Raw genomic sequence first — 56606 nt, forward strand, 5'->3', positions numbered from 1 at the left:
CTGTTCAACGTGACCACGGCAGCGCTGATGGTGCTGATGTTCAAGGCGGGCCTGGCGCTGCTCGGCCCCGACTCGATCCCGAGGCGGCGCATACCGTGGGCCGCCGCGGCCGTGCTGGTAGTGGCGCTCGCCGGCGTCCTGGTTCAGCTGACCTGGTCGGGAGCCATGGACACCTTCGACGCGGACCCGGACAGGTCCGGGTGGTGGCGCGTGGTCACCTCGGTCTTCATGCAGAACGGCGGCTTCCTGGGCGGGGCCTGGAACATCGCGACCCGCGCCGTGATCGCGGCCTTCGCCGACTGGTTCTGGGGCGGGCCCGTGATGCTTGGTCTGTTCGTGGCCGGGATCCTGCTGCCGCAGCACATCGACGCGCTGTTCATGGACACGAGCCGCAGCACGGATCCCCGTAATTTCGCCGGGAGTTCGGGGGCCACCTACTTCCTCGCCGCGACCCTCGCCGCCGCCCTGCTGCTGCGCACCAAGGACAACAGGGACCGGCTGCTCGCCGTCGTGGCGCCGGTGCTCGGCTTGGTGATGTGGTTCGCCCAGGAGAACGGGCACGGACTGGTCGTCGTGTACGGGTTCGTACTGGGCGCCCTGGTGTGGGCGGTCGGGCACCGGGTGATCCGGTCCGACGTCGACCCGCAGAGGCCGCCGCGCGTCACGGTGGGTTCCCTGACCGGGACGATCCGGCGCTAGGACGACCACGGGACGGCGGCACTGATCTGGCCCGTTGCCGCCCCGAACCGGCGCGTGGCGCCCCGTTGTTGCCGCACGGTGCCACGGGCCTTCAGATGAACGCAGGACGACAGTTGCCGTGGAAGCCGCCGACATCGGGCCAGTCCCTCGGGGCAACTTCGAAGCCGGGTCAATCCGCGTCCCCGGCTGCCTGGAGGGGGTGCTCCGGTGACCTGCCGGCGAGGCAGGGACACTTGGAAGGGGCACGCGGCCGCCGTCCCGAACGGCGGCCGCCGCCCGCGTAAACGCCGCGCGCCGCCATCACGCACCGGACGCCGTGGCTGCATGCAGAAGAAGGTCCGGCACGGCGAGAGCACCGACGCCGAGGCGGTCGGCCACCCGGCCTCGACGCCCTGCTCCGCCGCCCAACAGTGCGACCTCACTGACAACTTGGGGACCAGGAGCGAGCGTGCGGACATGTTCCCGGGGTAAGGGGAGTTGGTCTCAACGCTTCGAACAAGGGCAGATGGATGTACCTGCATGAACAGGACGAACTGCTCGACAGCAAATCCCTCACCGTCTCGGCCGCGTTCGAGGGCAGCGAGAAGATCACCGAAGCTCGGCAGCTGACCCGCGACTTCCTTACGTCCGTGCAGGCCGACCACGGGCTGCCGGTGTCGGCGCAAGCGATGGGCACAGTGCAGCTCGCGGTCAGTGAGCTGGTGACCAATGCTCACAAATACGCGCCCGGACCGTGCCTGCTGACGTTGACGGTCGAGCACGGAGCCGTGCAAGCAAGCGTATGGGACAGCAACCCCACCCTGCCGCTACTACTGCCCGCAGACCCGACGCGCGTCGGCCAGCACGGCCTGGAGATCGTGATAGCGGTCTGCCAGACCTTCACCATCCAGCGAGAGCCCGTCGGTAAACGGGTCAAGGTATCCCTCGCGCTCGCGGACCACCCCGACGCAGACACCGCCGACCGCCAGGCCACATGACTCACTCTGCAGGGTCCACCATGCAGACCCTGCTGCCTCCTCAGGCGGGTAGGCGATGCGTACCATCCCGCGGAGGCGCCGTGGGCGTCGGACACGATCAAGGATCCCAGACCAGCGAGCCTGGCTCCGTACCACGGCCGCCCCCCTGCTGACGGAGGAAACAGATGCTGAGTGGCTGCTCAGTGGTCGGAGTAGCTGAAGTCGCCCACGGTCCATGCGGTGATGTCTTCGATCGCCACGCGGTACATCCCGCCTGTCTCGGGAATCCCCACCGTGCCCTGCAGGATCCGGGCGACGTGGAAGTGCAGATACTTAGGCGGCCCGTCCTTCTTCGCCGGGGCATCGAAGACGCCGGAGAACTCTCCCAAGCGTTCCGAATCCGTCAGCACCTCCGACACCCTCTGCCTCCAGACTGCTTCGGGAGCAAGACGGCCGGTGATGACAGCACCACCGGTGACCACGGTCAGGGACATCTGGTTGCTCTGCCCGGATTCCACCAGGGCGGCGACGTCAACGAGCAGCTCGTCAGGCTTCGACATGCGGAAGATTATATTCGCCGCCCGGCGCCAGCTGCCTGGACGGCGGTGCTGGGGTGCTACCGGGGTACCACCGCCCGCCACCCTTCAAGGAAACCCGGATGAACATCGCACCCGCCCTGGGAGAAGCCCGCCGAGCCGGGCAGGCTCACCCCCGCCCGCGTCCGCGGCGGGTTCAGGAACATCCGCCCGGACCTGCCCTGTCCGACCCGTGCACCCAAACCCAACCGGCCAGGCCCCGGACGGCGCCCCGGCACCAATGCTCTCCGGTGCCCGGCCACGACGGCTGCACATCTGACGAGGGCGTCGACGGGTCAGTGATGGGGGTGGCCCGGTGTCGGATCGTGTCGAGGTGCTGCCAGCCGTGCCGCGTTGCGCCTCGTCGCCCGCGGCACCGGTGGGACTCCCTGGAGCAGGGGTGCCCGGGAGTTTGTGCGTACAGCGCGGCGCCGGGTAGTGAAGGACATGGCGAGCAGGCCCAGGACGACGATGCCCACGATGATGAGCAGCAGGCGAGCCCGGGAGGGGGAGGAATCGCAGGAGCCGGCCTGTCTGAACGCTCCACCGGCGCTCTCTGGTCACGTCGTAGCTGACGCGAAGCGACGATATGCAGTGGAGCCGGGGCGGCCGCGCAAGGCAGAGTGGGATGGTGAGTGAACCGTGGGCACATTCCCTGACGTGGGCAGATGTGGATCCGGCTCGGCATCCGTTCGACATGGACGACGATACGGCGGAAGAGTTGGCGCGCCTTCTCGCACCCCTGCTGCCCAGCTCTGAAGTCGCTGGTGAGGATCTCTGGCGTTCGCTGGATCCCGCCTCCAAGTTCCTGGCTGACCGCTACGGCCGATGGGCCTGCGGATGGAATTGGTCGGTCGCCGAAGGGGACGTCGACGGAGGCGTCGTCGAGGTGTGGTGCTGTTCATCCCACTCCGTGACGACCCCGGATGCGACTGCCCCGCTGATTGTCGAGGCCCTTCGGCAATGGCGTGGCTGGCTGGAAGATCTGACACAACGGTTCGCGCAACTGACCCCGCCGGGGAACGTCCCGGTGGTTTCGACGGACCACTGGTACTGGGAGCGGGCATGCACCCGTCTGGTCACCGTGGTGGCCGAGCGCACTCACGCCGAGAGCGGCTGGTACCGGCACTGCATGCAAGTCCTCCGATGGTTCCTCGCCTACAGCGGCATCGACGAGGGCCAGGCCCAGGCGATCGTCGAGAACGCGGTCGGCGGCCGGTTCGGCAGTTGGACCGCGCCTGACGTCCCGGTGGTCGACGCGGTGAGCTCGCGGTTCGCCGGCGGCGTGGGCGAAATCAGATGACTTTCGGGCCCGGCCAGCCGAAGGACAGCCTCGCCGACTGGCTACGCATCCGGACGAAGATCTCCTGGCCATCCTGGCACGGTGCGCGCCCCGGTTCTGGAGCACCGGCCAGTGACGGCTTCCGACACTTGTTCCTGGCGACGAGAGACGGACGGGACAGCGAGGGGACCGCGCGGGTCCTGACCGCCCTCGACGTGGCCTTCGCTGACGCGGAGCAGGGCAGGCCGCTGACCTTAGCCCTGATGGCGAAGTGGCAGCAGTCCGTGCTGGACCGCGGCCTCGTCCGCTTCCGCACTTTGCCGGCCTTCGCGAAGGGCGGACGGGAGCGCTACGGACTTGCACCCACTACCCAGGCCCAGTTCGAGCGCTGCCTGTCCGAGAGCTCTCAACCCGATTTGAACCTTCCGTCACGCACAGCCCGGACCTACCTCGACGTCCTCTTCTTCCATCCGTTCGAGGACGGCAACGCCCGCGCGGCCATGCTGGCGTTGGCCTTCGTCCTGGCACGCGAAGGCGTCCTCCTCGACCAGGTTCACCCACTGCAGACCACCCGCTGGGCCGACGACGCCGAAGGCGCAGCCGATCTGGCGGTACTGCTCGGAATCCTGATCACCGCTGCGGAGCGGCGTCCCTCCCACGCGAGACAGTCATGAGCGAACGTGACGTCACCCTCGCCGGGTAGGCGGCATGTTCCCATGCTCAGCGTTGCTGAGGGCCGCCCCCAATAGTCTCCAGGGTGCCGACGAAGGGAACCGGCTTGACGGGTGACGGCCCGCTGAGCCAGGGGCCGTCACCTGTCCAGTACGGAACTTACAGTTCTTGCTCGATGAGCATCTTGAGCATGGTCTGTGCCGTGTTCTTCTCCGATTCAAGCCCGTGTACCTCAGTGCCCTCGAACTCGACAGGTTCGGCGTTCCGGGCGAACAGCGTCTGCTCGTAGGCGGTGAGTGCCGGCTCCACGTCCGATGCGGCGGCGAGGGCCTGGCCGAGTTCGGCTGCGTCGAGCATGGCCGCATTGGCACCTTCGCCGTTCGGGGCCGTGAGGTGGGCCGCGTCGCCCAGCAAGGTCGCCCCGGGCACGTGTTCCCACTGGTGGCCGGACGGCAGCGCGTGATGAGGGCGCAGGACAGGCGCGGTGTCGGAGTCCGTGATGAGTGCGGTGAGGGCCGGCGCCCAGCCGTGGAACTCCCGCGCGATGCGTGCTCGCGGATGGGAGGCATCGGTGAAATCGATGGCCGCGAACCACTCCTGTGACCTGGCCAGCGCGATATAGGCGTGCAGGGTGTCGCCCGTCTCCCGGTGAACGAAGATCTCTTTGCCCGGGGAGGGGGCGATCATCGAGCCGTCTCCGACCAGTTGTGCGGTGGCCGTGTGCCGGGTGTCGGCGTCGAAGAGGTAGGTCTCCACAAAGGAGGTGCCGACGTATGCGGGGGTGGCGTCGCAGAGCGCCGGTCGCACGCGTGACCAGGCGCCGTCCGCGCCGACCAGCAGGCTCGTGACGATGCTGCTGTCGTCGCCGAACGTCACCTCATACTGTCCTTCGCCGCAGGGGCGGACGGCACTGACCTTGTGCCCCCAGCGCACGGTGTGGGCGGGGAGCGCGTCGAGCAGGATCCGGCGCAGTGCGCCGCGCTGCACCTCGGGGCGTGTTCCTGTCTCGTCGTCGGGTATCTCGTGCAGGACTGTGCCGTCCCGCTCGACGAGGCGCATCGTCTGTCGGCCTGTCATGACGATGGCTTGGAACTCGTCCGTGAGGTCTGCTGCTTGCAGAGCGCGCTGTCCGTTGTAGTCGTGGATGTCGAGCATGCCGCCCTGGCCGCGGTCGGTGGGGGAGGGCTCGGCCTCGTAGACGGTGAACGGGACGTTGTTGACGTGCAGCACCCGGGCCAGGGTGAGTCCGCCGAGCCCGGCTCCGATGATGGTGACGGGAGTACGCATGAAGGCTCCTCCGAAGCGGGGCTGCCGGCAGGGCCCGGCAGCCGTTACCGCGACGGTGTCAACGCTTGCCGACAGGCCACCGACATCGGACATACAGCCCCGTACACGCGACCGACAACGATCCAGCGCAAGATCGGTCGGGAGGGCGCCAGGGCGACGCCCGCGCTGCGGACCGGGCATACCGCCAGTTCGCTTTGGTCGACGCCGACGCGCCCTTCCCGCCCGGTCCTTACGCGTTCCGAGGCCGACGGCGACCAGCCGGAGCACACCGGGGCCCTGCCACATGCACTGCACGGCGGAGCCCAATGTCGTCTCCGGTCCTGGTTATCCCGGCCATGGTGTAGGGCCCGAGCCGGTCGCGGTTTGGGCGCAGCGGTTGGTCATCCGCCTTGGCCGGCGCTGCCGATCGGGCCGACGCGTACGGCGCTGGAGGTGTCGGAGGCGGGCAGGGTGGCGGCGCCGGGCCAGTTGACGTGGGCGGGTTTCGTTTCGCCGGGCGGGGTGACGAGCATCCCGGTGATGCGGACGCCTGAGCCGCCTGTTTTGTTGAGGGGGTAGGTGAGGCCGAAGTCGATCTCCTTGCCGACTTGCAGGGTGACCGGTGTTGCGGGTTGCCCTTCGCGCGCGGCGGAGATGGGTCCTCCGTTGGTGGTCAGGTCCACGCCTGCGAATCCGGAGAGTATGCAGGGTGTGCTGCCGTGGTTCGTCAGCCCGAGGGCGATGAAGCCGTTGTCCTCGTCGCCGCCGCCGGCGCTGTCGACGGCCGTGAATGTCAAGTTGTCGGTACGGCACTTGCCTGTACCGCCGCTTTGGGCCGGAGGCTTACCCGCGCTGGTCTCCTGCCCGCCGGATCCTGTCCCGTCGTCCTGGGGCGAACCGCTCGTGGGGTCGGAGGCGTTCGATGGCGCGGAGGAATCGGAGGGGGCGGAGCTCGCGGGCGGCTGGCTGTCCTGGGCGCTGTCGCTGTCGTTGTTCTGGCAGGCGGAGAGCGAGATGCCCGCTGCGAGGGCCAGTGCGGCGAAGGTCAGCTGCTGGACGCGCATCGTTGTTTCCTCAGTGTCGGCGGATGACTCGCTCAGTCCGTGCGGGGCTGAGCGGGCCTTGCTGACGATGAGGACCCGCTCGGGCCGCCGAACCGTTCCGATCAACTCCCCTCTAATACCTGCCTGTTACAGGAAGCTAAAGGGAATCTCGGACAAACAGCCAGCGCATGCGGCCGCTCCCGACTCATGCACCTTTCACGGTCAGGTACCTCCCCAGCCGTGTCCCGTGGGGGATTCCCGGGCTCGTACGTGCCGTAAGCGGGGCCCTTGACCGCACCGCGGCGCCGGTTTGCGAGACTGTCAGCCCCTGGGACAAACCCGTGACCTAGAGGATCTTGACCGACGCGGACTGGGCAACGCCAGACCGGCCCCAACTGTCGCCGCTGTATAAGCGAAACGCTCCGATCGCGCGGCGCGAGGGCGGCGCGGAGGCATGGCACTGATGGAGTTCGATAGCCACGAGTCAGGTGCGGTCGGTCCAGTCGAGAGTGGTTGGCTGTCGCGGCGGATCCCATCGATACAGGTGCGGCCTGCCTCCGCCCTGCTACTGCGGGCACAATGTTTTCCGTACGCCGAGCGGGGGCGCCTGGGTCTTGGCGGTGGCGGAAGGGGCAAGGGGATGGGCTGGGGCGGAGGGCGGGTCTTACGCGACCGCAATGTGGTGTTTTACCTGAGCGGTGTCGTGGTCCTGGACTTCGGCAGCTCTGCTGTGGCCCTGGCAGCCGGTGTTCCGCCTCCAGCTGGGCAAACTGCTTCTCACTGAGCCTGAGAAGCGACGCCGGCCCCTGCGAGCGCCGGGCCCTGGGACCGTCTTCCTTCCCTGCCCGCCGCCAGCGCTGGACCGACCGGACGCTGACGCGCAAGTCCTTGGCGATCGCCGAACCGCCCTCACCCCGGGCGAAGCGCTCCGCGGCCTGGCCCCCGTAACTCCTCGCGGAACTGACGTCGTTCGGCGCTCAGCCCGCCACCCTGTGGATACCGCACACCTCGGTCATACCGCAGACGGACGACCCTCGACAGCCCCTATGACACTACGAGTTCAACCTCAGTAACACGATCTTGCGATTGCTGACTGGCAGGGCGTTGCCGGTGTGATGATTCGGTCGTTCGTGAGGGTGTGGGTACTCAACCGTGGATCGTGGATGATGAGTTGTGGGCGCTGACCGAGCCGTTTTTGCCGCCATCGTCGCTGCTGCACTGACGGCGTAGCCGTGACCAGAGGTCAGGGGCCCGCAGCTTCGCTCGGCGCGCAGGTAGCACCTTCGCCCCCTTCAAGTGATGGTGAAACGACGTCAGGATGCACCTTCGGCAACCCTCCCTAGGGCAGGGCGAGTGCGACGACCGGGGCGGCGTACATCAGCGGAAACGGCACGTGGGAGAACCAGCGCGCCCGCACCACCGTGACCACGGCCCCGGCGAAGTACAAGGCGAGGCCGATCGCGGCCGCGGCGCCGACGGCAGGCACGGCGAGTCCGACGAGCAGGCCGACGGCGCCCGCAGCCTCGGCACCGCCCAGCCACGGTATCCACGAGGCGGGCACATCGTAATCCGCCATCGGTTTGATGACCCACTCGGCGCGGGCGAACACGGAGTAAGCGGAGGAACCGGCCACGACCACCCTCGCCGGGTGTGCAGCCGTCGCGGCCGGGCATGGGAGAGCAGCTGGCCGGGCCGGGTGTGGCCGGCCAGCAGGGGCGAGTGGTCCTTGTCCTGTCCAAGCGCCGCGACCGCTCGCCCCCTTGCACTGGCTTCGCCGACCTGCGGTTGCCGATCGCCGCGGACGGAGCTGTCCGGTACATCTCCCGCAAGCACGGCAGAAGCACGTCGAACGAGGGCCTGTCCCTGCGTGCTGGGTCGGTGATGCCGTGCAGTGCGAAACCGGCGCCTACCCGACGCGACAGCGGGCTACCACCCTGCCCACGATCACTCCAACAAACCGAAGCAGCCAACCAGTGGAACTGATGAGCCGTCACAAAGGGCGAGGTCAAAGCACTTTGCACCAGGCCGTATTCGAGCAGATCGAGGAGACAACGGCAATGCGGCTACGTCCATGCCACGGCCACGACCGCTGCGGCCGCGGTAAACGTCGCGACGGCGTAGAAGGCCCAGGGTCCCTTGTTGCGCATGCCGACCAGCGCTGTCGCCGCCACCAGGAGGTCAAGAGCCAGTTTTACACCCATCTTGGCGTGAGGCACAGGCAGGTCAAGGGATATGCGGGTCCAGATCAGCCCGGCGCCTGTAACCAGCTGGACTACCGCGCTGGTCACCATGTAGCTGCCAGTCACCGGGTCTTTGCCTCGTACCTGGTAGAAGATGCCACCCAGGAGAGCGGCGAATCCGAAAAGGTGAAAGATGAGGAACGTGTAGCGAAGGGATTCCATAAGAAGGATCTTTCCGAAGAGACAGGACGGGACGACGGTCTTTTGCATGCAACTCGGCTGCCTACATGACCTGGCGCATGGGCGTCGGCATGCAGTCAGGTGGTGTGGCGGCGAGGCGGCCCTGGGTGGCGAAGGCGGCAGGCACGGTGCCTGACCTCCAGGTGGCTGATGCGCCACCGCTCATTCATCGCAGGGCCAGCGGGGTCTCGGATGCGATGCGGGACAGCTTTTCAGGGTTGCGGACGACGTAGATACCGGTGATGCGGCCGTCCTCTACGCGGGCCGCGAATATCGCGTCCAGCTCACCGTCTAGGTGGATCGCCAGCGCTGGACTGCCGTTGACCGCGATGGGGCTGAAGGTGATCGGGACTGTGTTCTTGCCGAGGCCGCCGGCGAACAGGCGGGACACCTTGTCGGCGCCGAGGATCGGCCGCAGCGCAGCGTGCTTGACGCCGCCGCCGTCGCCCATGTACACGACCTCGGGCGCGAGGACGTCGAGCAGCGCCTGCGGGTCTCCGCTCTCCAGCGCGTGCACGAACGACTCCAAAGCCGCCCGAGTCTGGCTCTGAGAGACCACTTTGCGCGGGTGCCGGGCGTCGACATGCCGACGGGCCCGGTGTGCGATCTGGCGGACCGCCGCCGGGGTTTTGTCGACTGTCGTAGCGATCTCGTCGTAGCTGACGTCGAAGACCTCGCGCAGGACGAAAACGGCCCGCTCGGTCGGCGACAGCGTCTCCAGGACCAACATCACCGCCATCGAAACACTCTCGGCGAGTTCGGTGTCCTGGGCCACGTCCGGCGCTGTGAGCAGGGGCTCCGGCAGCCACGGGCCCAGGTATGACTCCTTGCGCCGATTCATCGTGCGCAGTCGGTTGAGTGCTTGTCGTGTCGTGATCCGGACCAGGTAGGCGCGTTGGTCGCGTACCTGCTCCAGGTCGACCTTGATCCACCGCAACCAGGTCTCCTGCAGGACGTCCTCGGCATCGGCCGCCGAGCCGAGCATCTCGTACGCGACGGTGAAGAGCAGATTGCGGTGGGCGACGAATATCTCGGTCGCCTGGTCAACTGCGTGATCATCACTCATGGCCTGATCATCTCCCCCTTGGCAGCCGGTCCGGTCCGAAACTAGGAAACCCGGGCGACTACGAGCGGGTCCTCGGCACGCATGGCCTCCAGCGCCTTCTGGCGTCCGGCACCCCCCTTCATACGGTGCAGGCTGTACCGGCCAGGCTTGTGCGCCTCATCGGCCAGGTGCTTCACGATTCCCTTGCACACAGCCTCCTTCATCTTCGCGCCGAGGCGGCCGTCGATGTGGAACCACACCGCGACATCGGACCTGTTGCCGAACTGGAAAATGCCGGTGCCCCGGCCCAGGCTGATGCACTGCGCTCCGAACGACTGGTTCAGAGTCTCGGGCTCTTCTCCTGCCAACCGGCTCAACACCGTGTCAGCGGCCGCCGCACCCAGCGGCATCGCAGCCTGGCAGCTCATCCGCAGCGGCAGGCCCGAAGGCGCCGCCGAGTCCCCGGCCGCGACGATGTGGTGGTCATCCATGCTCGTCAGCGTCTCGTCCGTGATCAGGCGACCCAGAGCATCGGTGCTCAGCCCACTGCGCGCGGCCAGGTCCGGCACGCCGAAGCCGGTGGTCCAGATGGTCACCGCGCTCGGCAGCTCCCGGCCGTCAGCGAGCCGCACCGCATGACGCGTCACCTCCGTCACCTTCGCGGCAGAACCTTCCACCACCTTCACCCCGAGCGCCGCCAGGCGCCCGGTCACCGAACGGCGCCCCCGCCGGTGCAAGTACGGCCCCAGCACCCCGCCGCAGACCAGAGTCACTCTTCGCCCCTGCTCCGCCAGCTCGGCAGCGGTTTCAATACCCGTCGGACCGGCTCCGACCACCGTCACCGCGGCCGATGCAGGTGCGGCATCGAGGGCCGGCAGCAACCGTTGCGCCTCCTCCAGAGCGGCGATCGGGTAGGCGAACTCGGCCGCTCCGGGCACCTGCGGGTCGGCACTGCCGCTGCCCACCGCATAGACCAGGTAGTCGTACCCGACCTGACCACCGCTCGCAAGCTCCACACTGCGCCCGGCTGTGTCGATCCGCGTCACGCTGCCGACGACCAACCGCACCCCCTGCGCCAGGACTTCCTGGTATCGGACCACGGCGGCGTCGGTTCCGCCCACCAACTGGTGCAGGCGGACCCGGTGGACGAAGGCCGGTCGGGGATTGATCAGCGTCACGCTCACGTCGCCGCGCTGCGTCAGACGGTTTGCCGCCATGACGCCGGCGTATCCGCCGCCAATAACCACCACATCGGTGTTCACAGCCATGATGTCTCCCTCGGTTCGAGCGGTTCGAGCACAAGACACCGCTTGACTGACCCCTGTGACATCGTGTGAGCCAGATCACTGCACAGGTCGATGAGCGGCAGTGACAGTGGCGGACCTTGAACCCGTGGACCGTCGCGGAGTCGAAGTGCGGGTGCTGCGCGGTCACTTGCTGTCCTCTTCCTGTATGAGGCACGGATCTGCGCCATGGACTCCTCGGCGGGGACGGCTACCGAGCTGAGGCGGCATAAGACTGTGGTGAAGGCGTCCACCTGGGCCGGCTGCTCGTAGAAGACGGTGCCCATGAGGCTGGCGCAGTAGACGACGTACATCTCGGCCCGCTCGGGGAAGGGGAGGTCGCCGAAGGGCCCGTACAACGCGGCGTTGAGGGGTGCGGCCTGGGGGAGTTCTGGATCTGGATGTTGAATTCCTGCGCCGTGATCAGTAGGTGCTGGAGCTGTTGCTGCTGGACGTCGTGTCCGCGGACGCGGTGGAACAGGGCGGATTCCGCGGCGATCGCCCACAGGCGCAGGGGTGCGCTGCGGGCGAAGACTTGTCGCTGTTGGCCGCGGACCTTGACCTGGCCTGGACGTAGTCGAAGACGTCGGCCCGTTGCTGGTTGTGGAGGCGGATGACGGCCTTGGTGTAGTCGGAGGTCTGGAGCAGTCCGGGGACGAGGAGGTATCGACGACGTAGAGGTCGGAGGCGTCCATTCCAGGGCGATGTAGTCGGCGTGCAGCGAGTTGAGGGTGTCCTCGTGCTGTGCCCGCCACCCCCGCTCGCGTCCGTAGCGGGCGAGTTCGTGCAGGCGGGCGCGCAGGGCTTCGCCGGTGACGTTGTAGAAGTCGAGGAGCACGCGCAGGTCGAGGGGCGTGCTCCTGGCTGGACGGCTTCGATGCGACTCATCTTGGATTCGGCGAACTGCAGTTCTTCGGCGGCTTGGGCCAGGGTTTTGCCTGCGGTGGTGCGGAGGTCTTTGAGCACGCGTCCGAGGCGGCGCTGTGGAACGGTGGGGTTCCTAGTGGAAGGGCCTGGTGTCCCGACCAGTTCGGCTCCTGGTTCGGCCTCAATCTCGCCACCGAGGGACAGGCCGCGACGGTCCTGTTCCCGGAGATCGGCCCCACCGACGGTCCGGGCGCCACCGCCCGGCGCCGCTTTCTGGCGAGGCCGAGGACCGCTACCCAGACATCCTCCAATTCGCCCTCACTGCGAGTAGCTCTGACCGAGTCGGCCAGGCCCTCGCAGTCCGCCTGGCCGAGTTGCTCCACCACGGCGTGCGGCTCGGCCATGACCTCAGCGCGAACGCCGAATTCCTCGCCAAGCACCTGCACACCTGACGGCCGGCCGGCGTCGACGTGTGGCAGGCCTCACGTCGACGAGGGTAGGGTGCGGATCCTGTCGGGGGATGGCTGAGCTGGGGAGAAGCTGATCGGCGTGGAGTCGGTGGCGTCGTGCTTCTACCGTGTTCGGGGTGGAGGCGGCCGTCATGGTGTCGTTGCCGCAAGAACTCCAGGCGCGGGAGGCGGCGGCCCGCGGTCGCGTGGAAGAACTCCAGGATGAGGCTGCGGAGTTGGCCGTCCACCTGGACAAGGCGGGACGACCGGCTCATCTTTCTCGGTCATCGGTCCATTACGTGGGCAGATGCAAGCGGCGGTCGATCAACGTCCGCCCGCGAGCACCGGCATGACCGAGGAAGACACCGACCTGGCAGTTCTCCGTGCGGTCCCGGGTCCCTACATCAATAGGTGCACAGTGGAAGACGAGTTGGCGGGAGTCGGAACCTTGGCTCTGCTTCTGGCTGACCGCGACGTCGCCCGCGTGTTGCGGTCCAAGTCCGATCAGACTGTGCCGCACTTCGATGAGCGTCGGCGCCGGTTGTACCTGGCTTGCGAGGCAACTGCTCCCGGTCATGGCCTTTTGTCCCGCGATTTCCGGCACCAGTCCCGTCACCCTCACGCGTGGTGTCGCCGAGTTGGCTGATGGCTCCGTCCCAACTCTTCGAATCCGGGCCCCAGGAGCCCGCCGCAAACGTCTGGCAGACACCGATCCCGACCTGGTTCCCGCACTGGAGTCGTTGATCGAGCCCCACACGCGCGGTGATCCCGTCTCTCCACTGCGGTGGGCCACGCTGTCGCTGCGGGCCCTGGCCTCGGCCCTCGTGGCGCAGGGCCATCCCGTCAGTGCTTCCACCGTCGGGTACCTGCTGCATACCTTGGGATACAGCCTGCAGGGGACCGAAGACGACGGAGGGCATCAGCCATCCAGACCGCGGTACCCAGTTCACTCACCTGAGCACCACCGTCGCCGCCTTCCTCGACGATGCTCAGCTGGTGATCAACGCCGATACCAAGGGCAAGGAATGGCTCAGCAACAGTGACCGGCTGGTCGATTCGCCGGGGCTTCGTCCACTTCTACGGACACGCCCCCCGTCGCCGGCCGTAAGCCAGGCCTGTCTCCTGTGTCGTTTGGGCGGCCCTTCATCAGAGTGGTCCCGTGTCCCGCGCTGCCTTGGCGAGTGCACGGACCAGTTCCGTCTCTCCGGCTGTCGGCCAGATCAGGGCCCAGCTCGCCATGGGGGCGTCGTGTGGGTGGAGATAATGGAGGCCGTGCCACTGGTAGTAGCGTGCGGCATCGCCGTGGACGAGGCTGATCGCCTCACCTGCCGCCACCACGGCGGCGAGCTCTTGGAACGAGGAGACCTTCGGGCCGCGCCGGATGGGCCGACCGCCGGGGGTGTGGGTGGGGACGAGTGTCTGGAGCCAGTAGTCGGGGACCGGTGTGGCGGAGTGGGGGAGGGGCCAGTCGGCCAGGTCCTCCATGCTGACGGTTTCCCGGCGGGCGAGGGGGTGGTTGGTGGCGACCATGAGAAGCAGGGGTTCGGTGATGACGATCGGGCCGACGGTGAGATCTGGTTCCCGGACGGGCAGCCAGGCCGTCGCCACGTCGACGGAGCCGTTCCTCAGGGGGCCGAAGGGGTCTGTGAAGATGATCTCTTGAATGCGGAGGTCGACCTCGGGGTGCCGACTCCGGAACAGGTCAAGTATGCGTACTTGGTCGTGTGCCTGGGGGCCGTGCAGTCCGAGGGTCAGAGTGCTGGTGGTGCCGCGGGCGGCAGCGGTCGCCGCGCGGGTGCCTTCGAGTATCTGCTGGTAGCCCGCGCTGAGGTTTTGCCGCAGTTGTGTGCCTATGGCAGTGAGCTCGACCTGGCGGCTGTTTCGGGCGAAGAGGCGCGCGCCGATCTGCCGTTCCTGTTTGGCGATCGACTGGCTCACTCGCGCCTGTGACACGTGCAGGCGGTCCGCGGTCCGGCCGAAGTGCAGTTCCTCGGCCAGCGTCAGGAAGATCTCGATGTCCCGTAGTTCCATTGCCCCCGCCTTCAGCGATAACTCCTCGGTTATCAGACCATATGAAGCCGGGGATTGTTCGCGCGTTTCCCGCGCTGCATCCTGGGTCACGTCCTCTCCGAGGGCATCCCATTGGTAATCAGCTCAGGCGCAGGGAGATGCCGTGCTCACACCGCCGGGTACGGCTTGGCCGTGGTGCTCGACGTCCTGGTCGTCTTCATCGGGCTCCGCTTCTTCTTCCAGTTGCGGGCCGCTGCCGCTGGCCACGGTGTGCCGGTCAAGGAGAACGGCGACCCCCCGTCCCGCCGAACGTGCCGCACGCCTTCGCGGCCGCGTCTGGTGAGGGCGCGGACGTCCTCATCGTGATCACCCCGGGGGTGGAGCGCTTCGAGTACGTTCGTCATCTCGAGCGCATCGCGTACGGCAAGATCCCGCCGGAAAGCCTTCTGGAAATACAGGAGTTGTACGACACCTACTTCCAGCAGAGCGAGGCCGGGAACGCCGCTCGTGCCTGAACTTGCGAAGTCAGGACGCGAGCTCCCGGCGGCCGGGACCGGGCCCACAGCACTTGATGTATTGCGGCAAGGAGAAGAGATGCGGTTGCGGAACATGATGGCGGTCGGTGCGGCAGTACTGGTGCTGACGGCGGTCAGCGGCTGCGGTAGCGACGAGGGCGGGGAGAAGAGCAGCGCGACCGGCGGTGACGGCTACGGGCAGTCGGCTGGCAGCGGGGGGCGGCTCACGGATACCGAGACGAACGGCCGTCCGAGCGCCGGGACCATGGCGGACATCGAGACGTTCGTCAGCCAGCGCACCACGTGCACCGATCTGCACCCGGAGGACAAGGACTCCGACCATGAGGACGACCCGGATGCGGAGTCGGTCGGCAAGCTGTGGGGCATCAAGGAGCGAGCCGTCTGCTGGGACGTCAAGGGCAACGGAGTCACGCTCATATCCATCAACGACATGAAGAGCTTTCAGACCCAGGCCGAGCAACGCGGTCCCGCCGGATACCTCCTCGGAGAGGACTTCGCCGTCACGGGCGGCCCCACGACCAGGGCCGGTCTCAAGGATTCCGGGCTCCTCGCTCTCGTCTGCGACCCGGAGACCCAGATCCCGAGTGGCTACACGAAGGAGAAGGGCCTCGTGGACGGTTGCACCTTGACCGACTTCGTCTCATGACGTCCCTCGGCCGATGAGCGTGCGGCGGTACGGGGGCAGCTGCGGCTGACCGCCACCTCGCTCCGCCGCGCGCAGCCGCCGCATTGGCGGGCTCGCTGGGCGGTGAGGAGATTCTCGATCGGCCGGCCACCTGCCGCTACGGCCTCCGTCGTCTCCGCGATCACCTCGGAGCCCGTCTCCCGCGATACCCGCAACCGAGACCACGCCTCCCGCTCGGCCTTCGTCGCGGGGGACCTCGCCGGGGTACGGGGCCTGTTCGTCGGGCAGACGAGCGACGGCGTGGTGTGGGGGAGCCAGGCGGCACGCCTCGCTGCCGCGATGGGATCAGCGCCCGACCTCCCGCTGCTGACCGCGCACCTCGTGGCAGGCGGCGAGCACTGGCCCGATCGCTCCGTCTACCAGGGCGTGCACCAGGTGATCGGCGGCCGGGGACTGCTGCTGGAGGAGGGCCGGTGGACGAGCGTGGACATCACCGACCTGCCCACCCCGGTCACCTTGTCCCAGGGCGCGCAGCGGGTCGGGCAGGCACTGCATGAGGCGACCGAGGCGTATGTGGGCGAGCACGAGGAGGTAGGGGCGGATCTGTCCGGCGGTCTGGACTCCTCGACGCTCGTGCTGCTCGCGGCAAGCCGACGCCGGGTACGAGCGGTGTCCTACGGCGGGCCGCTGGCCAGTGCGGAGGACAGCCGGTTCGCCGACCGGGTCGCCGCGCACGCGGGTGTCGCCCATCACGTGTGCCGGGGCGGCCCGGACACGTGGCATTTCGCCGTCGCGCCGCCGGCCGCCACGGACGGGCCGACCCTCTCCTCGGCGATCGCGGGCATGGACGCCGCCTACCTGGCCCCGGCGGCCGGGCTGGGGGTGCACCTGACGGGGCATGGCGGCGACGTGGTGCTGGAGTCCTCCAGCGCCGCCTTCACCGGTCTCCTTCAGCACGGTGACCGCCGGGAAGCGAAGCGGCAGTTGGCGTCCTGGGCCCGGCTGCGTGACCAGGCACCGGGGCCGCTGTGGCGGCAGGTGAAACAGGCGGCGGCGGCCTACGAGCGTGCTCACGACCGTAGGCCGAGATCCACCGGGAGCAGGAGGCACCCGGTGGCGTCCTCTCGGTGAATCTGCACTTGCCGGTGCTCGTATAGCGTGGACCGTCCGCACCCCCTACTAGCACCACAGCGAACAACCCGCGCGGTACCAGCAGTTCAACCGCGACCACGCCTGGCTGCGAGTCTCCGGCGAACGCGCCTTCGCGCAACTCAAGTCCTGGCGGCTCCTTCGACGGGCCAGATGCTCCACCTGCCGCATCGGCACCATCGTCCAAGCCGTGCACACCCTGATGACCTGCGACTATTCAGGATGAAAGAGGTTCAGTAACGTCTCTCAAGCCTTATCCACAGCCCACCGAGCGAGTACGTGTTGGGGGTGGTCCTGGGCCAACTCTGACAGCAGCCGAGAGACGTGACGTGCCTCGCGCACGCGGGTGATCGGGCTGCAGCGATGCGTGATGGTCACCGTGCCGTCGAGATGCTTCTGGTATCCGAAGGGCCGGTCGGGTGGGAGACGGCGAGGTGTTGTCATAGGTGCGGTGCGGGGCCTCACGGTGGCCAGGTCAGCGGCGCTCATGGTGGTCCTCCCTTGCTTCCAGGAGTTCTTCCAGGTCGATGATGCAGTCTCCGCATCCGGTGTTCGCGCTGGTGGTCTCCCGCAGTGTGGGGATGTCGCAGATTCCTGCCGCTATGGCGGAGAGCACCTCACTTTCCCGGACATCGGCGCACAAACAGATGACGGGGTCCTCACTCGTGTAGCTGGTCACGATGTCACCGTTGCGGCGGCCAGCTGTTGCAGGGCGAGGTCGAGGATGTCGGTCATGACGTCGAGGTCGCTGTCCTCGATGACCAGCGGCGGGTGGATGTTGATGACGTTGGGAGCCATGCCGGTGGAAGCGACGATCAGACCCGCCTGGTGGGAGGCAGTGAGGCACAGGCGCCGCAGGGCGGGTGCGTGGTCGCCGGTGAGAACGAGCCTGGCGGCGCCGCCGAACGCTTGGACGCTGTGCACGAACTGGGGGTGCTGGAGGCGGAGTTGGTCCAGGCGTTTTCTGATCTTTCCTTCGAGGGAGAGGATGTCGCCTTCGGGGTCGGCCCACTGCGCCCAGCGGTCGAGGACGGCCCGGGTCACTCCCAGGGCGTGCGGCATGCCGATGTAGGTGGAGGAATGGCTACCGGGCCGGTATGTCTGTGGTGCTGCCAGCGGTTCACGGGCCCAGATGGCGCTGAGGGCTGCGGCTCCGTTGGTGAGCGCCTTGCTGGCGACGATGATGTCGGGGGTTACTCCGGAGCGCTGGAATCCCCAGCGCGGGCCGGTCCGGTGCATGCCGGTGAAAATTTCGTCGGCGATCACAACGGCGCCATTGGAGCGGGCGTGGTCGACCGCAGCCCGCAGGAGGGCGTGGTCGGGTTCGGCCATGCCGCCGACGTTTTGCACGGACTCGAAGATGAACGCGCTGACCTTGCGGCCGAAGCCGGCACCGCCCACGCCGGACAGCTCGGAGCCCCATCGGGTCGCCGCGCTGATGCAGCCGGTCGCGCAGCTGGTCTGGCTGGCGGCGGCGTGGGGGCACCGGCTGCAGTCGGGGCTCGGCAGGCGTACGACCTCCAGGCCCCATGCGGCCAGAAGTTCGCGGTAGCGAGGGCTGGAGCTGAGCATGCTGGTGACTCCGGACCTGCCGTGGAAGGAGCCTTCGAAGACGACGATGGTCCCTGGGCCGACAGCGCTGAACGCGATGCGTAGCGCTGTCTCCATGCCTTGCGCCCCGCCCAGGTCGAGCTCAATGCGTCCCGGAGCTCCAGTGGCTTCGCTGAAGAGCCGTTCTAGCCGAGCGAGTACGTCGAGCCGCAGGTCCGACTCGCAAAAGGAGGGGAGGGCAGGGAGCTGGTGGCAGTGGTCCAGGGCTTCGTGAAGGATCTGGCGGTCGTAGCCCCAGGCCACCATGCCGTTGGCGGCCTCGGCGTCCAGGTAGCGGCGGCCGTCGGCGGCCTGCAGATAGGAGCCCTCGGCGCTGACGAAGCGTGGCACGTTGTCTGCGCGGTAGATGAGGTTGCCCGCGCCGACGTGGTCGGGGATTCCAGGGTGGGTGTGGGTCATGCGTGTGCTGCTTTCGGTCGCCAGTCCTCAGAGGTGCCTGTGGAGATGAGAGGGGTGACACCGGGTTCGTTGCAGTTGATCCAGCCAGTGAGGACAGTGAGTACGTCCCAGCGCGCCCGTCCCTCGGGCAGGGCGCAGCACGCCAGCAAACCAAGCCATTCGTCGATCTTGTCTGCTGTCCGGTGCCGTACGGCGCACTCGCCCCATGCGTCGTTCCGCGCGGCCAGCCGGGCCAGACTCTTGCCGATGTCGAGATCGTGGGCGGGGATCTCGGTCTCGAGTTCCTGGATGAGTTGGGTGAGGTGCTGCTGGCGGTGCTCGCCTGCGTCCGTCCGCTCGTCGAAGAGGCTCTCGGCACACCAGGACCATCCGGCCTGGTAGGAGAAAAGCTGGAGCTCGCGCACGACGTCTGCTGGGTCGTCTGCGGTGTGCATGAAGTTGAAGAGACCGTTGACGCGCCCGATGCGCGTCCGCAGGTCGGTCTTGCGCGCAGCTGTTGGCTCGGCGGAGCCCTTGGCTGCGGTGAGGCGGGCACTGGCCGGCAGCCAGCGCGGCCGAGCGCGGTCTTCCACCAGAACCAGCAGGCTCCGTCCTGATCCCAGTAGATGGTCTACCACTGCGATCCGCTGCTGGGAGGCTGCGTTGAACTGATAGCGCCACAGTTCGCGGGTCAGCAGGGGAGTGAAGCCGACAGGAGTGGCGGCGACGGGATGCCAGCCCTCGGAGCGCAGGGTGTCCAGGATGAGGCCGCAGCGGCGCCCGGCGACGGCGTCCGGCTTGAGGACGACAAAGGTGTGGTCGTACAAGCGGCCGGCGTGCAGCGGCTTTGTGAGAGAGACCAGCCCCTCACGCATGTAGGTGTCGTGCCGGTAGGCGACACGTTTGGCGGTGTTCGGTGTCAACGGATCGAGGACGTTGGCCCCGATCGCGCTGCGCGGCTCAGCTGCGCTCGCTACCAGCTGCATGATCCAGCTTCTTTCCGCCGAGTGGCATTGCGGTTCCGTCCACGAGGACGATGGGACTTCCGTCGTTGTGTTGGTGCTCGACCAAGGACAGGCGGCCCGCGGCAAAGGCGCGCACCGTCCACTCCAGACAGGGTCTGTCACTCAACTGTTTCTGCCTGAGTTCGTGGCTCCAGGCATCTGGCGGCTGTGGGCCCTCGGCTTCGAAGGGCACGGCAGGCCCCTGGCACAGGACCGCTCCGCCGTCCTGACTCGCGTCGACCAGGAAGCACGAGGTGCGGGTCGAGGCATGGCCCAGTGTGAGGGCGGAGTTGACGGGGTCCTTGCCCACGAGCGCCCGCTGGCCGGCTTGGTCCAAAATGCTGAGGTCGCCTGGATGCTGGTTGATCATCCGTCCCCGGTACCGGGTGAGAAGGTCGCCTTCGATCCAGCGGTGGTAGGCCAACACCACGAGGTCGAGCGGTCCGTTGGCCGACTCCCACTCGATCAGACGAGTGTTCAGATCGTCGTGCCAGGCGCGAGCGCGACGGCGGTAGAGCGAGCGGGTCTGAGCATCACGTGAGTGCGACGCCAGGCCGCAGCGGGTGTCGAAGTCGCCAGGCCATGCCTCGATGCCGTGGGCTCGGGCGACGGCCAGCGCCGGCGACCGGGTGCCGTGAGAGACAACGAGGCTGACAGCAAAGCTGTCTGGATCCTGCTGTTGCAGATCGATCAGGGTCTGTAGATTCGCGCCAGTGGCCGACACGAGCACTCCGATGCGCAGCGGGCCGGAGCGTGAGACCCGGGTGAGAGCACGACCAGCCGACGCGACGTCGCTCAGCACGCGTCAGCCGCCGACTGCAGGGCTCCCCAGCTGGCGTGCGTCGCCTGGAGTACACCCTCAGGAAGCTCATCTTGCTGGGGCGCGGCGAGCCCGAAGGCACGGTGAGCGGTCCCTGCAACCAGGTCCCAGAGGGCGTCGCCGGTGATGCTCTGCTCGGCCGCATTGGTCATCTGCTGGGCCAGGGGCTGAGATCCGGCGGCCACGATGCCACCCTCTTGGTACCAGAGCCCGTTCTCTTGGCCGACCGTGAGATCCTGCCCACCCAGCCGAGCGGAGTCACACCGGTCCGTCATCATCATTGAGTTCTCCAGGCCCATCAGTTGGACCGCGCGGCTGGCGATGGCCAGGTCGACATGCTCACCATCGAAGTTGATGCACGCGGCGATGCGGCCCGAGGCCGCCTCGTGCATGATCGCGGCCGGCACCGGTCCGGCTATCTGGTCCATGGTGTCCAGAGTCCAACCCGGCAGGTCGTAGGACCGCAGCGTCGCCTCCCTTGCCTCGCGGGCGCGCGAAGTACGGAACGCGTGACGGATGTTGAGCGGCATGTCATTGAAGAGATGGTCCGTCACCACCCGCGCGCCCTTGCCGTTCCACTCCGCTGCCCAGGCAAGATCAACGATCTCGGTCACCAACTGCGCGCTGTGGTGCGGATCGCTGCGCGTGAAGTGACCGAGCGCCGGACGCACACCGTGACCGAGGAGCGTGGGCACGATCCACTCGAAACCCGGGTGCCGGTCGTAGACCTGCCCGAAGAAGTCGGAGGCGGGCGTGAACGCGTCGGGGGAGAGGACCATGTAGACGAGGCCCAGATCGCCGAGACGGGCCAGACGCTCCCACTCGCTGCGGGTGGGAGCCCAGACGGTGGATGCAGGGGTGCCGCCGTGGCTGGAGAGCAGTGGCCCCTCAAGGGCGATGCCCACGACATGCGGGATGCGCCCGGCGCGCCGCATCCGGTCGTAACGCTGCATGAAGCGTTCGAAGTCGCCCAGCCTGTCGTGGTGCAGATAGAGCGTCGGAATACTCAGCACGCCTTCCTGCGTGCATACCTGCTCCAGACGTTCCAGATCGAGCTGAGAGAACTCCGAGAAGTCCACCCCGGCGAATCCGTGGCAGTGGACCTCTACGGGGAGCAGCGGCTGCGAGTGAGTCTGCTCAGCTGAGTCGGCCAGGATCTCCATCAATAAAGTCCTCATCCTCTGACCCGACAGCATAGAGGCACTGCCAGGAATTTCTAGTCGGGGACCCTAGCAGAGGAAGCCGATGCAACGGCAAATCGTAAGAGGCGGGCTTAGGCGGAAGTGAAGTGCTAGCGATCGGGCATTCGGGACGGGGCGGCAAGTGGTGTCGAATGCGTATCGCGAGGCGATTTGCGTAACCTCCGTTCGGCGCTTAAGTGAGGCTTGCCTAAGTCGATTCCATGGCGCAAAACGGACGTAACTTGGGCGCAATGTTGGATGTTCTCCAGTTGCGAATTGATACCTCTGGAGGTTCCTCTGAACTTCGCGAGCCGTCCCACGTAAGCGCAGGTGAGAGGGGTTGTAAGCAGCCCTGACCGTAGATCTTCCGGGCTTCAAGGCTCAGTTGCGGGCGAAATCCTCCGAGCGGGGCAGCATGGGCGATATTCTCCCGACGGCTGGTCGTGGAGGGCAAGAACCTGCTGCTCAGATGGGGCGCGATGGGAGAGTGTGACCTATGCCATACAAGGTTGACGCGTTTGCTCGGCGATGCATAACGTCATGGCCGAAAGTTCACCTTGTGTCGACGGTTATTCGGCACCGTGTCTCGCGTGTATCTGTTTCGGAGAGTTCCTTGAAGCCCGATTTGGTAATCTTCGATAACAGTGGCGTGCTCGTCGACAGCGAATCTCTCGGAAACGAACTGCTAGCTGCTATGCTCACCCTCCGAGTGACGCCAACATCTTTCTCTTATGCCGTAGAGAACTATCTTGGAAAGTCGTTCGAGCACGTCAAGGAAATCGTCCGTCAGCGGAGCGGTAAATCCGTTCCAGACGGATTCCTGGAAGAATTTCATGCGCGGCTCTTCAGTGTTTTCGAGCAGCGGCTCAAGGCTGTGCCTCACGTCGAAGGTGTACTGGACGAACTCGACGCGCTGCGCGTTCCCTATTGCGTGGCATCCAACGACACGCGCGACCGGGTTGCTGCCTCCTTGCGGATAGCCGGGCTGCATCGGCGGGTTGCGGGCCGCGTCTTCACCGCCGACATGGTCCGTCGCGGCAAACCGTCTCCGGACGTCTTCCTGCTGGCTGCCAGGCAGAGCGGCGTGCCGCCCGAGCGGTGCCTCGTCATCGAGGACAGCCCCAGCGGGGTCACCGCCGCACGAGCAGCTGGAATGACCGTGTACGCGTTCTCGGAGCTCACACCGCAGTCTCGCCTGCAACATGCCCACCTCACGTTCGACAGCATGGCCGAACTACGGTCGCTGCTCACTTCCGCGCTCTCTGGAGCAACCCGATGACCAGTTGCCAACCCCGCCTCTACGTATGCGATTTGGACGGAACCCTGCTGCGTTCGGACGCCACCTTGAGCAGGTACGCACGCGACGGCCTCAACGCACTCACCGACGCCGGCGTCCCGCTCACGATCGCCAGTGCCCGCAGCGCTGCGGCGATGCGCTCCCTCCTGGACGGTCTGCGGCTCAACCTGCCGGTGATCGAACTCAACGGAGCCTTCATCACTGACCTGGCCACGGGCGAGCATCTTGACCACCGGACGCTCATTCCTGGCGCGGTTCGCACGGCGTTGAACACCCTCAGGGAGCTGGGCATCGAACCCGTGCTCACCAGCTGGGACGGCAGCGAGGACCACGTCGTCCACGGGACCAGTCCCAACCACGGGACCACCTGGTACATCGACGAAAAGCGCGCCTACGGTGACCCGCGCCTGCGCCGGTCCGCTGACATCGAGGCTTCCGCAGCCACGGAGAAGGTGGCAAACATCGTCTCCTTCGTCCCCGAGCCGCAGGCCGCAGCTTTGGTCGAGACGCTGACGGCCCTCCTGGGTGACCTGGCAAAAGTCAGCAGCACGGCCAACCTTTACGTCCCTGGCTGGCACGAAGTGGAGATTGCACACCCCCAGGCCGAGAAGGGCCATGCGATCCAGCGCCTGTGCAGCCTTAGCAAACTGGACGGCGCGCAGCTGACCGTGTGCGGAGACCACCTCAACGACCTTCCCATGTTCGCTCTCGCGCACCGTCGTGTGGCCCCCTCCAACGCGCATCCTGATGTTCGCTCCGCAGCCACCCACATCACCGCCGCCAACGACGAGGACGGCGTCGTCCGATACCTCTTGCAGGACGCGGGGCTGAACAGCTGGGGTGGCATGTGCTCATCGTGATCGAAGGCATTGACGGCAGCGGAAAGAGCACCGCGGCCGCCATGGTGGCGGAACGTCTCAGCACAGGGCGGGCTCCCTCGTCTCCAACCCCGGGCGGCAAAAAGGCAATCGGGCCAACCGACCGGGAGACCGAGGCGCGAGCTGTCCGGCTGCGTGACCTGATCTGGTCATCACCGGAGTCCGCGGGTGACACATTCGGCGCCACCCACTGGATCTTGCTCATCGCCTCCTGGTACGCGGGCCTCACCCGGCTGCGGCCAGATCTGCAGCCTTCGCATCCCGGAGTGTGCGTGATGGACGGATGGTTCTACCGCAACATCGCAAAGACACTGGTGCGAGAACCCCTGGACCCCCAGTGGGTCGAGTCGCTCTTCGCGCCGGCTCCTGAACCGGACCTCGTTGTTCTCCTCGACGTCCCGCCCGACGTCGCCTGGGAGCGCCGGGAGACATTCAAGGACACCGAACTAGGCCGCTGGGACGGCTTCAGCGGGCCGGCCCGCGAAGCCTTCTGTGCCTATCAGTCCGTCATTCGCCAGGAACTGATGCGCATGGCTGACCAACGAAAGTGGCTGGTGCTCTCCCCGGACCGCCACACCACCGCAGAACAGACAGCCGCAGCCGTCGTCGAGCACGTCACGAGGGCCGAGCGCACGGCCGCCGGCGCGCAGGAGGAACGAGCATGAGCCCAAGCCGCGACGTCGTCGGCATCTCAGACCTGGACGTCATGGCGGACGCCCTCGCCAACGTCATCGCCGGAGAGCCCGTGGAGGACGCGCTGCGCGCGTTTCCCGCCGCTGCCTCGCCCCTCGCCGTGTCGATTCTGCTGCGGGCCATGAACCGGGCCGACCCGCAGGCCGCTGATCGGATACGCGTGTTCTGCCAGGTACCCACAGCCCGATTCGGCGCTCACGCCGCCACTTCGAACCCACAGCACCCTGCCGACCAGGAGGAACAACAGTGATCGACTATCTGGACAGTCTCACCATCGACTGGAACGACTTCGAGAAGGCCGGTGAGGTGACCCGCGAGGTAGTCCACCGGCTCTCCGAGGACAAGGAATCGCTGCGCAAGCTCGTCTACGACGTGGAGAACAAGCCAGAGCTTCTGGCCATGTGCGAACGTCATCAGCTGCTCGATTACATCGTCATCTACGACGCGCTGGACCGCGGTATCCGACTGCGCCTGCACCTGTCGACCGACGACCACTACGACCGCCCTCACGACCACAGATTCTCCTTCTCCAGCCGCATCCTGGCCGGCGGGTACACCCACACCTGGTACCACATGGACGGTGACGTCTACGGCGAAGGCCCCGACCCGGAGGCCCGTCAGTACCTCAACCGGTACAACCCGGATCCCCGCGGTCAGGCGCACCTGGACAAGCTGACGCCACACGTCACTCGCTGGGAGGCGCCCGGCAGTTGCTACACCCTCCACCACAGCGCCATTCACACCACGTTCACGACGCCGGACACCGTCTCGCTGTTCTTGCGAGGGCCGGTCGAGAAGGACCGCTCAGTGATCATGGACAAGGAAGAGGGCACCCTGTGGTGGCGCTTCGGCCGCCAGGACGAGCCGGAAGAGCGACGCCAGCAGAAGGCCATGGGCCTCGACGCCTACCGCCAGATCCGCGACCGCCTGGAAGACCTCGGCGTTATCTGAGAGCCAGAAGCAGACCACACCAAACCATCTGAACTGGTGACTTTGATGAGGAGAAGAAACCACCTATGAGCACCGAGACGGCAGACCGCGTCCACGTCAACAACACCCGGGTAGAGCTGTTCGACAACGTCGACCCCATCGACTGGGACGACCTGCCCTCCGCGGCCGCACTCACCCAGCGCCTCATCCGGGAGTTCGCCGAGGACAAGACGCTCTTCAAGCGGCTCCTGCTCGCTGTCGAGCACGACCCCTACCTTTGGGCCAAGTGCGAAGAAGACGTCGTCGAAGACAAGATCGTTCTGTGGGACGACGTCGAGAAGGGCCTGCGCATCCGGCTGAGGATGTCCACCGACTACCAGCAGCAGCTTGCGCACAACCACCGCTTCTCATTCACCAACCTGGTCCTCCGAGGTACCTACCTGCACCGCAACTACGTGGCACGCAACGGTTTCAACGAGGACACCCTCCCTGAGGATGTGCAGCCGGTCATGCTGCACGAAGACCGCGCGGGCGAATGCTTCACAATTCACCACAACGCTCTGCACTCCACACCGTTCACCGAACTGGGCACGATCTCCCTCGTACTGCGTGGAAACCCGGTCAAGGACCGGGCGCCGGTCATGTTCAAGGAGGCGCGCGGGCGAGAGGAGGCGCTCGCCCAGCAGACGGCCGACCGACACGCAGGACTGTCCGAGATCGAGCCCGAGGCCGCCGGAGTGGGCACGATGTTCTGGCGAGTGGGCGAAGACCTCGAGTCCACCGAGCGCCGCGCCGAGCGCCAGATGACCAAGGAGAAGTACCACTTCTGGTGCCGCAGGCTGGAAGAGCTGGGGATCATCTAAATGCCGCTTCACCGTCTCCAGGACGGGGAGCCGACGGTGCGCTACGGCCTCATCGGCCCTGGCGAGCACGCGCAGGAAAACCTGTTGCCCGCTCTGTCAGGCCTACAAGGAGCCCGGCTCGAAGCCGTGGCGGCCCGTCGACTCAGCTCAGCCCGGGCCGCGGCCCGGCGTTGGGGAGTTCCCGCCTTCACCGACAACTGGACCGACCTGGTCGACTCCGACCAGATCGATGCACTCATCGTTGCAGGCTCTCCCCACCTGAACGCCGACGTGACCGCGCGAGCCCTCTCCCGAGGGCTGAGCGTCTTCACAGAGAAGCCGCCCGCCCCGGACGCCCCGGCGCTCGACAAGCTCATAGCCCTCGAGGCGAGTGCACCCGCCGGAACGGTCGCCTTCGTCGGCTTCAACTTCCCCTACGGGCAGCCCTACCGCCAGTTGCGCACGACACTGCGGCCGCATGGCGAACTGCGCAGTCTCGATCTGCGGATGGTTTCCGCCAAGCCCACCACAACCGCCTGGCACTGCTCCACCGTGCTGGAGAGCCTGCTTCAAGGGCTCGGCACACACGCTGTCGATCTGGCCATTCGCGAACTCGGCCCCCCGGACGCCGTGCATGCCCACACTGCCCGGATCGACGACGTCCGCATCGCCGTACGCATCACCATGTCCTACGCGGACGGACGCCTGGCAACGCTGCTCCTGGGCAACTACTCCAACCGCCTGGAGTGCCGCTGGGAATTGGTGACCGACACAGCAGTCGTGGGTGTTCTCGACCAGCTCAGCACGCTGACGCTCAGCCGTCCCGCGGGGACTCCGGGTGCTGGTCTCCTCGACCGCAAGGAGGTCCTCCGGCACGACTGGCCCAGCCGGCGCGGCGGGTACGGACGCACAGGATATTCCAGCGAGCTGGAGTCCTTTCACCACTCCGTCCTCAACGGGGCGCCGAGCACCTCGCCGCTCTCGGCCTGCCGGGATGTCTACCGCGTACTCGACGAGGTGCTGCGGCAGGTCGACAACCCCCTCGGAGAGGCATCGTGAAGGTGGAACCCGCGCCCCGTGCCGCGCCCCCTCTGACCGGCCGGACAGCCCTGGTCACCGGCGGTAGCACCGGAATCGGGTGGGCCGTGACACAGGAACTGTCCCGGCTGGGCGCCCACATCGCGGTCAACCATCCTCCAGCCTCGTCACCTCCTGCACTTGATGCGCTACCCACCCCGTGCATGACCGTGGAGGCGGACATCAGCGACCGCCGACAGGTGGCCGCCATGTTCGAGGCGATACGTCGGGAGCTGCCCCCGCTTGACATCCTGGTGAACAACGCCGGCATTTTCCCCCGTGCCGCAGTACTCGACCTCGATGAAGCAACGTGGGACCGGGTCATGGGAGTCAACCTCAAGGGTTCCTTCTTCTGCGCCCAGGAAGCGGCGGCCGTCATGATTGCCAACGGCGGTGGACGAATCATCAACGTTGCCTCCAGCGCCGCTCTCACCGGATCCCCACGGGGAGCTCACTATGCAGCCAGTAAGGCCGGGCTGATCGGGCTGGGTAAGTCGTTGGCTCGCGCGTTGGCCGAGCACAACATCACCGTCAACACCGTGGCTCCAGGCGTGACCGAGACCAGCCAACCAGGCCTGACAGAACAACAGTTCAGGGAGAAGGGAAGCCGCATCCCCCTGGGGAGGGTCGCGCGTCCCCAGGACGTGGCACGCGCGGTCGCGTTCCTCGCCAGTGAGGACAGCGACTACATCACCGGCCAGACACTCAGTGTCAACGGAGGGTCGGTGATGGTGCCATGAGCGACGAGGGTCTCGCTCCTTCACAAGATGTGGCCGATCTCATCGGGGCCCCGCTCGACCGCGTACGCAGAAAGATATCTCCAGTCCTCCATGAGTGGCTTCAACACTTTATAACGCTGTCCCCATATGTAGTCGTGGCCAGCACCGACGGCAACGGAAACTGCGACGCCTCCCCGCGCGGCGGTGTGCCCGGATTCGTGAAAATAATCGACCGGCAGACACTCTTTCTTCCGGAGGAATCCGGAAATCGTCTCCTCCAGACCTTCCACAACATCCGGGAGAATCCCGGGGTCGGACTGTTGTTTCTTATCCCAGGAATGCGCGAAACGGCACGCGTCAACGGATCCGCCGAGCCTGTTATGCGTGGCACTCCCGACTGGGACTTGCTGCCACTCGACGGTGATGAGCGGGACCGGTACGTCTGGGGAAGTCGGATCGAGATAAATGAAGCCTACTATCATTGCGGGCGCGCCACTAAATTCAGCAACCTTTGGAATCTGGAAGATATAGCAGGAAATCTTGCGCAGCCGCCCCTCTCTAAAAGGCCGAGTCAGGGCACATCCTGATTGATGGACTGCTTGCAGGTTCCGAGTGTGTGATTTTCTCTGATAGGTTTCAGTTCGCTTAGGATCGATTCTGATTCCGGGCGACTGAAGAGGGCCGGACGGACTGTGTCCGGTTCTCCAATTAAACCCCATTTCGGGGAACGCGAAAATAGGAGGTCTGCAATGCAGGACGTTATCGAGATCGACGAAGACATCGTTGAGTTCGACTCCGTTGACGTTGAGAACATCAACAACATCAACAACATCAACAACATCAACAACATCAACAACATCAACAACATCAACAACATCAACAACATCTGATGTGATACCGCCGGCGGGGGCTGCTGGGCCCCCGCCGCCGGTCCTTGGAGGAGCAGATCCGTGGGACAGTCAGTGATCGACGAGAAGCTTGCGGCAGCACGCGAGCTGGCGAAGGAACTCGCCGATGGTGAAGCAGTCAACTCCATCTACATTGCCGGCAGCCTGACCGCGGGATTGGGTAATCCCACCAGTGACGCGGACCTTTTCATCCTGACTGGCGAAATGCAGACACCAGGCGACGATGTCACCCAGTTCAACGTCTCAGGGCATCGCGTCGATGTGGAACGCTACAGCCTCCAGGACGCCCGGGACCTCGTCGCTGCGGTCGTCAGCTTCGAAACGCGCAGGGACAACCTGACATCCGTGCACGGCCTGCTCAAGAAGCTGGACTTCACGGTGCGACTTCTCAACAGTGAGACGGTCGTCGATTCCGCGGAACTCGTGGCACTCAAGCAGCAGATCGTCGATAATCTGCCTACGGTGCAGCGAGCCGCCATCAATTACGCGGCCAGTACCATGAACGGGCATCTGGAAGATTTCCTCGGAGCAGTTGCCGACGAAGACTTCGATACCGCCGCGTTCGTGGGACACCGTCTCGTCGGACAGGCCGGCAAGGCCCTCGCCGCAGCCGCCGGAGACCTCTATGTCAGCGAGAAGTGGGTTTACAAGCAGCTGCTGCGAAATTCCATTGAGGAGTTCCCGCTGGAAGAGTTCACCGCATATCAGCGCGGCTCGTGGATTGAAGGCGGAGCGGCAGCAGCCGACGATCTCCTGTTTTTCGTGCAGACATGCATGGCTGCCAGCCAACTGCTCGGCGCAGCCCGTGTCCCTCTCAATGCGTGGCCTGCGCGGTTCGGAACGCACAAGGAACAGGATGGCGGCCTGTGGCGCCACCCTTCCTTCAATGTCTTCCAGGTGAACGACGGCGTACTGCTGCACTGGGAGCTCCACCGCCAGCTCGTGCTCAGGACACCCGCAGCCTTCGTCTGGGCCCTGTGCGACGGGCGGCACCGAGAAGACATCTTCGAAGCGCTCCAGACACTGTCCGAGCACATCCCAGAACTCAGTGGCCTCACCGCAGAGCGGGTCGACCGCATTGTCGCGGCCCTGACCGACAGGGGCCTGGTGAACACGGCACCCAGTTCCGCCACGGCATGGGTCTGAGCCCGATGAGAACAGCCGTGAACGAGGGCGGGCCGGACGCTGTGGCGACCCCTGCGGCGGCCGAACGGCTGACGGCGCTCGCCGATTGGGCACTTGGCCAGCTGGCGCCGCGTGCCGACTACGTCCAGGTGTTTGCTGAACAGACCCTCGAGATACGCACCGAGACTCTCGACGGCCGGGAGCTGGCCACCCGCCTCGAGCCGCACGAGGGTCTCGGATGCATGGTGCTTCAGAACGACCGCTGGCGCTACCGGCATGTCGCGGCGTCCGAACTCCCCGCCCTGGCCCATTGGTTGCGCGGACCGGAACAGCGAGCCCAGCCATCCCTTCCGTGCCGCTGGCCAGACCTACCTGAAACAGGCTTCGTGCCCGTTGCGGCCAAAGACTGGCGCGTCGCCGGAGCTGATGTGCCCTACACCCTCCGGGCGATGGAAGACTTCACGGCGCGAACCATCGCAGTGGCAGACAGCGACGGGCTCCGCGCATCGTCCAGTTCACAGCGCACTCGCCAGCGTCTCGAAGCGACCGTGTCCGACCACGGCGCCCGTTCACGCGGGCTCAGCCGCTATGTGCTGCACGAGACGTCACAGCGTCCATATCCGGGCGCGGGCGCCGTGGCGCGACAGGCGCTCGACAACGCCCTGCACGCCTCCCGAGCCGCGGTAACGGGCCAGTTCTGCACACCTGTGGTCTTCGGACCCTCCGCCGCAGCCGGATTCCTGCACGAGCTGATCGGCCACGCGCTCGAAGGAGACAACTTCGCACTGGACAGCGTCTACCTCGCTGCGTTGCGCCGCGGTCCCGCGATCACCGACAAACTGACAATCATCGACGATCCCAGCCTCGCGGACGGACACGGTTCTCGCCCGATCGACGACGAAGGCATGCAAACCCGGCCCACCACCCTGCTGGCGCAGGGAAAGATCGTTTCCCCGCTGACCAGCGTGCGGACTTCGCGGCGCAACGGCTATACCCCGAGCGGGAGCGGCCGGCGCATGGACTACCGGCACCTTGCCCTACCACGCGCGAGTAACACGGTCGTTCTGCCAGGGACCGAAGAACCCACGGAGATGCATCGAGACACCCGCGCCGGCGTCCTGATCGTCGACTGCCTCGGCGCCGGCATGATCAATCTGGCCACGGGGGAGTTTTCTTTCGCCGGACTCAACTGCACCTACGTGACACCGGGCGGGGAACGGATTCCCGCGCGCGACGTGAGCCTTGTGGGCGACGCACTCGATGCGCTCAGCCGCATCGACGCCATCGGATCCGACATGGGCGGAGACAGCAGCACCTGCGGCAAGCAGGGACAGCTGGTAGGCATCGGAGTCTTCTCGCCGTCGATGCGCTTTACCGGATTGAAGTGGACCGCCTCGTGAAGACATTGACCGAAAGAGCTTCAGAAGCTCTGGCGCTAGCGCAGCACATCAGCCAGGCGGCAAGGGCTGCGGAGACGACGCACACCTACCTCGACCGGCAGGCACATCGCCAGCTCACCGTGGACACCACCGGTGCCAAGCGCCTGCGCGTCGACGACGGCGGCTTCGGCGGCTACATACGGCTGGAACAGCGAGGTCGTGAAGTCCACCTGTCGGCACCCGACATGAACCACGACTCTGCCGAGCGTCTCCTTCACGCCGGCCGTTTTCACTGCGCCCTGACCCCCGCAATAGCCGCTGAGCGCCGTGACGGCAAAGCCACCGCAGGCGGATGGGAGAACACCAGTAAGCGCCTCGACCTCAGTGCCACGGTCCATGACACCGACGCCATGCTCCGCGGCCTCGGCGACTCCTTGGGCGCCGATGGAACCGTGGGACAGCTGGCCATCACCGACATCCTCCACGAGGCAGTGTTCGCGGAATCAGGCCGGGACCCGAGCTGGTCCCGGAACTATGGCGTCGAGGTCGGTGCGACGGCCCACAGCGCCGACACATCCCGCGGTATAACCCTTACCCGCTATGCGAGCACCCTGGATGCGATCGATCTCGATGGCCTCGGGCGGGAACTGCGCCTACGTCTTGCAGCCACCGCTGGCGCAACCCGTACCTGGGCACCTGCGACGGCAACATTCACCCCAACCGCCAGCGCCCAGATACTGCGCAATCTCGTGAGCACTCTTCTGCTCAACCCGCTGCCCCCGCACGTAGATATGCACGCCGCCCTCGTCGACGAGGGCCGTGCCCCCGATGCCTACCACGCTCAGGCATTTGACTGTGAAGGCGTGGCTACAGGCCGCCGGGAACTCGTCTCAGCCACAGGTAAACAGAACCACATCGCCACACGCCTCGAGCACTCCAGCGAGAACATGCACGAGGCGCCCAACTGCGCGACCGGTCATGCCCGTTGGGACCGCACCAAAAACTTCCCGCAGATGTCCGCCACCAATGTGTCCCTCACCGCAAACAGCGACGAGAGCGACCTACTCGCCGGCGAACGACACGTGGTAGTCGACGCACGCAGTCTGGGAGTCGAGGAGAACCGATCCGGTGGCCACATCGCTTTCCGGCTCATGACAGTGCGCGCCGTGGACGGTCGGCCTGTGGAGCCACTGGCCCCCATCACCCTCAACGGCACAGTCGGTGACTTCCTCGCAGCCATACGCCACGTCGGCCCCACGGTGACCCACTACCCGGGCATGTTCTCCGTGGCCGGCGCCTATCTCGAAATGTACCTGCCGACCGTCGGCGGAGAAGGAGGAATGTTCGATGACATCCGCTGAACCAGGCTTGCACGTCGCCCAACTGAGCCGAGACTTCACCGCCAAGGACGGTACGATCCGCCAGGCCGTGCGCAACGTAGACCTGGCCGTGCGCCCTGGCGAGCTCGTCTCGGTCCTGGGCCCCAATGGCGCCGGCAAAACCACCACGGTCCGCATGCTGACCGGTCTTCTCCTGCCCACGTCCGGCCGCATTCTCATCGACGGCCACGATGCAGTGCGCAACCGCCGCAAGGCAGCGTCCGCCTGCGGCTTCAGCCTAGGCGGGGACAGCGGACTCTACCCTCGCCTGACAGCACATCAGAACCTCACGTTCTTCGGTCTGATGTACGGGCTGAGAGGCGCCCGCTTCGAAGCACGAGCGGCAGAGCTGCTCGAAGCGGTGGATCTCACCTCCCGCGCGGGAGACCTGGTGGGATCCTTCTCCCGGGGAATGAAGCAACGGCTGCACCTGGCGCGTGCCCTCCTACATGACCCTGGTGTCCTCATCCTCGACGAGCCGTCAGCTGGACTCGACCCGCAGTCCGCTGCCGCCATGCGCGTGCTGGTTGCCGGCCTCGCCAAGCAGGGACGCAGCATTCTGCTGACGACCCACGACATGCGCGAAGCCGAGGAGCTCAGCGACCGGATCATCTTGATGAAGGACGGGTCCATCAGGAACGAGTCGACAGCGACCGATCTGCGTATCGCAGCCGGCGAGCGCATGGGCCACAGAATCGAAGCGGTCTTCACCGACGGAACCATCCCCCCGCAGCTAGCCGACTGTCCCGGACTGCTGAGTCAGGAAGGGCAGGCCGGCAGCGCAACGCTCCGCGTCGCCGACGGCGCCGCTTCGGTGGCGTGGATTCTCGCTGCTTTCCCCGGACAGACCACCAGCGTCGCCGTGACACCACCCACGCTGGAAGAAGTCTTCCTTGAGATGGTGAGCACCTCGTGAGCATTTCACTCGCTCCAGCACGCGACCCGAAGGGAACGCTGCGGTCAGTGACCCTGCCCACGTTCGCCCGGGCTCTACGCGATCAGCTGCGCATGCACGCCACCAGCCCCATGGCGATTTTCTCTACCCTCGCTATGCCCTGCGTCTTCGCATTCATCGTGAACCGTAACGCGACGGGCTCCGAGCACGTCGCGGGCATGAACAGCGGGCTCGCAGTAGGCACTGCAGGAGTCGGGATGCTTGACTCCATCATCGTGCTCGTCGTGGTCAGCATGATGGGCGAGAAGAAGTGGAAAACGCTGTACGCCGCGTTGGGCAGCCCGGGCAGTCTCGTTCCGGTGGTCCTGGGACGCCTTGCGGGCACTGCACTGCAGTCGCTCACCGCCCTGCCAGGCACCTTGGTCATACTCGCCGTGATGTGGGGAATCGGTGAAGCCTTCGACTGGGTTCGATGGATCGTGGGCGGTGTTCTCCTGGCGGCATCCACCGCTTCACTGGTGGGCCTGCTTGGGTTTGCAGTTCTTCGGTACCCCTACTCCGCTGGCATGACCAATGGTCTCACCGGTCTGGTCATGGCTCTGAGCGCTCTCATCGTTCCGCAGTCTGCACTGCCGGGCCCCGTCGCCAAGCTAGCGATGCTGCTGCCGCAATCCCATGCCATGGCATGGGTGCGAGGCGGCAATTCCATCCAGGTTCTCTGGGCCGTCCTTCTCACCGCGCTCTACAGCGGGCTGGTCGTGCTCAGCATCAAGAGGCTGGAGAAGACCGCCCGCGACCAAGCACTGCCCCTGGAGATGTGAAGGCGATGACTGCACGATCACGCTCACCTCTTGCCGAAGCCGCTACCGTCCACATGCGCGGCGCACTTCTGTCCTACCGGGCGCTTTTCACCTGGCTCAACCCCCTGGGGTACGTCAGCTCACGCATCGTCCGCCCCATCGGCATGGCCATCGCGTTTACCTCCCTCTCGTCGTACTACGGGGAAGGCGGCGGCAGAATGCTCGTCGGAGCAAGCCTTCTGGCAGGAGCGGGAGCGGTGCTCTACGGCATGGCACTCTCCGTCGGGAACGAGCGCCTCTTCGGCACGCTGGATACCTGGCTTGCCTCGCCGCAGCACAAGCTCGGAGCCATAGTTCAGCGCGCCGTCCCCCATGTTGCCGACGGGTTCATCGGCGGGCTCTGCACCTACTTGATCTGCTGCCTCCTGTACGGGACCATGCCGATCCCCTTGTTGCTGTTCAGCGTGCTGTTGGTTGTCGCCGTGGTCAGCTCCGTGGGCTTCAGCCTGTCGCTCGCAGCTGTCGCCCTGATCATCGAAGATGTCTTTGTCGGCCCCAACGCAGCTGAACTCGCCTTGATGATCTTCTCTGGCACGCTCGTTCCGCAGGGACGCCTGCCGGCAGGACTCCGAGAGGTCTCAGAGATCTTTCCCCTCACCCGCGTCATGAGCATCGTCGACGATCAACTGGCACGCAGAGCCTGGTCATCGGGCACGATGCTTGCCGAGATAGGCGTTGCGGCAGTGTGGTTCGCCGTCAGTAGCGCGCTGGTATCTCTTGCGGTCCGTCGAGCCTCTGCCCGTACCCAGGTCGATTAACGATACGACGCCAGTTCGCGAGAGGACCCGATGAGCCAAGAGATCGAACGCCGCTTCCTGATCCAGTACCCCTGGGACCAGAAGCACTTCACCGCTTCCATTGCGATTCGGCAGGGTTATCTCCGGCTCGGAGATTCTGATTCCCGTGAAGTACGAGTGCGCGAAAAAGAACGAAACTTCTGGCTGACTGTCAAAGACGGTAGCGGACTCTCACGATTTGAGGTAGAGCAGCCAATCTCGCCGGAAATGTTCGAGGCGCTGTGGCGCTTGACTATCGGGCGCAGAATAGAAAAGACGCGGTTCATCCTGTCCGACGCGGAGCGCAAGATCGAGATCGATGTGTTCCGGGGAGCACTCCACGGCCTCGTGCTCGCCGAGGTCGAATTCGGGACATTGGAAGAGGCCCACGCCTTCATCGCACTCCCGTGGTTCGGTCCAGAAGTCACCGAGGACATCAGATACCAGAACCGCAACCTTGCCGCACAGACAAGCCCGCCACAGGGGCCACTGAGCGTTTTCAGCGTTGCCTCTCCAGGGTGAGGACGGCTTTGGTGATGACGCTCATGCGGTTGGGGCTGATGCGGGGTCTGCGGAAGATCTGCCAGGACTTCAGTCGTGCCATGCCTCGTTCGGCAGGTGCCCGGGCCGCGGGCAGGGACCGGTTCTCGGTCTGCTCGGTAAGGGTGAGTTCACCGCCCGGCGGCCGGCGCCTGGCGGTGGTGACCCAGCCGCCTGCACCGATGTAGGCCATGTCGGCGAGGATCGGGACGGCCTGGCGCTCGTAGATCCGGAGGATCTTGTGGGTGCGGGCTGCCGTCAGGTCGTGGGTGCGGCCCGGCAGTGCCGGCGACAGCCACAAAATCTCCCCGGCCGGGTCCGTGACGACCTGCACGTTCACGCCGTGCCGCTTGTGTTTCGCCGAGTAGTCCGCCCTGCCGTCCTCGACGCGGTCGCACTCGGCGAGCGTGCCGTCCAGGAGAACGAAGTCCGGATCGTGCACGCGCAGCGTCTTCAGCAGGCCCGGTGCCTGCTCGGCGAGTAGTTCGGTGACCGCGGTGACGTAGACGTGGGCGGTACCGACGGATATCCCGAAGGCCGCGGCGATGCGGGCGAGGGTTTCATGGTGGCGCAGGTACATGAGTGCGACCAACGCACGGCGGTGCGGCGGAAGTTTGCACCGCCGGTCACCCTCGCGAGTGACGATGAGCATCGTGACCCACTCGACCAGGGCGTGGGGCAGGTCGAGTGCGGCAGGATACGGAACCAGCAGGGCTCCTGTGCTGCTGAGTTGAGACGTCGAACACCTCACTCAACGGCACGGGAGCCCTGTCCGTTGCGTACCCCAACGTCACGCCGTCCCGTCACCCGATCAGTAGCGACACTGAAAACGCTCACTGAACCTCTTTCATCCTGAGGTTGAGGGGTGAAATGGGCTGGTCAGCAGGGGTGGTGACATGACGAAGCCCCTCGTCGTTGGTGTGGTGATCTCACTCAACACGCCGACGGCCGGGGGGCTTCGTTGGTTCCGTATCCTTCCAATACGGGGTGTCAGCCCCGGATGGGAAGCCTTGAAAAGGTCTCTGCTGAAGGCTGGCTGTTCGATCGAGTGCAGTGGCTGCGGGACTCCGGTGGATGCTTCGTATCCTCCCGGCTCGATGAAGCCCAAGCATGGACTGGCACCTCTTGGTGATCTGTGGCTGCTGTCCTCGGTCGGGTGTGGTGGGTCCGTGGGTGCCGGGTGGACGCTTCGACTACTTCCGGCTCGCGAGGCCTCTTGTAGGGACCGGCGCCTCCCGGCGCTCTCGGATCTGCCATCACCCGGACGGGTGCTTCTCGTTGGTGTTTGTGGTGTGAGCCCGCTGCACGGTGACCTCTCGAAGCTCTCGGCGCCAGACGCCTCAGACGGACCGAGGCCCGCGCGGTGCGCTGGTGCCACGAACGGCCAGTGAGAGGGAGGGCCGGTCCCGCGTGAACGCGTAGGGAGAGCCCCAGTATTGGAACGCCGCGTGGCCCGCTTGGGCTCCTGACTAGCGCATACGAGAGGAAAGGGGGGCCAGTTGACCATCTACTGCGGGATCGACTGGGCCGAAGGGCACCACGATGTGGCTCTGGCTGACGACAGCGGGAAGCCAGCGGCCAGACTCAGGATCGACGACACGCTGGCCGGCTATCAGCAGTTACTGGAGCTGTTGGCCGAGCACGGTGACAGCGAAGCCAGCCCGATACCGGTGGCCATCGAGACCGGCCGCGGTCTACTCGTGGCCTTCCTGCGGCAGGGAAAACGGCAGGTCTATGCCCTCAACCCGATGTCCGTGGCCCGCTATCGGGACCGGCACAGCGTCTCGCGCAAGAAGTCCGACCCCGGCGACGCCCTGGTCCTGGCCAACATCCTCCGCACCGACGCGGACATGCACCGGCCGATGGCGAATGACTCCGAACTCGCCCAGTCTGTCGCCGTGCTGGCAAGGGCTCAGCAGGATGCGACGTGGAACCGGCAGCAGCTGACCAATCAGCTCAGGTCGCTACTGCGGGACTACTACCCGGCGGCCCTGGAGGCTGTCTCTGCCTGGCAGAACGGTCTGTGCCGGCCGGAGGCCCGCGCGATCCTGGCAGCGGCCCCCACCCCGGGCAAGGCGGCGGCGATGAACCGCAAACGGCTCAGCACTGCCCTGAAGCGGGCGGGCCGTATCCGGGGCATCGAAGCCGAGGCCGAACGATGGCTGGCGATCTTCCAGCGGCCCCAGGCCCGGCATCTGAAGCTGGTCGAGGACGCACTGGGCCAGCAGACGGTCGGGCTACTGCGGCAACTCGATGCCGCCTGCCGCACGGTCGACGAGCTCGCCGTCGCGACGGAGAAGGCGTTTCGCCAGCATCCCGACGCCGAGGTGATGCTGAGCTTTCCGGGCCTGGGCGTCCAGCTCGGGGCTCGCATCCTCGCCGAGATCGGTGACGACCGGTCGCGATTCGACGACGCTCGAGGGCTGAAGGCATACGCGGGTGCGGCCCCCATCACCAGGGCCTCCGGCAAGCACCATTACGTCGGCCGCAGAAGGGTCAAGAACAACCGACTGCACGACGCGGGTTTTCTCTGGGCGTTCTCCGCTCTGACCGCTCCCGGCGGCGCGAACGCACACTACCGACGCCGCCGAGCACGGGGCGACTTCCATGCTGCCGCCCTCCGGAACCTGTTCAATCGCATGCTCGGACAGCTTCATCACTGCCTCCAGACGCGGACTCTGTTCGATGAAACGGCCGCGTTCCCGATGCCGCTTCTCGCAGTTGCTTGACAAGTAGATGCCGTGAGAGGTCCATGCTCGACGTCCCACATGAGCTGGTTGAGCATGTTTCCTGGCTCATCTACGCCCGAAGGCGTGAACTACGCTCCCCCTGGCGGAAGTTGAGCTGCTTCAAGCAGGCCCTGCTGACGCTGGCGCATCTGCGTAAGAACGAAACGTATCGGCAGGTCGGCGCCGGATTCGGGATCTCAGAAGCGACGGCCTGGCGCTATGTGGACGAGACCCTCGAAGTCCTGGCCGCCTGGGCACGGGCCTGCACGAGGCCCTCGTCGGGCTGGGCGAGGGCGACTTCGTCATCGTCGACGGGACGCTCATCCCGACCGACCATGTCAGGGCGGACGAGCCGTACTACTCGCAAAAGCACGGCGGCACGGCATGAACATCCAGGTCATTGCACGCCCCGACGGCACACCATTGTGGTTCTCCCGCGCGACACCAGGCCGCACTCATGACCTGACCGCGGCCCGCGCCCACGGCATCATCCAGGCATGCCTCACCCGGCAGATCCTCATCCTGGCCGACCGGGCCTACCAAGGCGCCCGCGCCACCGTCCGCACCCCCTACAAGAACCACCGCGAACAACCCGCCCACTACCAGCAGTTCAACCGCGACCACGCCCGGCTCCGCGCACCCGGCGAACGCGCCTTCGCACAACTGAAGACCTGGCGGATCCTGCGCCGGGCCAGATGCTCCACCCGCCGCATCGGCACCATCATCCAGGCCATCCACACACTCCTGACCTGTACGTATTCAGGATGAAAGAGGTTCACTGATTCCGCATTGCTTTCTGGCATCGGAGATGGCGTCCAGGACGCCGTCCATGACGGTGCTGGCGGCGATGTTCCGGTCGGTGAAGCTTTGCGGGCCGAGGAAGATCTCGCAGTGAACGACACCGTCTGCGTGCGCGCGCTCCAGGTAGGCGGTGGTGAGGTCGTAGAAGTCCTGGCGAGTGCAGAGGACTTGGCAGCCGGCAAAGTACAGGTCGAGGAATGAGGAGAGGTTATTGAAGCGATAGGCGGCGCGAAGCTGTTCGGCTGTCTTCCACGGCCCGGTGACGTTGTTGCGCCGGGCCAGCGTCATGAGGAGGTCAGGTTCGAGGCATCCCTCGAGGTGGACATGGAGTTCGACCTTCGGCAACGCCCGGCAGAACAGCAGCATTTCGGCGTCAAGGGCGCCTGGTGCAGAGCTGCTTGGCACGGCATCGGTGTCGTTCACGTGGGAATTCTCTTTCTGCCCAGGCCGGCGCCCCTGGGGACATACGTCAGTCAAAACTGGCCATGACGCCGTACCCGACCTCACAGGCAACTCCGGTCCGTTTCAGTTCGTCTGGGCAGACAAGCCGAACGTGTCGAGGCATGTCACAGCTACGCCTCCAACGCGGCGAAAGTGCGCTCCTCCTCGTCCTCCTCCGCCTGCCTGCAAAGCTAGGCATACGGAGCAAGGTCCGGTAGAGGAGCGCGCTGAATCACGCCGTAACTCGCGCCTATCACTGCCAGGCAGTCGGTGACCGCGATGCGGCGGCTGCCAGGGGCGGCAGGCCGGCGGACGCAAAGGTCGGGCGGCACGTACGTGCGCCAGAGGAATATGGGGGAAGGAAGGCGTGGGCCATCGCCGCACCCACGTCCAGCCGTTTTTGCAGGAGCCGAAAGCCCATGCCTCGGCGGCCTGGCCGCACGGACGCGCCCTGGCCCACGCCGAGACAACTGCCGATCCGCCCCATTTTGATGCCTCGTACGCTGATCAAGTACGCGTGCTGTTCTTGCCCAATTGGAAACGAAGGTCCCCCATGCTCGATCCCACCGTGTCGCCCAGCGAGCTGACCCGGGCGGAGACCCGTCTGCTGGAGCGGGCCCGGGAGGTCGCGCCCCAGGCCTCGCTCCCGGCAGCTCCCACCGGCCCCGCACCGAGACTGGCCCCGCATGCTCGGCATCAGCATCCACCCTTGCTGACGCGACGACACTTCGGTGCTGCGTCGAAGGTGAAGCGGCGGGGCGGCGCGCGTCCCGCTGCGAGGCTGCGTGGGTTGCGACGTGCCTGTGGGATCAGACACTGCGAAGAACCCCGAGATCAGCCCGAGCCTGCTCGTGGTATCTGTTCAAGAGTCCCACCAGATCGACTTCCGCCGGTGCGTGGTCGCCGGTGCGGGCCGCGTCCAGCTGCTGCCACAGGGCGCGGTTCACTTCGTTCGCGGCGTTGACCACACCTGGTGACGTCAGAAGAACGAGTGTCTCGAACAGCACACTTCTCCTCAGCTCTGCGGTTTCCATCGCGCTGAGGAACTCTCGTCCCTCGTCCGTTCCGTAAGCCTGACGGGCTCGCTTGACGGTGCTGGAGATCTCCTTGACGCAAGTCGCGTACTCGATGCACGTATCGAGCTTGCGCTCGTCCCAGCGTGTCGACATGGAGCGTCGGTGCCGAGTGCGTTCGGCCATGCTTGTGGCGAGGAAGGTTGCCAGGGCGCCGATGAGGACTCCGGTGAGCGTCACTATCTGAGCGATCATGAGGACAGATGCTGGCCCCGGCCTCGGTGGGGCGGCAAGGGGCAGAGGCGACCTCGGTCCCGGTCACCCCTGCGACGGCACCTCGGCCAGCGAGGTTACCGAACAGATTCGGGGCGAGTCCGGCGCCTGGCCGCTCCTTCCTGTCCCGTATGCCGGCAAGCGGGCCCAAACGCTCTGGTCAGGCGGGCGGTTTGCGGTGCTGTTCGTCATGCAGGCCGGCGGCGTATGCGGATGCCAGGACGAGGAAGGTGACGGGCAGTCCCAGTGTGATCTTGACGCTCAGCAGCCAGGCTACGGGTTCGTGGTTGAGGTAGACGATGGTCAGCGCGAGTGCCCGGGCGGACAGGGCCGCTGCGCCGAGTGCGGTGGCCAGGTCGTAGGCGCGGTGCGCGGAGCGGTCGGTGCGCCAGAGCAGTGGTTCGCGGCGCGCGGCGCTCCACAACACGCCGATCAGGGGGCGCCGCACAGCGAGGGAGATGGCCAGGGCGGCGGCGATCGTGAGGTCGACGCAGATGTCGGCGAGCAGGCTGCTCGCGGCCGAGCCGGTCTGGTGGGCGATGGCCGCCGCCACGGCCAGGCCGACGCTTCCACCGAGGACGGGGCGCTTCGACAGCCCGCGCCGGTTCCGTGAGATCAGTACCCCTGCGACGGTGAGCACGCCCGCGCCCAGGCCCCACCAGAAGCCGGTGCCGGAGGCCACCGCGACGAACACGATCGCCGGGAGTTCCGGGGCGACGGCTCCCGAGCGCCGAATCGACTGCCACGCCGCGCGCACCGTTTGGCGCGCGGTGTGCTGCCGGGCGGCAGTGCCGGCGGGCCTCATTCGGGGGCGCCCGGGGGCGTGAGGGCGTGGCGCAGTGATCGCCGTGCGGCGGCCGGGTCGTCGCCGTAGCCGATTAGCAGGCGCAGGGTCATGTCCGACAGGACATGGCGTGCTTGCGGCTCGGGCAGGGCGCCGGACAGGACCATGGTGACGATGCCGTGCCGCATGCTCCACAGCTGCGCGGCCCACATCAGTACCATGGCCGGTTCGATGCTCGGCAGCCGCTGCCCGTCGATGCAGCGGCGCACGGCCTTCACGATCCGGTCGAAGGCGGCCGTGCCGGCGTCGTCGTCCTGCACCGGCCGGTCGATGAACATGGCCCGGTACAGGTGCGGTTGGCTGAGCCCGAAGGAGAAGTAGACGTCGCTGACGCGGGCCAGGTCTGCTACCGGGTCTGGTGAGCAGGAAACCGCGTTGACGGCGGCGGCCAGCCGGGCGAAGCCGTCCACCCGCACCGCGTGCTGGACCCGCTCCATGCCGCCGAGGTGGGTGTAGATCGCCATCGTCGAACGCGAGGTCTCCGCCGCGAGTCGCCGGGTCGTCAGGGCGGCTGTGCCGCCCTCGGCCAGGATGCGTGCGGCTGCGTCGATGAGCAGTGCACGGATGGCGGGATCGCGTCGTTGTGGACTCACCCCTCCACCATTGCATAACATTGATATGTTTTCCAGATGGGCCGTCCGACGGCACTGGCAGCGTCTGTCTCGTCCGTGCCGGTGGGAAGCCCACGAGCACGGGCGGGCTCAGGGCAGGGGCGGCCGACGGCGACTGCGCAGCCGGCGGTGCCGGATCGGCGTCAGGCGCCCTCGCGAGACGCGAAGCTGATCTGCCCGGTGGCCCACTGCTTGCCGGGGGGTCGGCATCTGGTCGACGGGCCAGGAAGGGATGGGGCCCAACGGCCGCCAGCGAAAGGCAGCCTGACCGTCCCCGATCAGGAAGCGTGAACGGCGACCGCTGGTCGCAAGGACGACCGCCCGCGATCGGCCCGCGCCGCTTGACTGCCGGGCCACCGTTCACCACGTCGTCCCCGTCGTTGCCGTTTGCTGTCAGTGCGGGGCGGCGGTCTGCTGTGACCATGTTCGGACCGCTTCAGATGCGCTGCACCGGCTGGCCGGCATGGGCGTGAGCACCCTGCCGAGGACAGCACGACGGATCACCTGCAGCATCTGCCGGGGCGCAGAGACCTCGCGATAGTCGCCGACGGACACGCAGACACCCTGCCCCGGACTCGACGCCACGGGGAGTTGTCCGACGGCGTTCCACGTGTGCGCCTGGTGCGCGGTAGCCTGACCGTATGCGGTGCTCTTGAGTGCTGCGCGGCGGTGGGGCTCGCCGTACCCGAACCGCGGCGATGCTGCCGCCAACAGTCCCTACTCGTGACTCACCCCTGTCCGCGAACGCGTACAGGGCACCACGTGTAGGGAGAAGCATGCGTTCGGACGAGACCGGGTTGTCGATAGCGGCAGAGCCCACTGATGCCGATATTGACCTGTCCGATGCCGTGCAGCGCCAAGAGCTGCGGAGTTCGCACTACGGCGTCCTGATGGTCATCGCGGTCGGCGGTGCTCTGGGCGCAGTCGCCCGCTTCGGGGCCTCTCGGATATGGCCGACCGCGGCCGACAGCTTCCCCGTCACCACTCTGGCGGTGAACGCCGTCGGCTGCCTGGTGATCGGCATCTTCCTCGTCGCGGTCACCGAGGTCTTCTCCGCCCACGCGCTGCTGCGGCCGTTCTTCGGCACCGGGGTGCTGGGCGGGTTCACCACGTTCTCCACCTACTGCGTGGACATCGAGCGCCTGGTCACCGGCGGCCGTGCGGGGATCGCACTCGCCTACCTGGCGGCAACAGCCGTGGCCGCGGTGACCGCGGTGACCGTGGGCGCGTGGAGCACGCGCCGCATCCTGGCGAAGTGGAGTGAATCATGAGCTGGACCTCACAGGCGGCGCTGCGGCTGACCGTTCTGGTCGACGACACCGACCTCTGGCACCACAAGCCCGTGTGCAGCGAGATCGTTCACCGGGCTCACGCCGCAGGACTTTCCGGCGCCTCGATCTTCCACGGAATGGAAGGGTTCGGCGGCCGGCAGATCGTGCACACCACCCGGCTGCTGTCCATGGCCGACGATCTGCCCGTAGCGGTGGTGATCGTCGATACCGAAGAGCGTATCCACGCGTTCGTCCCGCAGTTGGAGGAGATGAACATCGGGGGTCTGATCACCCTGGAGCCCGTCCAGGTCGTCCGCTTCAACGACATGCAGGCGGCCGACCGGTGAGTGATTTCCTGCTGGTGGCCCTCGGCGGCGCTGTCGGCGCACCTTTGCGCTACCTCACCGACCGAGCTGTCCAGAGCCGCCACGACACTGTCTTTCCCTGGGGCACCTTCTCCGCCAACGTCATCGGCTCCCTGATCCTGGGCACCCTCACCGGCGCCGCTCTTTCCGGTACCGCCGGCCATACGGTGCAACTGCTCCTGGGCACCGGCCTGTGCGGAGCCCTGACCACCTATTCGACGTTCTCCTACGAGACACTGCGCCTGGCCGAGAGCGGTGCGAAGTTCTTCGCCGCGGCCAATGTCGTCGTCTCCATCGCGGCCGGCCTCGGCGCGGTCTTCGTCGGCGTCGCCCTCGCCCAGGCCCTGTTCGGATAACCCGGGCAGCCACTCCCGCCGGTCGGTGCCAGCCGGGCCCGGCCGCGAGGTGGTTCTTGTTCCCCGTCGGAACCACCACCCTGATGGGTGGCTTCGTCTACAAGGAGGCACCCTCCACTGCCGTGGTCAGAATAGTCACCGCAGCGGCGAAGCCGCGCGAAGCAATGCGGGGCATGCCGACGCTGCCGGTTTCCGTCGTGCCGGTGCAGCCTCTGAAGGCCGAGACACCATTCCTGCAGCAGGATCGACGCCCGTAAGCATCAGCCGGTCCCGCGCCGACCACGACTCGAAACCGACGTGCTGCCCCGTCGACACCTCCCAGCGCCATCCGGGAAGACCGGGGCCCACCTCACGACCACCGGAACGGCCGGACCGGCATCGCGTCTTCGCCTTCGAAACGGGACGTCGCGCAGTCCAGCATCGGATGTCGATGATGCCGCTCGTACTGGCTGTCGTGCGCCGGTAAGAGCACGGCCGGGATGCTTGACCTTCGAGCCAGGTAGAAGGTCTACCGTCGGAATGTGAGCACGATGTGGATCTCCCAGCTTGTACATCGGGCGCGGGAAGCGGCCGGGGCAGGGTCCGACACGACGATCTCCAGGAAGGCTCAGACGAGTGGTGATGTTCCGTGCCGGTCGCGGCGTTGCCGCGCGGCCGGTGACCAGCGCGAACCAGCTACACATCTGTAGCCGTTGGACAGTGGACCGGATGGCAGCGCAGGCATCGCCCGAGCCCAGACGTGAGCCGGACGTAGCGGTCCTCAGGCGCCGCCAATCCGACGAGGCTGCTGAGACCCTGGCCGCAACATCCAACCGGGGCTTACCCGGAGCGCAGTGGTCTTCTTTTCAGCCACCGATACGCAAGGGCCGTTGTTGTCGACGCCCAGATTCGTGGTTCGGAGCCGTTACGTGCGAGCTTTGAAAGGCAGGTGCGCTCACTGGCGTAGCCGCTTCGGCGGCGGGCACAGTAGTGGCGCCCCCTGCCCGCTAGCGAACAAGGGCGGCACGCGTGATGACATTCGAGGAGCATCCTCCCAAGGCAAGCTCTGCGCGTGCTCGGGCCCGTGCGCGGCACCGGATCCTGGTCAGCGACGCCGTGCGGATGCAGCGCGCCGCACGGCGGATGCGCCAGCGGACAGTAGCAATGCGTCTGCGGATAGCTGCTCGCCGTGCAGAGCTTGGCCGTTGAGGTCCACCGCCATCGCGGCGCCCACCGCCCGTAGCAACAGGCGCGGCGGAGCCGCGTCGGCGCTCCTCCTGGTGGTGGGCGAGTTGGAGAAATCGAATCGATCACCCGGCCAGCCATCACTCGTGTTCAGCCGGTCGGACGAGGGTACCCCCCACGGATACAGTCGTTCACGCGACCATGACTCGGCGGCCCCAGACCTAGGCCCCCATCGGAGGAGGGAGCCGATGTGCTGCTCAGGACCACCGAAATGGCTAACGTTTACGCGCAGCTAGTGGAGCAGAGCTCCCGTACGCCACACGACCCGCGGCCCGTATTGGCCGCGCTCGCGCAGAGCGGGCGATGGATCGGCAACGCCTGCGGGGCCATCGCCTACTACACGCCGCCGGCTACCGAGGCTGTCTACGCGGCGGCCACCAGTCACGAGTTGCAGTGCCTGGCCATCGACACCGCTGCCTGGAATGAGGGACCTGCCTTCGAAGCACGGTCCACGGGACGGATCCTGCTCGACGTCGACATCACGACCCAGCCTCTTCACGTGCGCTGGCCCCGCTGGGCGCCTCGGGCACTACAGCTCTCGATGGACCGAGTCACCGCTCTCCCGCTCACCGTCGGCGCCGATTCCTCCTGTCTCCAAAACGACCTCTCTGAGGGGGCGTTGGTGCTGTTCAACGCAGCGGGACGTCCCTGGGATCGGGAGTTGCTGACACATGTGCCGGGACTGGTCCGCACTGCCGCGCACTTGCTTTCCCTCCAGGCCCAAGTAGCCGAACAGCGTGTCCTTGCCGGGCAGTTGCAGCACGCGCTGGACAGCCGCGTCGTCATCGAGCAAGCCAAAGGCATCCTTGCTGCCCGTCACGATCTGACGTTGGGGGCCGCCTTTGGACGACTGCGCACATATGCCCGCTCCCATGGACTGAAGGTCGCAGAGGTGGCCCGCAGAATCACCGAAGAAGGAGCCGATCCCACGCTGCTGTCCAAGGAGTCAACTCCCGCCACCAAGTGACCGCAGACCGAGCGCCTTTGCGCCGTTTGGTCCCCAGAGAGTGGGGGACTCGCCCCGTCCAGACGTCGATCTGGTGAAGCGAAAACCCCGTGACTCCGGGTTTCCTGGACTGCTGTACGTGCTTGGTACGTGCGTCCTGCCAGCTGTTCCAAGCCGGGAGAGAGCATCCACCCTTGCCCTTCCGGAGCTGGTGGAGACGCATGCGTGCACGGCTCCTGGCCAGTGGGGACTGACCAGAACCGTGCACAGCGCGCAGCCGCCGCTCGCGGGCACCTCGGCCCGGAGCCCCGGCGGCGGCTGCGCCCCTCTCTGACTGCACCGTCGGCCGTCCTGGGGGGTGTCCCTATGTGTTTGGTCAAGGTGGTGGGCCAGGATGGCGGCATGACGACCTGGATCCGCACCTACTACGAGGACGAAGATCTGTGGCTGTACTTCGAGGCCGATGACGAGGGCTGGGCGGTGCGTCAGGTTGAGGTCCGGGGGCAGGACTCGCGGGCGGTGACTGCGGCTTCCTTGGCGGAGGTCGTGCACTTGCGCGACCCTGCCGATCTTGCGTCGATGGGCCGCTATGAACGGCAGTACGGCGTTCTCGCCGAAGGTCCCATGGACGGCTGGCAGGACCAGCCGCAGGCAGCCGAGATCTCCGCGGAGGAGTTCGAGCGGCTGTGGACTGAAGCAAGGCAGGCTCTCGGCGACTCAGCCTGACCTGACCGGCTGCGGTTCGTGGAGGGTGCCGTCGCGGAGCATCGCGAACAGGACGCCGGCCCGGCGCCGGGCGAGACAGAGCAGTGCCTGGGTGGGGTGCCTGCCCTGGGCGATCTTCTTGTCGTAGTAGACCCTCGACGCCGGGTCGCTCAGAGCTGCGAAAGCGGAGAGGAAGAAGGCCCGTTTGAGCTGCTTTTTCCTCTCCGGGAGGGCTGTTCGCCGCGGATTGATGAGCCTGAGCTGCGGGTCGCCGGGGCGAGTCCTGCGTAGGCGGCGAGGTGGCCGGCGGTCGGGAAGGTGCTGCCGTCGCCGACCTCGATCAGGATCCTGGCTCCGGTCCTGAATCCGACTCCAGGCATCGAGGTCAGGACCTTCGAAAGACATCTCACGGCGCTAAGAGTCAAGCCGGGGCGGCTTCGAGCAGCGGGGCGAAGGCGCGGCGTTCGTCGTAGAGCACCTGGTGTTGCAGACAGTGGAAGAGCATTCCCAGCATCCGGTTGAACAGGTTGCGTTGAGCTGCTGCGTGCCAGTCGCGAGCAACTGTCGGCTGGGCGCCGGCCCTCACCGCACTCATCACGGACTCCGACACCGCGCCTGTCCTGCGCCCTCATCACGCGCTGCCGTCCGGCCACCGGTGGGAACACGTGCCCGGGGTGACCTTGCTGGGCGACGCGGCCCACCTCACGGCCCCGAACGGCGAAGGTGCCAATGCGGCCATGCTCGACGCAGCCGAACTCGGCCAGGCCCTAGCCGCCGGATCCGATGTGGAGCCCGCGCTCACCGCCTACGAGCAAGCGCTGTTCGCCCGCAGCGCCGAGCCTGTCGCATTCGAGGGCACTGAGGTACACGGGCTTGAATCGGAGAAGAACACGGCGTAGACCATGCTCAAGATGCTCGTCGAGCAAGAGCTGTAGGTTCCGGGCGGGACAGGTGCCGGCCCTTGGTTGAGGGTGAGAGCGTCGAGTTCGGGGCAGTGCCTCCGGACGGCTTTGAGCTGGAGCTGCTCGGACTCGGCGAGGGTGTCCGGGCGCCGGAGATCCATCCGGCGACGGCTCGGGGTGAGGGTGGCCGGGCGGTCACCGGGCGTGGTGAGGTGCGCTTCTCGCGCAGGTAGGCGCGAACGCGCTGGTAGCTGCCCTTGTAGCCGAGCGGCACGATCTCCTCCCACAGCTTCCACGCGTGGGTGGAGCCCTGGTTCCAGCGGTCGTCCAGGTACGGCTTGGAGTCGTCGAGGACCGAGGACCGGTTCTGCCACTTGCCGGTAAACAGGTCCTCCGGCTTCGCGGCGTCGGCGAACCGCTTGACGGTGTGCCAGGCCATGCCGCGCTGTCGCTGGACCGAGCGTCGGCTGTGGCCTGCCTCCAGCAGGGCGTGGACGGCTGCGTGCCGGCCCCGGGTCCGGTCGGCGAAGCGGTGGCCTGTCGGCCATGGCGAGGTGGACGGGTCTGGGGCGGCAGTGGTCTCGGGTTCGGGCTGAGCGGGTGCGGGCGTCAGGACACGAAGGCAGAGGCGGTGCTGGGCGACACTGCGCTCGGCGGCCTCGCTGAGGTTGTGCCAGAGATGCCACCGGTCGGCGACCTGCACCGTTTGCGGCGCTCCGGCAGCGGCGCCTTCGGCGAAGAACGGCGCGCGGTCCCGTCAGACGACCTCGATACCGGGTCGTCGGGCGAGCCTCGACGGCGCGAAGTGGGTGGACAGCGTAGGGACGCGCCGCTGCTCCTACGAGGCCGTGCAGCTGTGTCTGGCCGCCCTGGCAGACACAGCTGCACAGCTGGAACGCCAACAGCAGCCGCCCGCACCCGACGATCCGCACCCGGAACTCCTCGCGTGATTTTTGGCGCGCGAGTCTCGCCAGGCATCGCGCTGCGTGCTGCCCGGCGTTCTCGCAGATCACGCAGGCGAGTACTAGGATTGTTGTGCGTGCCCCAGCCCTGGCCGTTGACCATGTCAGCCGGCTACAGGCGGTGGAGATCATGAACCAGAGTCTTCGCGGGGCGAACAGTGCGGCTTCGGGATATTACGGCGGCGGTGACGAACCGATCTCGCTTGCTCAGAGCCGGGGCAGCGCATCAGCCGATGCCCTTGGCGCACTGTATGACCAGCATGCGGCAGAGCTGTATACCCTCGCGTGCCTGCTGTGTGAAGACGACAACTCTGCTGAGGACGCGTTCGTCGAGGCCATGGCTCACGAGGCACTCCTGGGACGCGACGATGCTGGTGTGCCCGAACAGAGGCGGCAACTTGTCGTTGAGCTCTGGAATGTGATCTGCGCGCGATACGTACGGAGTCGCCCGTCGAGCCGAGACGGTGCCAACGCCGCGCCCCGCACCCGGGTAAGGCTCAGTGGAGACAAACAAGGGAATTCACTGTGTCCAGCTCCGGCGTGTGGCATCAAGAAGGCGCTTCTCGGAGTGACGCTCCTGGGCTGTCATACCTATCGGGAAGCCGCTGGACTCCTGGGCCTGGACGCCGGTGTTGCGGCCCGACTCCTGCGTGAGGAACTCCGGGCACGTAGCAGGGAACGAGTCGATCACTGATTCCTGACCGGATCCGAGCCCGGGGTGGAGAAGACCTGCGCCGACTGCTCGACTCCTGTGCCGGTCAGACTGCCGAGTTCGGCCGATCTGCGGCGCCGGTCTCCACTGTGTCGGCCGCGTTCTCGCCGTCGGCGGCAGCGGACATGGGGTATGCCGACGACGTCAGGACTACCAGGTCCCGGACGGTCAAAGAGGCTTCTGCCGGGTGCCGCAAGGGCCTGTCGAGATCGAGGACGTACCGGCTGCGTCGCCCGGCCCGGCGCCGCTGGAGAAATCCGGCGTGTTCCAGGTCGTTGAGGACGACCTGCACGCGCCGTTCCGTGATCTGGCAGTCGGCCGCGATAGTGCTCAGCAGCGCGCGCTGGTCGCGTGCGAGTACCAGCAGGACCCTGGCGTGGCTGGTCAGGAAGGTGCAGCGTCCGTCCTGGTGCTTGTCCATGGTGCTCCCCGCTCCGTCTCCTCACGTGCACAAACTAGCTGAGGGGACATCGGGAGCCAATTCCGCCGGCATGACGTCTGCCGCTTCGCTGTATCCGGCGCTGGTGACGGGAGGAGTCACCAGCGGCTGCTGCTCGGTTCGGTAGCGATGCCACCTGCCGGACACGCTGCTCTGCCAGCCCTTGCGTGGTCGCGCCGTCCCAGCTGTCCAAGGAGGCCACACGTGTGAGGTGTGCGAAGGCGGTGGGGATGCAGGCATGGGGGCCGGCCGTCTGCGGGGTGTGTCAGCTCTTGGGCATCAGGACGCTGTCGATGATGTAGACGTTCGCATTGGCCGTCTTGACGTTGCCGCACACCACGTTGGCGGTGTCGTTGACCTTGTAGCTTTCGCCGGAACCCGAGGTCGTCAGCTTCGACTTCTCCAGAGTGTCGAACGAGCCGTTGCTCAGGTCCTTCGGCGCAAGCTTCTGCCCCACGACGTGGTAGGTGAGGATCTTGGTGAGCTGGGCCTTGTCGTTGAGGACCTTGTCCAGATCAGCCTTCGGGATCTTCGCGAAGGCGTCGTTGGTGGGGGCGAACACGGTGATGTTCTTTGCGTTGTTCAGCGTGTCGACCAACCCGGCCTTCTTCACTGCGGTGACCAGTGTCGACAGGGCCGGGTTGTGGGAGGCAGCGGTGGCGACGGGGTCCTTGGCCATGCCGTCGAAGGAGCCCGCTCCGTCCTTGGGCACCGTGGAACAGGCCGGGCCGAACGGCTCGTTCATCGCGTTCATGTCGTGCGAGGGGCTGGCCATGTCCGAGCCCTTCGACGCGGCTGATGACGTGCTGTCAGATGCATTGTCCTTGGAATCGCTGTCCGAGCAGGCGGTCAGGGCCAGGGGCAACATGGCGGCAGCAGCGACAGTAACGGCAAGACGACGGACTCGAGTCTGCATGACATCCCTCAACGATCAGATCCGTGAAGGCGGTCCGCCTCCATCGTGGGGAATCCGGCGCGGCTGGGGAGACGGATTGGTCGCTTCCTCAAGACACTGATCTTTTTCATTCCGCCGAGGCGTACGGAGGAACTGAAGACACCGGTGCTGACCGTGGCACAAGACCAGCACCGGGCCCCCGCGAGAGCCCCTAGGCAGGCAGGGACAAAAGAGCGAGTGGCTGAGTAGTGGGCTGTTTCGAGCCACCGCCCGGCTCTAGGGTGATGCCCATGCCGGATGCTTCGGCGACGGAGCCCGTCATCAGCACGCTTTGATCGGTGCGCGAGGGGCTCATCAGCCCGGCCGGGCGCATGTGGTCCCCGTCGGCGAACCACAGTTGGTAAACCTTGCCCTTGGGCGGCTTCGCCATGCCAGAGGCGATGAAGACAGCCTTGTCGCTGTCATGGGAGACGACTACCGAGCCACGGGCACCGCCGGCGATCGTTGTCGCCGTCGCCTTGGCGTCCGCGGCGCTGAGGACCTGGGCGATCTGGTCGGCCTGATGCTGCGCGGCCTGGGCGTCGTGGCGGGCCTGGTCGGTCTGCTGATGCTGCCGCAGTGTCGTGGCGCCCAGGGCGGCTACTGCGGCGAGGCAGGCGGCCAGAGCCCAGCGCAGGGCGTGGCTGCCTCTGACGGCACCGGGCGAGGACGGCGAGACGTGCGGTCCGTCTTGGCGGACGGCGTCGATCTGTGCCATCACCTGGTTCTTGAGCTGAGGGGGCACCGGCATGGTGGCCGCCAGTGCGAGGCGTCCCGCGGTGGCAGTCAGCTCACGCACCTCCTGAGTGCATGACTGGCATGCGGCCAGGTGCTGCTCGAACGCGATGCGTTCGTCTTCCTCTAGTGCGTCGAGCGCGTAGGCGCCGGTCAGAGTGTGCAGGTCGGGCGCGGCGGTCATGCGATCACCCCCAGGCAGTCGCGCAGTCGGATGAGGCCGTCTCGCAGCCGCGTCTTGATCGTGCCCAAAGGAGTCGACAGGTGCTCGGCGACCTCTGGGGACTTGTTCCAACAGCGCCGCTTTGTGGTCTCGGGTGGCCGCAGCCTCCACCGACCGGATCCGGTCCACGCTTCGTCGGTGGGCCAGGGTGAGAAGCCAGTTGATGACCGTCCCGCGGTCGGCCCGGTAGCGGACTGCGCCGCGCCACGCCTCCACCCAGACCTCTTGGGCGACTTCTTCGGCCTGGGCGTGATCGCGCAGCACCCGGTACACGGTGCCGAACACCGCTCCGGCAGTGGCGTCGTAGATCGTCGCGAAGGCGTCCTTGTCGCCGAGCGCGACCTGTCCCATCAATGTCGTCAGGTCTGGGCCGTGTTCGGGGTGGCGTCCGATGTGGATGGCTTCGGGCATGTGCCGCCTTTCCGGGTACCGCTGGAACGCGGCGTGAACAGATCGAAGTCACCAGTAACTCATGCGTCCCTCCGCTTTCCGGCAGGAGGCTCATGTCCGGTGGGGCCTGTCCGGTTAGTCGACGGTGACAACGACGGAGTGCCAGCCCGAGGCGCCGTCGGGGATCGTCGAGGTGCGCTTTTCGGTCTGGGTCTGGCCGGTACGGTCGGTGGCCCGCACGGTCAGTGTGTGCCCGCCCTTGCCGGCGTCCCAGGGATACGACCACTGACGCCAGGTGTCCCTGGTGTCCTCGGTGGCCAGTCGGGCTGCTTCCCACGGGCCGTCGTCGACACGGACTTCGACCTTGTCGATACCGCGGTGCTGGGCCCAGGCGACCCCCGCCACCATCACGGTTCCTGCTTTCGGCCGCCCGAACGGCTTGGGGGTGTCGATACGGGACTCGGTTTTGATCGGGGCCTTTTGTGCCCAGTCCCGCTTGACCCAGTAGGAGTCGTAGGCATCGAAGGTGGTCAGTTCGATGTCCTGGATCCACTTGCACGCCGATACGTAGCCGTACAGGCCAGGGACCAGCATGCGTACCGGGAAGCCGTGCTCGAAAGGCAGGGGCCGGCCGTTCATGCCCAGGGCGAGCATCGCGTCACGGCCGTCCAGCACGTCCTCGACGGGGCTGCCGATCGTCATGCCGTCCACCGACCGGGCGACCAGTTGATCGGCAGGACCGCCTTGGGACGGTGGTTTGACTCCGCACTCCTTGAGCAGGTCGTCCAAGCGGACACCGATCCAGCGGGCGTTGCCGACGTAGGGACCACCGACTTCGTTGGATACACAGGTCAACGTGATGTTCCGCTCGATGAGCGGCATCTTCAGCAAGTCGTCGAAGGAGAGCGTGCGTTCACGTGTCACGCCCTTGCCATGGATGCGCAGCTTCCAGGAAGTGGCATCGACCTTGGGCACGACCAGCGCCGTGTCGACCCGGTAGAAGTCCCCGTTGGGAGTCATGAACGGGCTGACGTCTTTGATCCGTAGTGCTGCGCCTTTGGGGACGGGTGCGGCAGCCGACGAAGGTGCGGGGATCACTACGTCCTTGCGGGACGCGACAGCGTTCTGCCCCTGTGAACCGTTCAGTGCCCGTCCCGCCAGGCCGATACCAGTTGATGCCGCGGCCGCCGCCGTGGCGGCGAGAACAAAACCGCGCCTGTCCCAGCCCGACTCCGCCGGGTCGGCTGCCACTGGTGTGCGTGACGTACCCATGTGCTGTCCGCCGGCTGCAGCGGGCTTGCTGTCGCCGGCCGTGATCACCGCCGGCTGCTCTGCCGTGGCACGCCGCCCCTGTCCCAGGCGTCCGGTCAGCCAGTACAGCAATCCGGCGCCGACGACGGCTCCGGCGACGGAGGGCAGGGCGTCGCTGATGCTGGTCGAGTCCGGTCGACTGGTTGCAGCCAGTGCTCCGACCACGCCGAAGGCGAGCACGCCGAGGGAGCCGATCCGTCGCCACCGTGTCGCCAGCATCCCCAGCACCAGGGCCAGCACAGTGAGGACGGCGAGGATGCCCAGTTGCAGGATGAGCTTGTCGTTGGTGCCGAAATGGCGAATCGCCCAGTCCTTCACCGCGGGCGGTGTGCGGTCGATCGCCGCCCCGCCGACGGCGATGACGGGCCCGGACTCGGGTCGTACGGCAGCAGAGACGCACTCGGCCACCGCAATCGCGGCATATCCGGCCAGCAGACCGCTCAAGGCACCCAAGGACAAGCGTTTGATGCCGCGCAGCGGCTTGCGTGAAGCGTGGTGGTCCATGTCCGGAATCCGTCCTGAGGGTGCGCTCGGATTGGTCGTACACGCCCTCGGTCGACAAGCGCGATGCGGCAGCAGTACCAATTCGCATCGTGTCCGTGCCGTCGCAGCTCCGATGACGGTGACTGGTTCCGCTGATCGGACGCACCCGCTCCCGCACACGGGCCCTGGAAGCGCGCCGCTGACCAAGCCGCATCGTGCAGGGCGCCGGATTCCCGACATGTAAGAGCGCTGCGCGAGTACGCCCATGGGAGAGATGCCGTGAAACGACGCTGGACGCCACGCACCACCACGGATTGGCTGCGCCGCTGGAACGCGACCTGTAACCGACCCCGCTGGCGGTTCCGCTCTGGCACGACGACAAGTGCCTTCGACAACAGCGCCCCCGCACCATCCTGCGGAGATCGGCTGCCCCGGCAAGAAGCTGAGCCGCCGGCCCGGATGCGGGCCGCTGTGCTGGACGCCATCTGCTCCGTACCGCAGAACCGGTCGGAGGGCGAGGGCCGGGACGGGACAGCGGGCGGCGACCAATCCGACCGCGGGATGTCTCCGAAATAAGAGAGTCAGAAGCTCGTGAGTTCCGAAGCCGGTCGGCAGGTTCGCTGAGCGGCGCTGGAAAGAGGCTTGTTGTGATAGCCCGACACGCCGCTCGACTGACCGCTCTCGCCGCCGTCCCCGCGGCCCTCGCGTTCGCATCGTTCCCCGCAGCCGCGCACACCGGCCATCCGGCGAGCGCGTCCGGCGACAGCTACCAGGTCGACCTGACGTCGCTGAACGGGTCCGGTGCCAAGGGCACGGCGATGCTCAGCCTGGACGGCACCCGGCTCACGGTGAAGATCGAGGCCTCCGGCCTCGTGCCCGGTCAGCCGCACGCGCAGCACATCCACGGCTCCACCAGTGGGCACGACTTCCACTGCCCGGACGCCTCCGCGGACAAGAACCAGGACGGCATCGTCACCACGGCGGAGGGCATCCCGGCCTACGGCGACATCAACATCTCCCTGACCACCAAGGGAGACACGTCCAAGAACAGCGGGCTGGCCGTTGACCGGATGCCGACCGCAGACAAGGACGGCAAGCTCTCCTACGAGCGCACGCTGACCGTGTCGCAGAAGGTCGTCGACCACATCAAGGACCTCCACGTGGTCCAGCACGGCATCGACCCCAACCGCAACGGCAAGTACGACTTCGGCAAGGGCAAGAGCGAACTCGACCTCAAGCTGCCCCAGGAAGCCACCGCTCCCGCGGACTGCGGCATGCTGCAGGGCGCGTCGGTGGGTTCCATGCCCTCGGGCGGCGTCGAGACCGGCTCCGGCAGCACGGCAGGCATCGAATCACCCGGCCTGATCGCCGGCGGCGGCGTCGCGATCGCCGCGGCGGCGGGTCTGATGCTCGTGCGGCGGCGCCGCACGCACCAGATCACCGACAGCCGCTGAGAGCCTGTCCCTATGACGCAGCGCATAGTGCGTCGGGCGCACGGTGGTCGACAGCGCTGGCTGTCGGCCACCGTGGCCGCGGTGCTGCTTGTCGCAGGTATTACGGCCCTGGTGCTAGGTCTGTCACGCCAGCAGACGGCGCCGCCGAGTGCTCCTGCAGGCCACGCTTCCAGCCCTGCCCATTCGGATGCACCGTCGTCGGGAAAGAACGGGCCCGCATCTTCTCAGCCTTCCGTCATGGAAGCATCCGCACCAACTCGCCTGTCCATCCCTGCTATCGGCGTCAACACCTCTCTGGAACGCCTGGGGCTCG

General features: G+C 66.5%; 56 protein-coding genes and 9 pseudogenes (2 of these 65 cut by a window edge). 39 read left to right on the forward strand and 26 right to left on the reverse strand.

Annotated elements, in window-relative coordinates:
* Together G3I40_RS03295 and G3I40_RS03300 are read left to right on the forward strand one after the other, a co-directional pair.
* On the forward strand, positions 1-699 hold the 3' portion of the coding sequence (locus G3I40_RS03295; RefSeq protein WP_164300623.1) for a hypothetical protein. 12 nt of this gene lie to the left of the window's left edge; only the last 699 of its 711 coding nucleotides appear in the window; the start codon falls outside the window, past its left edge; the stop codon is at positions 697-699.
* A 509-nt stretch (positions 700-1208) separates the two neighbouring features.
* A complete protein-coding gene (locus G3I40_RS03300; RefSeq protein WP_164300624.1) occupies positions 1209-1676 on the forward strand; it encodes an ATP-binding protein in 468 nt (155 codons plus the stop codon).
* A 179-nt stretch (positions 1677-1855) separates the two neighbouring features.
* On the opposite strand, the gene G3I40_RS03305 is transcribed toward G3I40_RS03300, so the two are convergent.
* Positions 1856-2215, reverse strand: coding sequence for a hypothetical protein (locus G3I40_RS03305; protein ID WP_164300625.1), 360 nt, complete (start codon positions 2213-2215; stop codon positions 1856-1858).
* Between the two features lie 114 nt (positions 2216-2329).
* Between G3I40_RS03305 and G3I40_RS48085 the strand changes: the two are divergent.
* From G3I40_RS48085 to G3I40_RS03320, 3 genes and pseudogenes are all read left to right on the forward strand, one after another.
* Positions 2330-2470, forward strand: a pseudogene (locus G3I40_RS48085) (transposase); the annotation flags it as partial.
* A gap of 457 nt (positions 2471-2927) precedes the next feature.
* Complete coding sequence (locus G3I40_RS03315; RefSeq protein ID WP_239091487.1) at positions 2928-3533, forward strand: hypothetical protein; 606 nt, start codon at positions 2928-2930, stop codon at positions 3531-3533.
* Positions 3530-4186, forward strand: a complete 657-nt coding sequence (locus G3I40_RS03320; RefSeq protein WP_239091488.1) for a Fic family protein — start codon at positions 3530-3532, stop codon at positions 4184-4186. The genes G3I40_RS03315 and G3I40_RS03320 overlap by 4 nt, the downstream gene beginning before the upstream one ends.
* 157 nt (positions 4187-4343) lie before the next feature.
* On the opposite strand, the gene G3I40_RS03325 is transcribed toward G3I40_RS03320, so the two are convergent.
* The 6 genes from G3I40_RS03325 to G3I40_RS03350 form a co-directional block, all read right to left on the reverse strand.
* A complete protein-coding gene (locus G3I40_RS03325; RefSeq protein ID WP_164300626.1) occupies positions 4344-5471 on the reverse strand; it encodes an NAD(P)/FAD-dependent oxidoreductase in 1128 nt (375 codons plus the stop codon).
* A 380-nt stretch (positions 5472-5851) separates the two neighbouring features.
* Positions 5852-6514 (reverse strand): DUF4232 domain-containing protein, encoded by a 663-nt coding sequence (locus G3I40_RS03330; RefSeq protein WP_164300627.1) that lies wholly within the window; start codon positions 6512-6514, stop codon positions 5852-5854.
* 1318 nt (positions 6515-7832) lie between these two features.
* Positions 7833-8126, reverse strand: a complete 294-nt coding sequence (locus tag G3I40_RS03335) for a DoxX family protein (protein ID WP_343244811.1) — start codon at positions 8124-8126, stop codon at positions 7833-7835.
* Positions 8127-8556: 430 nt separating this feature from the next.
* Positions 8557-8943, reverse strand: a complete 387-nt coding sequence (locus G3I40_RS03340; protein ID WP_239091489.1) for a hypothetical protein — start codon at positions 8941-8943, stop codon at positions 8557-8559.
* A gap of 136 nt (positions 8944-9079) precedes the next feature.
* On the reverse strand, positions 9080-9979 hold the full coding sequence (locus G3I40_RS03345; protein WP_164300629.1) for an RNA polymerase sigma-70 factor: 900 nt from the start codon (positions 9977-9979) through the stop codon (positions 9080-9082).
* Between the two features lie 41 nt (positions 9980-10020).
* Positions 10021-11226 (reverse strand): FAD-dependent oxidoreductase, encoded by a 1206-nt coding sequence (locus tag G3I40_RS03350; RefSeq protein ID WP_164300630.1) that lies wholly within the window; start codon positions 11224-11226, stop codon positions 10021-10023.
* A gap of 445 nt (positions 11227-11671) precedes the next feature.
* Between G3I40_RS03350 and G3I40_RS46880 the strand changes: the two genes are divergently transcribed.
* Entirely contained in the window at positions 11672-11818 is a 147-nt protein-coding gene (locus G3I40_RS46880; RefSeq protein WP_239091490.1) for a hypothetical protein, read from the forward strand.
* A 1187-nt stretch (positions 11819-13005) separates the two neighbouring features.
* Positions 13006-13604 (forward strand): annotated as a pseudogene (locus G3I40_RS03365) (ISAzo13 family transposase); the annotation flags it as partial.
* Between the two features lie 99 nt (positions 13605-13703).
* Here G3I40_RS03365 and G3I40_RS03370 read toward each other — a convergent pair.
* Complete coding sequence (locus G3I40_RS03370) at positions 13704-14588, reverse strand: LysR family transcriptional regulator (protein WP_164300632.1); 885 nt, start codon at positions 14586-14588, stop codon at positions 13704-13706.
* Positions 14589-14866: 278 nt separating this feature from the next.
* On the opposite strand from G3I40_RS03370, the pseudogene G3I40_RS03375 reads away from it, so the two are divergent.
* From G3I40_RS03375 to G3I40_RS03390, 4 genes and pseudogenes are all read left to right on the forward strand, one after another.
* Positions 14867-15082 (forward strand): annotated as a pseudogene (locus G3I40_RS03375) (cupin); the annotation flags it as partial.
* A 79-nt stretch (positions 15083-15161) separates the two neighbouring features.
* Positions 15162-15749 carry a hypothetical protein gene (locus tag G3I40_RS03380; protein WP_164300633.1) on the forward strand — a complete coding sequence of 196 codons (588 nt, stop codon included), beginning with the start codon at positions 15162-15164 and terminating at the stop codon, positions 15747-15749.
* Positions 15750-15851: 102 nt separating this feature from the next.
* Positions 15852-16859, forward strand: a complete 1008-nt coding sequence (locus G3I40_RS03385; protein WP_164300634.1) for an asparagine synthase-related protein — start codon at positions 15852-15854, stop codon at positions 16857-16859.
* Between the two features lie 88 nt (positions 16860-16947).
* Positions 16948-17103 (forward strand): annotated as a pseudogene (locus tag G3I40_RS03390) (IS5/IS1182 family transposase); the annotation flags it as partial.
* A gap of 249 nt (positions 17104-17352) precedes the next feature.
* Here the strand turns inward: G3I40_RS03390 and G3I40_RS03395 are convergent.
* Genes G3I40_RS03395 through G3I40_RS03415 form a run of 5 tightly spaced genes read right to left on the reverse strand, consistent with a single transcriptional unit; the run spans position 17353 to position 21853 of the window.
* Positions 17353-17556: a (2Fe-2S)-binding protein gene (locus G3I40_RS03395; RefSeq protein WP_164300635.1), complete on the reverse strand. Its 204-nt coding sequence runs from the start codon at positions 17554-17556 to the stop codon at positions 17353-17355.
* Complete coding sequence (locus G3I40_RS03400; protein WP_164300636.1) at positions 17553-18887, reverse strand: aminotransferase class III-fold pyridoxal phosphate-dependent enzyme; 1335 nt, start codon at positions 18885-18887, stop codon at positions 17553-17555. Before G3I40_RS03400 ends, G3I40_RS03395 begins: the two co-directional genes overlap by 4 nt.
* The gene (locus G3I40_RS03405; RefSeq protein WP_164300637.1) at positions 18884-19852 is read right to left on the reverse strand and encodes a nucleoside-diphosphate kinase; all 969 of its coding nucleotides are present in this window, start codon (positions 19850-19852) and stop codon (positions 18884-18886) included. Before G3I40_RS03405 ends, G3I40_RS03400 begins: the two co-directional genes overlap by 4 nt.
* The gene (locus tag G3I40_RS03410) at positions 19827-20672 is read right to left on the reverse strand and encodes a formyltransferase family protein (protein WP_203643338.1); all 846 of its coding nucleotides are present in this window, start codon (positions 20670-20672) and stop codon (positions 19827-19829) included. Before G3I40_RS03410 ends, G3I40_RS03405 begins: the two co-directional genes overlap by 26 nt.
* A complete protein-coding gene (locus G3I40_RS03415) occupies positions 20666-21853 on the reverse strand; it encodes a hypothetical protein (protein ID WP_203643341.1) in 1188 nt (395 codons plus the stop codon). The genes G3I40_RS03410 and G3I40_RS03415 overlap by 7 nt, the downstream gene beginning before the upstream one ends.
* A 631-nt stretch (positions 21854-22484) precedes the next feature.
* Between G3I40_RS03415 and G3I40_RS03420 the strand changes: the two genes are divergently transcribed.
* The 17 genes from G3I40_RS03420 (at position 22485) to G3I40_RS03500 (ending at position 36151) form a co-directional block, all read left to right on the forward strand.
* Positions 22485-23150: an HAD family hydrolase gene (locus G3I40_RS03420; protein ID WP_164300638.1), complete on the forward strand. Its 666-nt coding sequence runs from the start codon at positions 22485-22487 to the stop codon at positions 23148-23150.
* 32 nt (positions 23151-23182) lie between these two features.
* Positions 23183-24028, forward strand: a complete 846-nt coding sequence (locus tag G3I40_RS03425) for an HAD-IIB family hydrolase (protein ID WP_164300639.1) — start codon at positions 23183-23185, stop codon at positions 24026-24028.
* Positions 24016-24711 (forward strand): hypothetical protein, encoded by a 696-nt coding sequence (locus tag G3I40_RS03430; RefSeq protein WP_164300640.1) that lies wholly within the window; start codon positions 24016-24018, stop codon positions 24709-24711. Before G3I40_RS03425 ends, G3I40_RS03430 begins: the two co-directional genes overlap by 13 nt.
* Positions 24708-24989, forward strand: coding sequence for a hypothetical protein (locus G3I40_RS03435; protein ID WP_164300641.1), 282 nt, complete (start codon positions 24708-24710; stop codon positions 24987-24989). Before G3I40_RS03430 ends, G3I40_RS03435 begins: the two co-directional genes overlap by 4 nt.
* A complete protein-coding gene (locus G3I40_RS03440; RefSeq protein WP_164300642.1) occupies positions 24986-25690 on the forward strand; it encodes a hypothetical protein in 705 nt (234 codons plus the stop codon). The genes G3I40_RS03435 and G3I40_RS03440 overlap by 4 nt, the downstream gene beginning before the upstream one ends.
* A 65-nt stretch (positions 25691-25755) precedes the next feature.
* Entirely contained in the window at positions 25756-26532 is a 777-nt protein-coding gene (locus G3I40_RS03445) for a hypothetical protein (RefSeq protein WP_164300643.1), read from the forward strand.
* Between the two features lie 36 nt (positions 26533-26568).
* Complete coding sequence (locus G3I40_RS03450; RefSeq protein WP_164300644.1) at positions 26569-27570, forward strand: Gfo/Idh/MocA family oxidoreductase; 1002 nt, start codon at positions 26569-26571, stop codon at positions 27568-27570.
* A gap of 2 nt (positions 27571-27572) precedes the next feature.
* Entirely contained in the window at positions 27573-28328 is a 756-nt protein-coding gene (locus G3I40_RS03455; RefSeq protein ID WP_343244813.1) for a 3-oxoacyl-ACP reductase family protein, read from the forward strand.
* Positions 28325-28894, forward strand: a complete 570-nt coding sequence (locus tag G3I40_RS03460) for a pyridoxamine 5'-phosphate oxidase family protein (RefSeq protein WP_164300646.1) — start codon at positions 28325-28327, stop codon at positions 28892-28894. Before G3I40_RS03455 ends, G3I40_RS03460 begins: the two co-directional genes overlap by 4 nt.
* Before the next feature lie 162 nt (positions 28895-29056).
* Entirely contained in the window at positions 29057-29197 is a 141-nt protein-coding gene (locus G3I40_RS03465) for a hypothetical protein (RefSeq protein ID WP_164300647.1), read from the forward strand.
* A gap of 60 nt (positions 29198-29257) precedes the next feature.
* A complete protein-coding gene (locus G3I40_RS03470; RefSeq protein ID WP_164300648.1) occupies positions 29258-30361 on the forward strand; it encodes a PqqD family peptide modification chaperone in 1104 nt (367 codons plus the stop codon).
* 17 nt (positions 30362-30378) lie between these two features.
* The gene (locus G3I40_RS03475) at positions 30379-31740 is read left to right on the forward strand and encodes a TldD/PmbA family protein (RefSeq protein ID WP_164300649.1); all 1362 of its coding nucleotides are present in this window, start codon (positions 30379-30381) and stop codon (positions 31738-31740) included.
* Positions 31737-33080, forward strand: a complete 1344-nt coding sequence (locus G3I40_RS03480) for a metallopeptidase TldD-related protein (RefSeq protein ID WP_164300650.1) — start codon at positions 31737-31739, stop codon at positions 33078-33080. The genes G3I40_RS03475 and G3I40_RS03480 overlap by 4 nt, the downstream gene beginning before the upstream one ends.
* Positions 33067-34014, forward strand: a complete 948-nt coding sequence (locus G3I40_RS03485) for an ABC transporter ATP-binding protein (RefSeq protein WP_164300651.1) — start codon at positions 33067-33069, stop codon at positions 34012-34014. Before G3I40_RS03480 ends, G3I40_RS03485 begins: the two co-directional genes overlap by 14 nt.
* Positions 34011-34814 (forward strand): ABC transporter permease, encoded by an 804-nt coding sequence (locus tag G3I40_RS03490; protein ID WP_164300652.1) that lies wholly within the window; start codon positions 34011-34013, stop codon positions 34812-34814. Before G3I40_RS03485 ends, G3I40_RS03490 begins: the two co-directional genes overlap by 4 nt.
* Positions 34815-34819: 5 nt before the next feature.
* Complete coding sequence (locus G3I40_RS03495; RefSeq protein WP_239091506.1) at positions 34820-35611, forward strand: ABC transporter permease; 792 nt, start codon at positions 34820-34822, stop codon at positions 35609-35611.
* A 30-nt stretch (positions 35612-35641) separates the two neighbouring features.
* On the forward strand, positions 35642-36151 hold the full coding sequence (locus G3I40_RS03500) for an adenylate cyclase (protein WP_164300654.1): 510 nt from the start codon (positions 35642-35644) through the stop codon (positions 36149-36151).
* Here G3I40_RS03500 and G3I40_RS03505 read toward each other — a convergent pair.
* Positions 36129-36878, reverse strand: a complete 750-nt coding sequence (locus G3I40_RS03505; RefSeq protein ID WP_164300684.1) for a transposase family protein — start codon at positions 36876-36878, stop codon at positions 36129-36131. The genes G3I40_RS03500 and G3I40_RS03505 overlap by 23 nt on opposite strands.
* Positions 36879-37668: 790 nt before the next feature.
* On the opposite strand from G3I40_RS03505, the gene G3I40_RS03510 reads away from it, so the two are divergent.
* Entirely contained in the window at positions 37669-38898 is a 1230-nt protein-coding gene (locus G3I40_RS03510) for an IS110 family transposase (protein ID WP_164300655.1), read from the forward strand.
* A 23-nt stretch (positions 38899-38921) separates the two neighbouring features.
* Positions 38922-39666 (forward strand): annotated as a pseudogene (locus tag G3I40_RS03515) (IS5 family transposase).
* Here the strand turns inward: G3I40_RS03515 and G3I40_RS03520 are convergent.
* From G3I40_RS03520 to G3I40_RS47865, 4 genes are all read right to left on the reverse strand, one after another.
* Positions 39658-40122: a hypothetical protein gene (locus tag G3I40_RS03520; protein WP_164300656.1), complete on the reverse strand. Its 465-nt coding sequence runs from the start codon at positions 40120-40122 to the stop codon at positions 39658-39660. The pseudogene G3I40_RS03515 and the gene G3I40_RS03520 sit on opposite strands and share 9 nt — an antisense overlap.
* 827 nt (positions 40123-40949) lie before the next feature.
* Positions 40950-41408 (reverse strand): hypothetical protein, encoded by a 459-nt coding sequence (locus tag G3I40_RS03525; RefSeq protein ID WP_239091492.1) that lies wholly within the window; start codon positions 41406-41408, stop codon positions 40950-40952.
* Positions 41409-41586: 178 nt separating this feature from the next.
* The gene (locus G3I40_RS03530; RefSeq protein WP_164300657.1) at positions 41587-42183 is read right to left on the reverse strand and encodes a DUF3159 domain-containing protein; all 597 of its coding nucleotides are present in this window, start codon (positions 42181-42183) and stop codon (positions 41587-41589) included.
* Positions 42184-42227: 44 nt separating this feature from the next.
* Complete coding sequence (locus G3I40_RS47865) at positions 42228-42863, reverse strand: TetR/AcrR family transcriptional regulator (protein WP_164300658.1); 636 nt, start codon at positions 42861-42863, stop codon at positions 42228-42230.
* Positions 42864-43657: 794 nt separating this feature from the next.
* Between G3I40_RS47865 and crcB (G3I40_RS03540) the strand changes: the two genes are divergently transcribed.
* From crcB (G3I40_RS03540) to G3I40_RS03560, 5 genes are all read left to right on the forward strand, one after another.
* Positions 43658-44152: a fluoride efflux transporter CrcB gene (crcB, locus tag G3I40_RS03540; protein WP_164300659.1), complete on the forward strand. Its 495-nt coding sequence runs from the start codon at positions 43658-43660 to the stop codon at positions 44150-44152.
* Entirely contained in the window at positions 44149-44499 is a 351-nt protein-coding gene (locus G3I40_RS03545; RefSeq protein WP_164300660.1) for a DUF190 domain-containing protein, read from the forward strand. Before crcB (G3I40_RS03540) ends, G3I40_RS03545 begins: the two co-directional genes overlap by 4 nt.
* Positions 44496-44873 (forward strand): fluoride efflux transporter CrcB, encoded by a 378-nt coding sequence (crcB, locus tag G3I40_RS03550; protein WP_164300661.1) that lies wholly within the window; start codon positions 44496-44498, stop codon positions 44871-44873. Before G3I40_RS03545 ends, crcB (G3I40_RS03550) begins: the two co-directional genes overlap by 4 nt.
* A 1414-nt stretch (positions 44874-46287) precedes the next feature.
* Complete coding sequence (locus G3I40_RS03555; protein WP_164300662.1) at positions 46288-47064, forward strand: ANTAR domain-containing protein; 777 nt, start codon at positions 46288-46290, stop codon at positions 47062-47064.
* Between the two features lie 381 nt (positions 47065-47445).
* Entirely contained in the window at positions 47446-47769 is a 324-nt protein-coding gene (locus G3I40_RS03560; protein ID WP_164300663.1) for a hypothetical protein, read from the forward strand.
* On the opposite strand, the pseudogene G3I40_RS03565 reads toward G3I40_RS03560, so the two are convergent.
* Both G3I40_RS03565 and G3I40_RS03570 read right to left on the reverse strand, forming a co-directional pair.
* A pseudogene (locus tag G3I40_RS03565) lies at positions 47761-48140 on the reverse strand (transposase); the annotation flags it as partial. The gene G3I40_RS03560 and the pseudogene G3I40_RS03565 sit on opposite strands and share 9 nt — an antisense overlap.
* A 29-nt stretch (positions 48141-48169) precedes the next feature.
* Positions 48170-48301 (reverse strand): annotated as a pseudogene (locus G3I40_RS03570) (IS110 family transposase); the annotation flags it as partial.
* 13 nt (positions 48302-48314) lie between these two features.
* Between G3I40_RS03570 and G3I40_RS03575 the strand changes: the two are divergent.
* Positions 48315-48647: pseudogene (locus G3I40_RS03575) on the forward strand (FAD-dependent monooxygenase); the annotation flags it as partial.
* Between the two features lie 7 nt (positions 48648-48654).
* Here G3I40_RS03575 and G3I40_RS03580 read toward each other — a convergent pair.
* Positions 48655-49353: a hypothetical protein gene (locus tag G3I40_RS03580; protein WP_164300664.1), complete on the reverse strand. Its 699-nt coding sequence runs from the start codon at positions 49351-49353 to the stop codon at positions 48655-48657.
* 106 nt (positions 49354-49459) lie between these two features.
* Here G3I40_RS03580 and G3I40_RS03585 point away from each other — a divergent pair, with 106 nt between their 5' ends.
* Entirely contained in the window at positions 49460-49600 is a 141-nt protein-coding gene (locus G3I40_RS03585) for a hypothetical protein (RefSeq protein WP_164300665.1), read from the forward strand.
* Positions 49601-50370: 770 nt separating this feature from the next.
* On the opposite strand, the gene G3I40_RS03590 is transcribed toward G3I40_RS03585, so the two are convergent.
* From G3I40_RS03590 to G3I40_RS03610, 5 genes and pseudogenes are all read right to left on the reverse strand, one after another.
* A complete protein-coding gene (locus G3I40_RS03590; protein ID WP_203643343.1) occupies positions 50371-50745 on the reverse strand; it encodes a transcriptional regulator in 375 nt (124 codons plus the stop codon).
* Between the two features lie 283 nt (positions 50746-51028).
* Positions 51029-51679, reverse strand: coding sequence for a fasciclin domain-containing protein (locus G3I40_RS03595; protein WP_164300666.1), 651 nt, complete (start codon positions 51677-51679; stop codon positions 51029-51031).
* Positions 51680-51869: 190 nt separating this feature from the next.
* Entirely contained in the window at positions 51870-52616 is a 747-nt protein-coding gene (locus tag G3I40_RS03600) for an anti-sigma factor (protein ID WP_164300667.1), read from the reverse strand.
* Positions 52613-53066: pseudogene (locus G3I40_RS03605) on the reverse strand (sigma factor). The gene G3I40_RS03600 and the pseudogene G3I40_RS03605 overlap by 4 nt, the downstream one beginning before the upstream one ends.
* Before the next feature lie 114 nt (positions 53067-53180).
* Positions 53181-54860 (reverse strand): molybdopterin-dependent oxidoreductase, encoded by a 1680-nt coding sequence (locus tag G3I40_RS03610; RefSeq protein WP_164300668.1) that lies wholly within the window; start codon positions 54858-54860, stop codon positions 53181-53183.
* Positions 54861-55486: 626 nt separating this feature from the next.
* Here G3I40_RS03610 and G3I40_RS03615 point away from each other — a divergent pair.
* Positions 55487-56293, forward strand: coding sequence for a hypothetical protein (locus G3I40_RS03615; RefSeq protein ID WP_164300669.1), 807 nt, complete (start codon positions 55487-55489; stop codon positions 56291-56293).
* Between the two features lie 237 nt (positions 56294-56530).
* Positions 56531-56606 carry the beginning of a class F sortase gene (locus tag G3I40_RS03620; RefSeq protein ID WP_239091494.1) on the forward strand. Its footprint extends 374 nt past the window's final position, so 76 of the gene's 450 nt are visible here — the first part of the coding sequence; its start codon is at positions 56531-56533; the stop codon falls past the right edge of the window.

It is taken from the genome of Streptomyces sp. SID14478 (genome assembly GCF_010548525.1).
Taxonomy (GTDB): domain Bacteria; phylum Actinomycetota; class Actinomycetes; order Streptomycetales; family Streptomycetaceae; genus Streptomyces.

Bases quoted from the DNA above. Each gene is read 5' to 3' on its own strand.
- G3I40_RS03545 (WP_164300660.1), top strand. From the start codon at position 44,149: ATGAGCTGGACCTCACAGGCGGCGCTGCGGCTGACCGTTCTGGTCGAC.
- G3I40_RS03595 (WP_164300666.1), bottom strand. From the start codon at position 51,679: ATGCAGACTCGAGTCCGTCGTCTTGCCGTTACTGTCGCTGCTGCCGCC.
- G3I40_RS03325 (WP_164300626.1), bottom strand. From the start codon at position 5,471: ATGCGTACTCCCGTCACCATCATCGGAGCCGGGCTCGGCGGACTCACC.
- G3I40_RS03305 (WP_164300625.1), bottom strand. From the start codon at position 2,215: ATGTCGAAGCCTGACGAGCTGCTCGTTGACGTCGCCGCCCTGGTGGAA.
- G3I40_RS03500 (WP_164300654.1), top strand. From the start codon at position 35,642: ATGAGCCAAGAGATCGAACGCCGCTTCCTGATCCAGTACCCCTGGGAC.
- G3I40_RS03485 (WP_164300651.1), top strand. From the start codon at position 33,067: ATGACATCCGCTGAACCAGGCTTGCACGTCGCCCAACTGAGCCGAGAC.
- G3I40_RS03330 (WP_164300627.1), bottom strand. From the start codon at position 6,514: ATGCGCGTCCAGCAGCTGACCTTCGCCGCACTGGCCCTCGCAGCGGGC.
- G3I40_RS03380 (WP_164300633.1), top strand. From the start codon at position 15,162: ATGCGGTTGCGGAACATGATGGCGGTCGGTGCGGCAGTACTGGTGCTG.
- G3I40_RS03445 (WP_164300643.1), top strand. From the start codon at position 25,756: ATGAGCACCGAGACGGCAGACCGCGTCCACGTCAACAACACCCGGGTA.
- G3I40_RS03320 (WP_239091488.1), top strand. From the start codon at position 3,530: ATGACTTTCGGGCCCGGCCAGCCGAAGGACAGCCTCGCCGACTGGCTA.
- G3I40_RS03435 (WP_164300641.1), top strand. From the start codon at position 24,708: ATGAGCCCAAGCCGCGACGTCGTCGGCATCTCAGACCTGGACGTCATG.
- G3I40_RS03300 (WP_164300624.1), top strand. From the start codon at position 1,209: ATGTACCTGCATGAACAGGACGAACTGCTCGACAGCAAATCCCTCACC.
- G3I40_RS03370 (WP_164300632.1), bottom strand. From the start codon at position 14,588: ATGGAACTACGGGACATCGAGATCTTCCTGACGCTGGCCGAGGAACTG.
- G3I40_RS03340 (WP_239091489.1), bottom strand. From the start codon at position 8,943: ATGCAAAAGACCGTCGTCCCGTCCTGTCTCTTCGGAAAGATCCTTCTT.
- G3I40_RS03525 (WP_239091492.1), bottom strand. From the start codon at position 41,408: ATGATCGCTCAGATAGTGACGCTCACCGGAGTCCTCATCGGCGCCCTG.
- G3I40_RS03465 (WP_164300647.1), top strand. From the start codon at position 29,057: ATGCAGGACGTTATCGAGATCGACGAAGACATCGTTGAGTTCGACTCC.
- G3I40_RS03345 (WP_164300629.1), bottom strand. From the start codon at position 9,979: ATGAGTGATGATCACGCAGTTGACCAGGCGACCGAGATATTCGTCGCC.
- G3I40_RS03600 (WP_164300667.1), bottom strand. From the start codon at position 52,616: ATGACCGCCGCGCCCGACCTGCACACTCTGACCGGCGCCTACGCGCTC.
- G3I40_RS03495 (WP_239091506.1), top strand. From the start codon at position 34,820: ATGACTGCACGATCACGCTCACCTCTTGCCGAAGCCGCTACCGTCCAC.
- G3I40_RS03610 (WP_164300668.1), bottom strand. From the start codon at position 54,860: ATGGACCACCACGCTTCACGCAAGCCGCTGCGCGGCATCAAACGCTTG.
- crcB (WP_164300659.1), top strand. From the start codon at position 43,658: ATGCGTTCGGACGAGACCGGGTTGTCGATAGCGGCAGAGCCCACTGAT.
- G3I40_RS03460 (WP_164300646.1), top strand. From the start codon at position 28,325: ATGAGCGACGAGGGTCTCGCTCCTTCACAAGATGTGGCCGATCTCATC.
- G3I40_RS03315 (WP_239091487.1), top strand. From the start codon at position 2,928: ATGGACGACGATACGGCGGAAGAGTTGGCGCGCCTTCTCGCACCCCTG.
- G3I40_RS03590 (WP_203643343.1), bottom strand. From the start codon at position 50,745: ATGGACAAGCACCAGGACGGACGCTGCACCTTCCTGACCAGCCACGCC.
- G3I40_RS03405 (WP_164300637.1), bottom strand. From the start codon at position 19,852: ATGCAGCTGGTAGCGAGCGCAGCTGAGCCGCGCAGCGCGATCGGGGCC.
- G3I40_RS03350 (WP_164300630.1), bottom strand. From the start codon at position 11,226: ATGGCTGTGAACACCGATGTGGTGGTTATTGGCGGCGGATACGCCGGC.
- G3I40_RS03415 (WP_203643341.1), bottom strand. From the start codon at position 21,853: ATGGAGATCCTGGCCGACTCAGCTGAGCAGACTCACTCGCAGCCGCTG.
- G3I40_RS03400 (WP_164300636.1), bottom strand. From the start codon at position 18,887: ATGACCCACACCCACCCTGGAATCCCCGACCACGTCGGCGCGGGCAAC.
- G3I40_RS03560 (WP_164300663.1), top strand. From the start codon at position 47,446: ATGACGACCTGGATCCGCACCTACTACGAGGACGAAGATCTGTGGCTG.